This is a genomic window from Planctomycetota bacterium, from assembly GCA_035384565.1.
Taxonomy (GTDB): domain Bacteria; phylum Planctomycetota; class PUPC01; order DSUN01; family DSUN01; genus DAOOIT01.
In genome coordinates, this window is the sequence record DAOOIT010000014.1 from 1 (window position 1) to 57,671 (window position 57,671).

A 57,671-nucleotide genomic window follows, 5' to 3' on the forward strand; every position below is an offset into this window, starting at 1 on the left:
TGCCCACGCCCTGCACCGGGCCAGTCACGCCAGGATCGCGAAACCCTGAAAACCCTCAATTCTCTCCCCCCCACAGTTGAGCAAGTATGGCGCTGGGGCGCTCCGGGGCCTTCGGCAGCCGTTCCTGGCCATCTCCATCCCCTTCGCTCTCACCGGCGCGATGCCGGCCACGAACGGGCAGGGCCTGGAGGTCTCCGCGGCGCGAACGGCCCTGACCGAGGGCGATGCCCGCTGGCAAGACCATTACGCCTGCTGCGCCGACTATGGAGCTTTCGGCTGTTCGGCGGCCACCCGCCCCCCCGCCGGCGCGCCGCGCGCCCGCTCGTCCAGCAGCTCGAAGTAGAAGCCCCATTCCCCCACGCCTTGCGTCACCTTCACGAGCAGTTCATTCCAGCCCCGAGCAAGAGCCACCGGCGCGATGAACTCGCCCGGCAAGGCATAGGTCGCATTCCTGCCCGTAAGCGCCAGCCGACCGTTCACCCACAGCTTGCAGCGGTCGTCGCTCCCCACCGCCACCACCGCCGTGCGTTCCCTGTCGCTGTACGCCCAGGCGGTCGCGTAGGCCACCGCGTGCTCGGCCGGGCCGAGGAGCGCCTTGAGATTGACGTAGCTTCCCTCAGCCGCCACCCGGCGCCAATGCAGCTCGCCTGCCAGTCCCGTATACGCCCGGTCCAGCCGCACGCCATCAACCTCGGGCGGGAGAGGAACGTCCAGCCCCCACTCCTCGCCCTCCCCACGAAAGGGTCCGAGAATCTGCCAGTTCCTCACGAATTCGCGCGGGGTTCGCACGTGGACCCGGTGGAACTGGTAGAGCGTCGCCACGGGCAGATCGAAGCCCTGAGTCAGCTCCAGCACCCGGGCTGGCGGGTCCGGCTCGCCCGCTTCTGTGCAGGCCTCCAGAAGGCCCCCCAGGAGGTCAATCGTCCGCGGGTGCGCCGGGAACGTCTGGAGACACCAGAGGATTCGCTCAACGCATCGGCGCGGGTTCGCCTGCTCCAACTCGAGGAGGTCGCGGAACAGCCGCCATCCTTCATCGCCTGGCCCCAGCGCCGGCAGCCTGGCCACGAGGGTCTTCACGGCCGCCTCCCTGTCGAACGGCAGATGGGCGACGATCGGCTGGCCGGCCAGATGCGCCTCGTGCCCGGCCGGCATGGGCTTGCCCACGGCCCCTTGGCTCTGGACAGCGAACGGTGCCGTCGTGTGAGCCAGCCGCCCGCTCTTCACTGGCGCGCTCACCCACTGCCATTGGGTCGCCGCGTCCTCCGGGGCGGCTTCGCCATCGAAGCCCCAGTAGCCTCCCACCGCTGCGGCCAACTGCGGAGCCAACGTGCCGGGCTCCCGGAAGCGGGCTCGAATCTCTTCCTCAGACAGGGCGCGGCTGAACACCCGCACTTCGTCCATCGTGCCCGCGAAGTAGTGCGGGCCGTTGGCCCATCGGCCCAGGTAGAGCGCCCCTCGGCCCGGCTGACGCGGCTTGTTGACTTCCGCCTGCGCCACCGGCTGCGCGTCGCGGTAGAGCCTCAGCCTGGCGCCGTCGTAGGTCATCGCCAGGTGGTGCCATTGCCGCAGCTTGAGGGCGCCCTCCTCGCTCCAGGCCTCGAACCGGTTCTCCTTCTCGCCCCCGATATTCAGGTCGGCCACCACCTTGTCTCGATAGATCACAAGCCCGTAATACCCGTCGAGCCATGCGTGGCCGTTCTTGTTCACGACCCACTGCTTCGTGTCAGCCCCAGGGGCGAAGGTGTCGAGGCACACCCATGCCTCCACGGTGAACTCCGGGGGGTCCAGCTCCGGCGCGTGCGGCACCACAACGCAACCGCTCCGGCCGTCGCAGCGCATGCCCAGGCCCACCCGCCCCGCGGCGGGGGCCGTGCCTTCCTGGTGGCCCTCCACCCAGCACTGCCAGCCGCGGCGGCTCTGCTCGCGGCGACCGGCGGCGAGTTCGTCTTCGATCACCACCGTCTCCCGGCCCTTCGCCACGATCGCGGTGCGGTCCCACACCGCCCGCCCGCCCACGGTCATGAAGGCCACGCCTGCGATCGGGCGCGTGAGCAGTTGGGTCCACGCCAAGGGCAGGCGCAACTCGTGCCATTGGCCTGGCGGGGGCAGCGGCCCCATCGCCCGGCCGCGAAGCGCGGGGCGCCCCCACACCCCACGGAAGGCCCACCCCCGCCCGTCGTGCAGCCCCAGAGCCACCGCCGCAGGCGGGTCCTGCGGGTCCACCCACACCCATTGCGACAACGTGGGCCTGTCCAGCGGCGGCGAGAGGTGAGAGACGACGGGCTCGTCGAACTCCAGGATGGCGTGCGACTTCACCTCGTAGTGGTTTGCAGGCGGCGGCTGCGAGTGGGCCCGCGCCCCGGAGCGGCGCGGCTCGGCCACCCATTCCCAGTCGCCGCGGGCGAGCCCTCGCGGCGCCTCGTCGTCCATCAGCATGGTCTCGCGGCCCCCTGCGACGATCGCCGTGCGGTCCCATACGATGCGAGGGGGGCCCTGCTGGCAGAAGTTGATCCCGCAGATGGGCTTGTCGTGCAGGTCTACGCCCAGGAGCGGCACCCGCAACTCGTGCCAGGCGTTCTCCGGTATCGAGTCCAGGGAGCCCATCTCGCAGGGCGGGACGATCCAGTTCGCGATCGGCTTGCCCCAGTAGGCGCGATGGCCCCACGGGTCCATCCCCAGGCCGCTGTTGAACTCGAGCAGCGCGGAGCGAAGGTTTCGGCCGCCGCCTATGTGCACCCACTGCGAGAGGCAGGCGTCGGCCTGCCAGGCCAGGCGTTCGCGCACCGCGGCCGGCACGCCCAGGCGCGCCGCGCGGTCGAACAGGGCCGCGCGCGGCGTCAGGTCCCGCCGGAGCAGCTCCAGCAGCAGCGCCTCGGCCGCGTCGCTCTCGGGGTGCTGGCGGATGAACGCCCAGTAACGCTCCGCCAGGTCCGCGCTCGAGGCGGCGCGGGTGGCGGCGTGTTTCCTGAAGAGGTCGCGAGCCATCGGCAGGTCCGGAAGCTCGGCGACGATGGCCGATACGGCTTCGCCCTGCTCCGTGGTGTACGCGTCGAGATACACGCGGGCTGGGTTGGCATCGCCTGAGGCATCGCCCGCGCCCCACGCGAAAGCTACGGCGGGGCCGCCCGAGGCGGGCCGGTCATCCCAGGCCGTCGCCTGGAGTGCGATCTGCCGCCAGTCTTCGGCGGGCCGGAACACGCCCTTCCACGGCAGCAGGAGCTCACAGGAGTAATGCCCTGTGGCCGGTTCGTGCGCGACCAGCGCCCGCGTGCCCGCTGGCGTCGGAGCGTCGCCGAGGCCCAGCAGACGCGTTCTCCCTGCGGCGTCGAGCCCGATGGACCAACGGTACACGCCCTGATTAGTCCGCAGGGCCAGCTCGATCCAATCGCCCGACGATGCCTCCGGCGGCCCGCTCCAGGGGGCGGCCTGAGCGTCCCGATAACGGGCGACGATGTAGAGGAACCTCTCGTCGTGGGCCACGTGCATCGAGCCGCGTCGGTCGTGGGGATCGGTCAAGGCCACCAGGTCCCGCGCATCCGGAGGCAGGCTCGCGCGGCCCGCAAGCGCCCCCGGTGGCAGCCGGTAAGCAACGCGCACCGGCGCTGGCTCCGGCTCAGGCCCGGCCCTCGCGGTGAAACAATGCACCGCATCGGCATCGCAGATCAGCAGCGCGCCCTGCCCCCAAGCCGCCTGGGCAGCCTTGCCCTCCACGCCCGGCAACAGTTGGGTCGCCCGATGAGCGCCGGTCGCACGGTCGAACGCATCCACACGCGTCGCCGCGCCACGCGGAGAACGCGGCGCCGGCGACAGAACGAACACCCTGTCGGCCGCAGCGTGGTAGCCCACGATCTCGCCGGCCGTGCCCTCTGCCAGCTTGGGCAACCGATAGGTCACCGTCTGGCCGTCGGGCAGGCGCACGGCATCCACCACCCCCGCGTCGGGGATCTCGAAGAGCGTATCCCCCGCCAGCTCGCCCCAGACCTTCCTGCGGACCACGCCCCCGGCCTCCCCGCGGCTGACGAGCCAGTGCTTGTGCGGCTCGGCATCGTAGGACCTGTCCCAGTAGAGGTGGACCCAGGAGCGACCCACTTCGAAGCGCTGAATCCGACGCGGGTCGAGCGAACCCAGATTGACCGGCATGCGACGCGCCGAGCCCTCGGCCAGCAACACCTCCGACAGGCACTTGTCTTGCCCAACCAGGTACGCCCGCCCATCTCCACAGGCAAGCACGACGGGCCACGGCCCGCCGTCGGGGGGAAACGGCTTGACATCGGCAACCCAGCCGTCGGCGACGCGGAGGAGCAGGTCCGACGGCCCCTCTCGCCTGCCCGTGAACCGGCTCGTGAGCAGATGCAGCCACTGGCCATCCCACGCCACCGCGTCCGTGGCGAAGCTGGGCCGGCCAAACAGATCATTGAAGCTGCGCTGCCAGGCGATCTGCCCGGAATCGAGGCGCAGCATGGCCGCCTCGCGCCCCTGCTTCGGACGCGCCACAAGCAGGAAGCCCCCGCAGACGAGCCGCTCGCGAATGTCGAAGTCCGTCTCCGCCGTCCAGCGGCACTCGCCGCTCAGAGCATCCAGGGCCATCACCGAGCGGGGATAGAACAGCAGCATTGCCTTCGTTGGCGTCGTCCCGGGCGGAGCGGGCAGGGTCACCCAGGCGACGTCCCGCACTCCGTCGTCCACCCTTCGCCGCCAAAGGATGGTGGGGGCGGCGCTCAGCGCCAGGCACTCCAGCACGCCGCGCGAGAGGATGCAGGCCCTGTCCCCCAGCCCCGCCTCGCCCGGCGCCCGCCACACCGCCGCCGCAGGGCGCAGCAGCGACCAGGCGCGCTCGAGCGGGAGATCGAGCTTCCGAGGGGCCGCCCGTGAGGACCCGGGGGGCGGCGGCGTCAGGCGGTCGGTCAGCGCGAGCAGTTGCCTGCCGCGCACCGCGAAATCGCGCACGGGCTCCGCACAGGGCCACTCGGCGCGTTCGAGCGTCTGCCCTGTCTCCGCGGCCACACGCCACAGGCGGTTGGCCGAGCGCAGCACCACATCGGCGCCGAAGAGCTTGGGGCTGCCCTCGATGCCCTCGGGGAAGTGCCGCTCCCAGAGCACCTCGCCGCTTGCCACGGCCAACCCCGTGAGCCAGCCGCCATCGCGGGCCACCACGGCGGCGCCCGAGGCGCCGAGCAACTCGCCAGAGGGGGCGAAGGGCGCTTCCCAGAGCCGCCGGCCCGTCGCCGAATCCAGCGCAAACAGCCCCGAACAGTCGCGCGGAGCGAAGACCACGGCGCCGCCCGCCCATGCAAGGCCGCCCCGCCGGCGGAGAACTCCCGGCAGGTTCCTCCCCAGCCGTGCCCGCGGGTATGTGCGAACCCACTCCAGCATGCCGTCGCGCGCGTCGCACCGCGCCACGAAGCCGAGGTTGGTGAGGCAGTAGACCGCGCCCAGGTGCACCAACGGTGCGTTGCCGTAGCGGGCCAGGTCCACCTGCTCGGCGGCCAGATCGGGTGCGCCCGGCGCTCGCGGGAGGCCCAGCGGGCACGAGGTCAGAAAGCGCTGCCACAGGAGCGCACCGTCCCGAGCGTCCAGGCAGACCAGCCAGACGGGAACCACGGGGGCCCCCGCGCCGCGGACGGCGAGCACGTAGAGACGCCCGTCGGCCAGGGCGGGGTCGGTCACCGGCACCAGCCCGTCGGACCACGGCGCGCCCTCCGTGCGCCAGAGGACCTCCCCCGTCGCCAGGTCAAGGGCAGCCACGCCGGTCATGAACTGCCCCGAGGCATCGAGACCCCATCGGGTGAACACGGAGCGCTCATCGGTCGCCGGCTCGAATGGCCCGGGCACCACGAGGGCGTCGTGGGCGGGACGCTCCCTGCCGGCCGCACTCGGAGGCCCCGCGGGTGTACGCCACCAGAGCGGGGCGGACGTGTCGCGCCCATAGGCAACCAGCCCCTTGGGGCCGCCCGCGAGCAGCATGTCCCCGCGCACCACCAGGCGAGGCTGCGCCTCGAGCGCGGCTGCCTGGGGCGTGCGCCGGCTTGGCCCGGCCGTCTCGACGGCCCACGGCGCCACGGGAGGGGCGACGATGCCTCGCTCCTGGAGGTCGGCGAGCCGCAGCTCTGGCCGGGCCGCGGCGCGGTCTGCTTCCTGCCGCTGGGCCAGGGCTTCGCCGGCCTGCGCGCGGGTGCGAAGCGGCAGAGCTTCCGCGTGGGCACGCACGTCGCTGAAACAGCGGAAGGCCAGGCCCGCGTGCCCGCGGCGCAGGGCACGCTCTGCGAACGCCATCATCGCCTCCTGAGTCCCCGAAGCCCAGGGGTACGCGCGCCACAGAGCGAAGGCCGCTTGAGCAGCCTGTGCCTCACTCGTTCCGCCCCAGGCGCGGCGCCCCGTATCCTCGAGGGCCGCCGTGGGCCTTCGGCCGGCCTCCTCCTGGTGCTGGCGCACAGCGGCCAGAGCCGGGGGCGCGAGCGCCAGAAGCCAGCGGTCCAGCGCCGTCCACAGGGCGGCTTGCCCGCCCGCCGTCTGGGCCACGGTGGTATCGCTCCTGGCCGCTTCACCGATGAGCGCGTGCAGAGCATCGGGGCGAAGGTCCGCGCCTGCGGCCCGCAGCGCCTCCCAACGTGCCTCGAGCGCCCACCGGCGGGGAAACTCCAGCGGCGGGGCGACCCGCTCGCGCGCAAGCTCCCGAAGCAGCCCGTCGGCTCGCCCGCTGGGCCCGTCGGACGCCATTTCCTCGAGAACGGCGACCGCCTCATCTCGGCGCCCAGCGGCCAGGAGAAGCTCGACCCTCTGGTCGCGGCTCCAGGCGGTCGGGCCCGCGATCTTCTCGATGCGGCCGAGCGCGCGTGCCGCGTCCCAGAGGCGCCCGGCGTCCCTGGCCAACTCCAGCTCGGCCCGCCAGGCGAGTTCCACGGCGGGATGCTGGTCGAGGAGCCGCCCGGCGCGCTGGAGGGCGAGCAACCGACGGATGGCGTACTGCGCCCAGTCCTCGCCGTCCTCGAGCTCGCGTCGCTGGGAGAGGGTTGCCTGGAGAATCTTCTGGAGCGCAGCGACGGCGACATCCGGGGCGCCGGGACAGGAGTCGATCAGGCTCTTCAACGCGGCATTCGCGCGGCTGCGGCAGCCGGCGTCGGCCAGGCGGTCCGCAATCTCGCCCCAGGCGACGAGCCGGTGCTCGGCATCCGCGGGGAACCGCCGGAGGAGGGCCTCGAGCAGTTCAATCAGGCGCAGCGAGAGGGTTTGGTCCCGGAGCCTCTTGTCCTTGACCGCCTGATGGAGTTCCTCCGTCCATCGCTTCTTGTTGGCGTCATAGGTGTCTTGCCAGGTGGCCCGCCACTCGATCGGCGTGTCGCCGGCCTGAACGCCCACGCGGTCAATTGGCCGCGGCGGCATGGCCTCATCGGCGGCGCGGGCCGAGGCGGCGGCCCACAACGCCAGAGCCATTGCGGTACGGCACTTCGACATCATCTCTCGCTCGCAATGGCCTCTTGCGGCACGAGCAACTCGCGGGGATGGCGAGCGATCCACGGGGGCACGTTGTACAGCTCGACGACGCACCGCAAGCTCGCAAGGGACAGCGACAGCACGGCCCCCCGAGCCTCGGGCGGCACGGGCACCGAGACCTGGTCGCCCGACGCAATGGCCTTGCCCTCCCACACGATCCTGCCGTCGGACGTTCGCAGGACGACCGCTGTGGTGGCCTGACCCACGCTCGGGAAGCCGAGGACGAGTGCCTCGGTGCTCTTCGGGACGTAGAAGTAGAGCGGCTGGTCGGCCCGCGGGAGCCAGAGGCGGAACTCCTTGCCCTTGGGCTTGCCAGGCTCGTCCGCGCGTCCCGCCCACACGGAGAGGGGCCGGGGCTCGAAGCCCAGTTCGGCGGTCTTCCAGTAGCCGGTCCCAGGGTCGAGGGCGTAGACGCCGTCGGCGGGCAAGACGGCCTCCATCGTCGCGGGCTTGCCCTTCTCGGCCTTGATGTCGCCCTCGGCCACCACGGCGGCGGCATCGCCCAACCGACGCAGCACCCAATGGCCGTCCACCGTGTGGCCCGCGTCGAAGGGCGTGAAGGTGAGCTTCAGCACTTCGCCTTTCCGGCCAGAAAAGCAGTGGATGCCGGATTCGACGCACAGGGGGGAGCGGGGGACCTCGCCCCACGCGCGCACGGCCTCGGGCATACGCTCGGCAAGGGGGACCAGCTTCTCGCTCCAGGCTTTGCGCTCGATCTCCGCAACGGCCAGGTCTTCGAAGCGCTTCAGGTCGTCGGCGAAGAGTCGGGCCGTTTCCTCCGCCGTCGGGATGTCGGTCCGCGCCGTCTTCCACGCCTCGGCCTGCTTGGGGTCGAAGTCCTTGAGCTTCAGGAGCGCGCCGAAGCGGTGCTTGAACCACTCGCTCTCGAGCAGCGGGTAGGCGTGGATCAGCCCCGTGTCCAGCAGTCGGCGGCTGAAGACGATCAGCGCTTCCGCCGCCTGCTGGATGGCCGGCGCGTCCTTGCCGCGGGTGGCCTGGTCGTAGTCGAGCGAGAGCCGCAGCCAGTGGAGATACATCGCCACGCGGTCGAGCCGCGCGCGAATGGCGGCCTCGCTTTCCAGGGCATAGGCGTTCCGAAGGTCGAGAAGCGCCAGCTTGAGTCCGCGCGCGGCGAAGCGCTCGCCATATGCCCACCGCTCGTACAGGCGCCGCATCGGCTCGGCCGCCCTGCCGAAGGCGCGCTCGCAGAAGTCACCGACCAGCGCCTTCGGGTCGAGCTCGGGTTCCCACATCAGCTTCGACGCGGCCCAATAGCCCAGGCCATTGGGGCCCCAATTGCACGACGACTCGGCATCGTAGGTCGAGAGACCCAGGTCGCGGTAATGGCGGATGCTCTCGGCCAGCTCGTACACGCGGCTTCCCTTGGCCTTGCCGGGCATATCCCAGTCCCAGGGGTAGACGCTGAAGTAGTCGTAGACGCCGAGCCTCGCGCCCAGCTTGCGGAAGGCCGTGACCTGTTCGTCGAAGGAGAGTTTCGTATAGCGGAAGCCGGTGGTGACCTGGACGTAGACGCCCGGGGCGAACGGCTGTTTCGGCGGCTCGCAGTGGAAGGCGTAGGCGTAGAGGCCCACCCACTTGTCGGGGAACTCCTTGCGCACGGCCGTGGCCACCTGGCTCGCCAGGAGGAAGGCCCGGTCGCTCACGGAGCCGAGGGCGGCGCAGCGCTCGCACTCGCAGTAGCCCCCGCCGTCGTTGGGGTCCACCGACACCATGTTCCGCCCGGGCTCCTTGCGCAAGGCGGCCAGCACGCCTTCGATGACCCGCTGCTGAACCTCGGGGTTGCTCGTGCACAGTTGCAGCGGCTTACGCTCGCCCTTGACGAGGCCGAACCACTCGGGGTGCTTCTCGAACTCGCGGGCAGGCACATAGCGCTCCCAGGCGTGACCGCAGTCGGTCTGAAAGGCGCCGAACTGCCGGTTGCGCTTCATCCACGCCGCGTAGTCATCGGCCAGCTTCTTCGTCCGATGCCCCCAGCCGTACCAGATGCGGCGATAGCCGAAGGCCGGCGTCGCCCGCAGGTTCACGGTCACTGCCAGGCTGGGGTGCTTCGGCACCACGGTCCACACGGGGTCGGGGAAGTACCACCGGCAGCCGATGTGTTCGAGGAAGGCATAGACCGCGTGCTGAAGGCCCAACTCCGTGTTGGCGCGGAGGGTCAGACGCTCGGGCTCGCTTTGGACGGTGAAGCCCTCCGGCCCCAGGGCGCCATCGCCCGAGGCGAGCACGATGGCCCCCCTCGGCTCAGGCGTGGCGCCGATGGGCAGGGCGGCTCCCGTGACCTCGCGGAGCCAATGCTGGAGTTCCTTGGCGCATGCCTCGCGCGCTGGGGTCTTCTCACCCTCGATGAGGATGTGACACCGCGGCTGGCCGTCCTCCGCTATGGCGAAGGGTTTCGGCTGTCGCGCGAGCGCGGCGCAGCCCAGAAAGGCTGGGGCTCCAAGCAGGAGTAGGGCCAACGGCTTCATCGGCGTTTCCTCGACATACTGGCTGCGTTCCGGTCTTCGTAGCGATTCTGCCGCCGCCCAGGCAAGCTCCCACGATACCCTCCCAAAGATATTGAAACCTTCGGGAGGGAGAGTTCGCTGAGGCAGAGCCTCCCGCGGGTTGCAAACCCGCGGGAGGTTGGTTCCTTTCATCGCATGGCGGCCTGCAGTGCCACGATCTCGTCGGCCAGCAGGCGGCGGAGGGCGTCGAGGCCGCCCAGGTCGGCCATCTTCTCGGGGTCGAGAAGGTCGAAGCCGTCGGCCGGGAACTTCGCGCCGCCCGAGGTGTAGGCGGACCAATCTGTCCGTATGCTCTCCGCGATCTTCCCGAGCACGGCCTCGGCTCTGGCGCACTCGGCCTGCCCCTTGCCCGCCCTCTTCGCCTCGGCGACGAGGGACTCGAGTTTGCAGAGGTACTTCAGGTCGTCAATCCCCTCGCGCGAGCGCTCGTAATCCAGCGTGGGGTAGACCGTCGCGTCGCGGGTGCGGACGACGGAGCCGCGCTCGTTGCGCAGGTTGTAGTACCATTCGACCTTGCCCCGCACGCCAAACTTGGTCATGCGCCAGAAGAAGAAGCCGAAGGGGAAGCGGCCAGTACCGGCGTTGACGAACCAGGGGATCGCCCCGGTCTTCTGCTGCAACTCCTCGATGAACTCCTGGTTGATCAAGGTCCGGCCCTGATTGTGGTGGTCAATGCCGTCCCAACCGTTGTTGAAGGTGGCCACGTTGAGCCAGGGGGCCATGGCCATGACCTCGCGGTAGCCGTTCATGTCGCTCGTCGTGGCGATCTCGGGCAATTCCTCCCAGGCGAATCGCGCCAGGTTCTCGGCGATCTTCACGCCCTCAATGCCTTTGTTGGTCAGTTCATCGCCGATGCTCATGAGGACGGGCACGTTGTGCTTCTGCGTCTCGGCGTGGAGGCGGCGCATGACCTGGAGGAACTTCTGCTGCCAGCGCTTGCTGGTCTCGGCGCCATAGCCTGCCAGCGTGGTGAGTTGAAGCTCCATCGGGGTGGCGAAGTAGAGCGGCGCCGGGAAGCCGGCCCTCTTGTAGGCCTCGATGAACTTCCCCAACTCGCTGGTGTCGGCGTCATTCACCGGCAGATGGAACTCGTAGAGGGGCGCGACGCACGTCATCCCGTGGCGCCGCATGTCGGCCAGGTGGGCATTGAGCGCCTCGTCGTCCTTGGGGCTCGAGTAGTTGTAGCCGAGGGCGAAAGGCGGGTCGGCCAGGCGGATGGGCAGCACCTCGAGCGTCACGGCGATGGCGCCGACGGGCTGGCCTTTGGACGTCACGGTGACTTTGCCCTGGTACGTGCCCGCCTTGGCGTCCTCGGGAACCTGCACCGTGCACCAGAAGAACTCGGTGCTGTGGGCGGCCATGTTCCAGGGCTTGCCTAGCGGCATCAGGATGTCGCGTCCCTCGCCCAGGAAGTGCTCGACCGAGGTCACCGACACATGGCTGGCCGGGATGGCGCCGGCCGGCCCCTGGAGGTCGCTGGACGTGATGAAGACCTCCTCGAGCGCCTGCCTCGGACGCAGGAGGAAGCTGAACGGCTCGTACTCGCCGAGGGCGGCGAACAGGCGCGCCTCCCGCTCGCCTCCCGCGCTCGTGCGTTGCACGGTGACCGCGGCAGGAGCCTTGAACGTAACCGCCCTGCCGTCCGCGGCCTTGATCGTGACCTCCTGCGGACTCCCGTAGGTGACGGGACGCGCCGCCAGGGGCCTCTGGTCGGCTTTGGGGTCGAGATTGTAGTCGGTCACGAACAGGTCGAGTTCGGCCCCTCCCGCCACGCGGGCGGCGAACAGGAGCAGACACAGGAAACGACGCGTCCTCATCGGGGTGCTCCTCATCTAGTCGTCCACCTTGCCGCCCACGGGCACGAGCGCCACATCGTCGAGCCAGATCGTGCCCTCGCCGATGTGGTAGAAGAAGACGTTGAAGGTCGGGCTGTTGGCCTCGGGCTTGCCCATCACCGTGTACTCCTTCCACTCGGGGCCGATCTTCTCGCGGAGCACGCCCGTCGCGCCCGACTCGAAGTTGACGAAGAGGAGGTTATCGCCCTCGCCTTTGGCCCAGAAGGTGAGCTTGTACTCGGTGGCGCCCTGGACCATGGGGATCTTGGGCGTCATGATGCCGATGCGCCCCTTCTTGCCCGTGCAGCGGATGCGCGCCGAGTACTTGCCCGAGTGGACGTGCTCCGGCTTGTCCTCCCAGTAGTTCTCGTAATCGCCGCCCCAGCTCCAGCCGCCCCACCAGAGCCAGCGCGAGCGGTCCTTGGCCGAATTGCGGTTCACTTGCTCGAAACCGCCGTTCTGGATGAAGTTGAGAGGCGGATTGGTGACGGAGAGCGACCTGGACTCGTAGGTGCCCGCAAGCCGCTCTTCGAGCATCTTCTTGCGTCGGGCGTACGCTTCGTTGCTCAGCAGGCCGTCTTCCTTCTGGCGCTCGACGGCCTTGAGCGCGGCCTCGATGCGCTCCTTGGGCCAGAGCTGCTTCGTCAGCGCGTCCTTGTCCTCCTTCTCGCCGCTGCTCGACGCGCTCGGAGCGAGCGCCAGGGCGGCCGCGATGAAGCGGGTGGCGAGCGTGAGCCTGTGCATGCGGGGCCTCCAGGTGAGCCAGAGGGCGTGCCAGCGACACACCCCCGTTCTTACCACAATCGGGGCGATTTGACAAGCGGGCGCACCGGGTTGGGTGCGGGCCGGAATTGTCGGTGGCTGCGGGAGCTCCGAAGGAGCGAAATAGGATAGGAACAAGACCGCTCCGCGACAGCCCGGACAGGGCGGAATAGAGAGCTTCTATCTCGCCCCTTCAGGGCTGGACCCGTGAATCCCGCTGAACCCAGGGCGTTGCCCTGGGCTATCCCATGCGAGCCCTTCAGGCTCCAGAGACAATCACCCTGCCTACAATTCCGGCCCGCACCCCAGCGGGTTTGACCGCCCGGCGGCCTGCGGCTATAATCCGATCATGTTGCAGATCGAGCATCTCACGAAGCGCTTCGGAACCAAGGTCGCCGTCAGCGATCTGTCGCTGGAGGTGCGCGCCGGGGAACTGGTGGCCTTCCTCGGGCCGAACGGCGCGGGCAAGACGACGACTCTCAAGTGCGTGGCCGGCCTCTTCTGGCCCTCCGCGGGACGCGTGCTGGTGGGCGGCCACGACGTTCACGCCCAGCCCGTGGCGGCCAAGCGGCTGCTGAGCTACGTGCCGGACCAGCCCTACCTCTACGAGAAGCTGTCGGGGCGCGAGTTCCTGCTCTTCGTGGCGCGCCTCTATGGCCTGGGGCGCCAGCAGTGCTCCCGCGCGGTGGAGGAGCTGCTCGCCCTCTTCGAGGCCGACGAGTGGGCCGACGACCTGGCCGAAAACTACTCGCACGGCATGCGCCAGAAGATCGTGCTCTCCGCGGCCCTGCTCCACGAGCCCAGGCTGCTGGTCGTGGACGAGCCCATGGTGGGGCTGGACCCCGCAAGCGCCAAGCTGGTCAAGAGCGTCCTCCGCGAGCGGGTCGCGGCCGGCTGCGCCATCCTCATGTCCACCCACACCCTCTCGGTGGCCGAGGAGGTGGCCGACCGCATCGGCATCCTGCACCGCGGCCGGCTGCTGGCGGAGGGCACCCAGGCCGACCTGCGGCGCTCGGCGGCGGGGGCGGCGGATGGCAACCTCGAGGAGATCTTTCTGCAACTCACTGAGAACGCGTCACGCGCCGAATCGGAGCCTGCCTCCACCCTCTGAGCGCCCAGGACCCTGCACGTGCCCCCCTACGATTCCCTCGAGCGCGAACGACTGCGGAGCATCCTCGGCCCGCTCTTCATCGAGCATCGCGAGGTGGACTTCCGCGGCGGCGTGATCTTCCACGGCTGGGCGAGCGCCTACTGCGCCGAGTACCGCCGGGAGGTCGAGCAGGGCCTCCGGCAACTGCCAGCGCGCTTCTGCTTCGAGGAGTTCGACGGCCACCAGCATCTCACCGTGACCGTGCCCGGGCCCGCCGCGAAGCCCGTGAACCGGCCGCTGCACCTGGCGCTGTTCCTGGCCACGGTGCTCACCACCCTGATCGCGGGAGCGGGATGGCGGTTCGACAGCTTCCTGGCGCAACTGGGCGGCGCGCTGCTCGGCACGCCGGGGAGCCCGTCGCTGCTGGAACTGGCCCAGGCCCTTCTCGCCGAGGGCGGCGCCTTCTCCTTCGCCATCCTCGCGATCCTCGGCTCGCACGAGTGCGGCCACTATTTCATGGCACGCCGCTACGGCATGCTGGTGACGCCGCCGTTCTTCCTGCCCGCGCCCATTCCGCCGATCGGCACGTTCGGCGCGGTGATCAAGATGCGCAGCCCGATGATGCACCGGCGGGCGCTGCTGGACATCGGTCTGGCCGGCCCGCTCGCGGGGCTCGCCGTGGCCCTCCCCTTCCTCGTCTACGGTCTCCTGCACAGCCGGTTCGAGATCCTGCGCTACTGGGAGGAGGGCGGCGCGCTGGTGTTCGGCGACTCGCTGTTCACGTGGGGCCTCTCGCGGCTCCTGGTCGGGGTGGCGCCGCCAGGGTATGCGCTCGACTGGCTTTCGCACCCCTTCGCCTGGGCCGGCTGGATCGGGCTGCTGGTGACCATGCTGAATCTGATCCCCGTGGGCCAGCTCGACGGGAGCCATGTGCTCTACGCGTTCTTCGGGCGGCGGCAACTCCATGTGGCCTACTTCTTCCTCGGCGTGCTCGTCGCGCTGAGCCAGCAGTGGCGGGGGTGGCTGCTCTGGTGCGTGCTCATGGTGGCGCTGATGCGGGTGGCCCACCCGCCCGTGGTCATCGAGGATGTGCCGCTGGGGCGGGCGCGGCGCGCGTTGGGCTGGGCCGCGGTGGCGATCTTCGTGCTGCTCTTCATGCCGGCGCCCGTGCGGGGCGTCTTCTGAGCGGCGCTACCGGGGGGGCAGCTTCAGGCGCCAGCCCGGCAGGATCTCGGGCTTCTGCCCCTCGGGAAGCGGCTCCACCAGTTTGGCATAGAGGTTCGGCCGTCGCGCCTTCAGGTACCGCCGCCCGCTCGACAGGTTGAGCTTCTCGGGCGTGCAGAGGGCCACCACCACGTCCTCGCCCAGGGCGTGCGCCTCGGCCAGAATCTCGCCGAAGGGGTCAATGATCATCGTGTTGCCCGTCTTGATCGTGTCGTAGTCCACCCCCACGGCATTGGTGAAGACGTAGTAGACCCCGTTCTCATAGGCTCGCGTGGGCAGCCAGCGCATCAGCCAGGCGCGGCCCTTCGGCCCCGTGAACTCCATCCGCAGGGGCACGGGGTCGCGGTCCCGGTTCTCCCAGAAGAGCTTGTCGATCTTGCCGCGTCCGGGCATGGGGCTCTCGAGTCCGCAGGTCACGTGCGGGGCGAAGATCACCTCGGCCCCGAGCAGGGCTGTGATGCGCGGGTTCTCGACGAGGTTGTTGTCGTAGCAGATGAGGATGCCGCAGCGGATGCCGCACAGGTCGAACACCGTGTACTGGTCGCCACACGTGAGGTTCGGGTTGATGAAGGCGTGAATCTTGCGGTGCTTCGCCACAAAGCCCTCGGGCGCCACGGCCACGTAGCAGTTGTAGAGCTTGCCCTCGTGCCGCTCGAGGAGGCCGGCCAGCAGCGGCACCCCCAGGCGCCGGCTCAGGGCCAGCAGGCGTTGTGTGCTCGGCCCGTCGGGCACCTGCTCGGCCAGGGCCTCGAGCTGCTCGCGCGACTGGGTCTGGAGGAACGTATAGCCGGTGATGCAGCATTCGTGGAAACTCACGATCTCGGCCCGCTGCTCCACGGCGCGCTGCGCCAGCGCCTCGATGCGGCCGAAGTTGTAATCCTTGTCGCCGTCCCGCGCCTCGAATTGGGCGCCCGCGATGCGGATGTCTCTCATGCCCTTGCCCCTGCGCCGCAGGATCCGACTCACCGGCCTGCACCAGCTTGCCATACAGGCTCGCCCGCGTCAAGCGGCGGTGAGGGGCTGGACCCGGGCCGGAGCCGGGTGTGGGCCGTTTCTGTAGGCAGCTCCTGCTGCGGATTCCCGTAGCGACAGGCGTCCCGCCTGTCGAAGGGATGAAGGTAGCCGCAAGCGGGACGCTCGCGTCTACCTCTCCCGCGGGCCTACCCGTGTTCCGGGGATTCTCGCATCAGCCCCCCCCTGCGATCCCTGCCCGCACCCGGCCGGAGCCTTTGACATTTCGCGGGACATGGTAGATAATGCCTGCGCGCGCAAAGGCCAGCCTTGCCGAGCGCGGACCGGCCCAGAGGGAGCATTATGCGCCACGACGGGGGGCGACCCACACAGAGCACGCCTTGCGCTCCACCGCCGGCGGCAACCCGCCGCGTGCTGGTGGTGGACGACGAAGCGGTGATCTGCAAGTATCTGCTGCAAGTGTTGCGCGACCACGGGTGCGAGGCGGTGGCGCACCAGACGGGCCAGGGAGCGCTCAAGGAGCTCGACCAGGGCCATTACTCGGTCCTGGTGGCGGACATCCGGCTCCAGGACATGAGCGGCCTCGAGCTGCTGCGCCAGGTCCGCGAGCGCTTTCCCGAGACCTCGGTGGTGGTGATCACGGCGCACGGCTCGATCGAGACGGCCATCGAGGCGATGAAGCTCGGGGCCACCGACTATCTCACGAAACCGTTCCGGGCCGAGGAGTTCTGCCTGGTCATTGACAAGGTGTTCAGCGAGCGTCGGCTGCTCGACGAGGTGGCCCAGTTGCGCTGGGAGCTTGCCGGCGAGCACCGCTTCGAGAACATGATCAGCCAGGACCCCAAGATGCGCGAGATCTTCAGCACGATCGCGCGCGTGGCCGCCACCGATGCCACGGTGCTCATCACGGGCGAGACCGGCACGGGCAAGGAGCTGGTGGCCAGGGCCATCCACAACAAGTCGCCCCGCCGCGACAAGCCGTTCATGGCCATCAACTGCGGGGCCTTCCCCGAGACGCTGCTGGAGAGCGAGTTGTTCGGCCACGAGCAGGGGGCCTTCACCGGCGCGGTCGCCGCCAAGCCCGGCATCTTCGAGGTGGCCAACACCGGCTCGCTGCTGCTCGACGAGATCGGCAACATCCCGCCCGCCATGCAGGTCAAGCTCCTGCGCGTGCTCGAATCCATGGAGTACAAGCGCGTCGGCGGCGTCGAGACGCGCCAGTGCGACGTGCGCGTCATCGCCGCCACCCACGTGAACCTGGCCGAGGCGGTGGCGCAGGGCACGTTCCGGCAGGACCTCTTCTATCGCGTGAACGTGGTGCCGATCGTGCTGCCGCCGTTGCGCGAGCGTGCCGCCGACATCCCCCTGCTGGTCGAGCACTTCATGCGCCGCTACGGCCCGACGCTCAATCCGGCGGTGCGCGACGTGTCGCGCCCCGCCATGCGCAAGCTCCTGCGCCACTCGTGGCCCGGAAACATCCGCCAACTCGACCACGTGATCCAGCGCGCCCTGATCCTGGCCGAGGGCGACGCCCTTCTGCCCGAGCATCTGGCCCTGGACGACGGCGAGCCCGCGCCGGCCGCCCCGGAGTTCGACTTCAACGACCAGCTTTCCCTCGACGAACTGCGCGAGCGGCTGGTCGAGCGCCTCGAGCGCTCGTACCTGGAGAGAGCGCTCCAGCGCCACCAAGGCAGCATCCGCAAGACGGCCCAGCAGGCCGGCCTTTCGGAGCGCAGCGTGTACGAGAAGCTCAAGAAATACCAACTCGACCGCCGCACCTACAAGGTGACCCGGCAAGGAGCCCCTTCGTGAACCCCATGGCCCGCCTGGAGGCCATCGCCCGAACCCACCCCCGGCGCATCGTCCTGCCGGAAGCCCAAGACCCCCGTGTGCTGGAGGCCGCCGCTGAGCTGGCGCGCCAGGGCCTGGCCCGCCCCGTGCTGCTCGGAGACCCCGAGACGCTGGGACGCGCCGCCGCTGCCCGCGGTCTGGACCTGGCCGCCTGCGAGCTCCACGATCCCGCGGACGCCGCGCAGTTCGAGCGTTATGCCGCCGCGTATCACGCCTTGCGCCAGCACAAGGGGGTGACGCTCGCCGACGCGCGCGCCGCCATGGCCAAGCCACTCGCCTACGGCGCCATGATGGTGCGCCTGGACGAGGCCGACGGCGTGGTCGCGGGGAGCATCAGCTCGAGCGCCGACGTGGGGCGCACCTACCTTCAGGTCATCGGGCCCAAGCCGGGCGCCCGCACCGTATCGAGCTTCTTCCTCATGGTTCTCGACGGCTCGCCCTACGTGCCGGGCGGCTGCCTCGTCTTCGCCGATGCGGGACTGGTGCCCGACCCCACGGCTGAGCAGCTCGCCGATATCGCGCTCGCCTCGGCCGAGAGCTTCACGCGCGTGACCGGCGAGGAGCCGCGCGTGGCGATGCTCTCGTACTCCACCAAGGGAAGCGCCCGGGGGCCCCAGGTGAGCAAGGTGGTGGCTGCCACCCGCCTGGTGCGCGAGCGCGCGCCCTCGCTCATCGCCGACGGCGAGTTGCAGGCCGACGCGGCCCTCGTGCCCGAGGTGGCCGCCACGAAGTGCCCCGGCAGCCCCGTGGCCGGCCGGGCCAACGTCCTCATCTTCCCCGACCTGGAGGCCGGCAACATCGGCTACAAGCTCGTGCAGCGCCTGGCGGGCGCCCGCGCCTATGGCCCCCTCTTGCAGGGGCTCGCGAAGCCCGCCAACGACCTCTCGCGCGGCTGCTCGGCCACCGATATCGTCGAGGTCGCGGTCTTCACTTCCGTTCAGGCATTGCTCTAGTGTTGCTGCCATTGAGGTGAGCCTGTATGGGCAAGGTCAAGTCCCGCAAGAAACGTCGGCTACGCTTCCTCCGGATCGCCATCGGGGTGTTCGTCATCCTGGCGGGCACCGCGGGGATCGTGGCTCTCCTCTGGTCGCTGCTCGGCAGGAGCGGCTCGGGCACAGCGGGCGGCGCCGGGGGTTACCGCCCCGTAGTGCGCCCGGGCCAGGCCATCCGAGTCTCGTTCTTCCTGAGCTGCGATATCCAGGGCCGTCTGGCCCCCTACAAGTGCGAGGAGGGGGAACTCGGCGGAGTCGCGCGCATGGCCACGCTGTACTCCCGGTGGACCAAGGAGGCCCCCCAGCGCATCCTGGTGGACGCCGGCAACAGCACCATCGTGCGGCACGACGCCGCCGAGTCGGTGAATGCCTTCACGTTCAGCGCCCTCGACCGCCTGGGCTACGACGTCGTGAATTGCGGTGAGCACGAGGCGGCGCAGTCGCTCGATGAGCTGCGCATGCTCAGCCGCGACCGCAAGTTCAAGCTCATCTCGGCCAACCTGGTGCGCGCGGACTCGGGCGCCCCGATCTTCCCCACGCACCATATCGTCCAGCGCGCGGGGCTTCGCATCGCCTTCATCGGGGTGCTGCGCGAGGACATCTTGCCGCTCCACACCGGCAAGGGGGTGCGGCTGAAGAACCCGGCCGCCGAGCTCGGCAGCGTGCTGAGCAGCGTGAAGTCTGAAGCCGACGTCATCGTGGTCCTCGCCTACCTGCCTCCCGAGGAGATCTACGAGCTGGCGCGCAAGCATCCCGAGGTGCACCTGTTCCTCGGTGGCGCCAGCCCCGTCACCTCGGCCGTGTGCGAGGTAGCGGGCCCGCGCGCCTCTCCCGGCAGCCTCGTGTGTTACCTCGGCGATCAGGGCTGCACCGTGGCCCGCCTCGACGGCGCCTTCGCAATCGGCGCCACTCCGACCATCCGGGGACGCATCGCCATCCTGGACCACACGGTGCCCCCTGACCCCGACTTGCTCGGACCCATCTCGGAGTTCACAAGCGCCCTGAGCGGCAAGCCCGTGCCGGGGTCGAACCAGGACCCCAAAATGCCCTGCACAAGCTCGTTCGTGGGCTCCGACGTCTGCAAGCTCTGCCACATCAAGGAGTTCTATGCGTGGCAGGCCACTGCGCACGCAGGAGCCTACGTCACGCTGCTCCAGAAGGGCAGCCACAAGGACCCCGACTGTCTGGCGTGCCATGCAACGGGCCACCAGATGCCGGGCGGCTTCGACCCCGACCGACCCGCAGAGCCCGAAGAGCCCGAGAAGGCCAAGGACGCGAAGGAGGCCAAGGGCAAGGATAAGGAACTTCCCGCCCCCCCCAAGGTCGTACGCCAGGACACCCTCAAGGGCGTCGGCTGCGAGTCCTGCCACGGCGGCTCGCGGCGCCACCTCGGGATCGCCCTCAAAGACCGCCTCGCCGCGCACCGCACGCCCCTGCTGAGGCCCAAGCCCTCGGTAGAGAACTGCATCCGGTGCCACACGACGACGCGCCCGTGCATTCCGGCCGGCGGCTCAGACACCTACGAGCGGAACGAGTACATGGACCGGATCAAGCACTGGGGGGATTAGGGTCCGCCCCCATGCCGCGTCGCGGGGGAGATTTTCCCGGAATTTCGCTTGCGTTCTCGGTGCGCGGGCGCTATAATTCAGCGCGAAGTGGGGCATGGTTTGGTGTATATTACTTGTGATATTTTTCACGTGCGGTTTGTGCCCCCCCATCACATAGGAGTTCCGCATGGGCAACGCGGGCAAGAAGCGAATCCTGCTCACCGACGATGACCCCGACATCGTCGAGGCGCTCAAGACCGTCCTCGAGGCCTCCGGTTTCGAGGTGGACACGGCGCCCAACGGCCAGGAGTGTCTGCGGAAACTGCGTGCGAGCAAGCCGGACCTCCTGATCCTCGACGTCATGATGACCACCGAGACCGAGGGCTTCCACGTCGCCTACGAGATCCGCCACGACCCTAAGCTCCGAGACCTCCCCGTCCTCATGCTCACGGCGATCGAGCAGAAGACCGGCTTCAAGTTCTCCCCCACCAGTGACGAGGACTACCTGCCCGTGGAGCAGTTCGTCACGAAGCCGATCGAGCCCGACGAACTCCTGAAGCGTGTGAACGAACTCCTGTCCAAGAGCGCAGGGGCGAACTGAGACCCGATCCACGACCCAACGCCTTTCCGTCTTTGGAGACGCCTGATGCTGCCCAGGGTTCTGAACAAGCGGGACTTCAAGGGCTTCGTCGAAGCCCTGATGCACGGGAACGCCGTGGCCGGACCCGTCGCGAAGGAAAACAAGTTCGTCTTCGATGAGATCGAGCGGGTGGATGACCTGAGGATGGACTACCCGATCACGCTGCTGAGCCCGAAGAAGTACTTCTTCCCTCAGTACGAGACGCTCCTGCGCTACCGGATGGGCGACGCGGTGCAGTTGGAGCCCGTCGTGCCCCCTGCCAAGCGGCGCCTCATCCTCGGCATGCACCCCTGCGACATGGCGGCCACCTGGCTCCTCGACGCCGTCTTCGAGGCGAAGCCGGGCAACCCGAACTACCTGTCGCGTCGCGACCGTGCGGTCATCATCGGCCTCGACTGCAACAAGCCTTGCGATGAGTACCAGTTCTGCCTGGACATGGGGTCCTTGAGCCGCCGCGACGGGGCCGACCTGTTCCTCACGGACCTCGGCGACCGGTACTTCGTGGAGGTGCTGACGCTCAGCGGCAAGCAACTGCTCGATGGCGCCACCAAGGCCGCCGTCCCGGCCGGCGCCGCCGACTTCGCCGCCCGCCAGGAGGTCGAGGACCAGAAGGCCAAGGCATTCCGTCACAAGCTGCCGCTCGACGTGAAGTACCTGCCCGAGATCCTCGACGAGAGCTACGACAGCCTGATCTGGGAGGCGATCGGTCGCCGTTGCTTCTCGTGCGGCTCGTGCAACACGACCTGCCCCACCTGCTACTGTTTCGACGTGCAGGACACGCTCGCCCTCGACCTTGCGACCGTGTCGCGCGAGCGGCGCTGGGACTCTTGCCAGCTCGTGGACTTCGCCGAGGTGGCGGGCGGCGAGAACTTCCGGCACCGCCGCAGCGACCGCCTCCGCCATCGCTTCTTCCGCAAGGGCAAGTACATCCTCGAAGACCACGGCCGCATGGGCTGCGTGGGATGTGGCCGTTGCGACCGCGTGTGCGTCGCAAAGATCAGCAGTGTCGAACTTTATAACCAGATAGCCGGGAGCCGCTAACCATGAGCACCCCTGCTGCACAGACTGACGTCGCCGCCATCCCGGCCGTGACTCCGTTCATGCCCCGGCTGGCGCGCATCGTGGCCGCCGAGCAGTTCACCGCCAAGGAGAAGTGGTTCCGCATCGTGCCCCAGGACGGTCGCCCCCTGGCCCACCCGCCGATGAGCTTCGTGCAGGTGACCGTCTTCGGCATCGGCGAGGCCCCCATCTCGGTGTGCTCCTCGCCCACGCGCGAGCAGTCGTTCGAGCTGTGCGTCCGCGCCGTCGGCTCGGTCACCAACGCCATGCACAAGCTCGGCGTCGGCGACACCATCGGCATCCGAGGCCCGTTCGGCAACGGCTTCGACGCCTCCGCGCACAAGGGCAAGGACTTCCTCTTCGTCGCCGGCGGTCTCGGCCTCGCGCCGGCCCGTTCGCTCATCCAGTACGTGCTCGACAAGCGCCAGGACTACGGGAAGGTGACCATCCTGGTCGGCGCCCGCACCCCCGGCGACCTGCTCTTCACCCAGGACATCCAGGAGTGGCTCTCCCGCCCCGACGTGGACGCGCACGTGACCGTGGACCGTCCGGCCGAGGGCTGGAAGGGCAACGTAGGCGTCATCACCACGCTCTTCCGCAAGATCAAGCTCAACGCGGCCAACACCCTGGCCGTCATCATCGGGCCCCCCATCATGTTCAAGTTCGCCGTCCTCGAGGCCCTGGCCAACGGCATCCCCGAGAACCGCTGCATCTGCTCGCTCGAGCGGCGCATGAAATGCGGCCTCGGCTGGTGCGGCCACTGCCAGATCCGCAACGTCTACGTCTGCAAGGAAGGCCCCGTCTTCACCTACGAGCAGGTCAAGAAACTCAGAGAGGGCATCTGACCATGGCAAAACCCCGCCTTGCCTTCTTCAGCTTCGCCAGTTGTGAGGGCTGCCAGCTCCAGTTCCTCAACCTCGAGGACGAGATCCTCGACATCGTGCCCCACGTGGACATCGTGGAGTTCCGCGAGGCGATTGACAACCACAGCGACGACTACGACGTCGCCTTCATCGAGGGCTCCATCACCCGCCCCGCCGATGAGGCCAAGCTCAAGAAGATCCGCAAGCGCGCCAAGTTCATCGTCGCCTTCGGCGCCTGCGCCACCACCGGCGGCGTCAACCGCATCAAGAACACGCAGCCGCTCGAAGACGTCCGCAAATGCGTCTACGGCGACAAGTGGAACCTCCCGGCCCTCGACACCTACCCCACCAAGTCCGTCGGCGAAGTGGTGAAGGTGGACTTCAATCTCCACGGCTGCCCGGCCTCGAAGAAGGAGATTCTGGAACTCACCAAGGCGCTCTTGCAGGGCCGCCCCCCGCGCTTCGCCCGCTATCCCGTGTGCGTGGACTGCAAGCTGGCCGAAAACCTGTGCCTCTTCCACAAAGGCGACTTCTGCCTCGGCGTGATCACCCGCGCCGGCTGCGACCAGCCCTGCCCCACCGTGGGCGCCCGCTGCATCGGCTGCCGCGGCCTCATCGAGGAGCCCAACCGCAACGCGGCTATGGACGTGCTGGCCGACGCCGGCCTGAGCGTGGACGACGTGCTTCGTGAATTCCGCCTCTTCCAGACCTATGCCGAAGAGGCCGAAGCCCCCAAGACCAAGTAGAGGGCACAACCATCCACCCCAGTCCATTCCGTCCATCTGGTCCATTCAAGACCACCGACCCGGAGACAGCAGACCCATGAGCACCGTGAACATCCACATCCACGAGGTCACCCGCATCGAGGGCCACGGCGACGTCATCCTCAACGCCAAGAACGGCCAGATCGTGGACCTCAAGTGGGCAGTCACCGAGGCCCCCCGCTTCTTCGAAGCCATGTTCCGCGGCCGCTCCTGGCGCGACGCCTCCTACCTCGGCTCGCGCATCTGCGGCATCTGCGCCGTCGCCCACGCCTCCACCTCCGTGCGCGCCACCGAGGAAGCCTTCGGCCTCACCCTCAGCGACCAGGACCTCAAGTTCCGCACCCTCAACTACCACGGCGAAATGCTCGAGAGCCACGTGCTCCACCTCATGTTCCTCGTCGCCCCCGACGCCTTCAAGGCTCCCAGCGTCCTGCCCCTCGCCGCCACCCACCCCGAAGCCGTCAAGATGGCCCTCCGCCTCAAGAAGATGGGCAACTACATCTCCGACGTCATCTGCGGCCGCAAGCTCCACCCCGTCTCCCTCGTGCCCGGCGGCTTCAGCTCCCTGCCCACCGTCAAGCAGATGCGCGAGCTCCAGAAGTACGTGGACGCCCGCGAGGCCGACATCAAGATGATGGTGGACACGATCGTCAGCGTCCTGCCCCTCTTCCCGAAGTACATGCTCGACTTCGAGCGCGAGACCGAGTTCATCTCGCTCACCCACCCCGACGAGTTCGCCCTCTACCGCGGCGACATCAAGAGCACCGACACCGGCAAAGTCACCGACCACCGCGACTACAAGAGCGTGATCAAGGAGCGCATCGTCGAGCACTCGACGGCCAAGTGGACCTCCTCCCAGCGCTCCTCCTTCGCCGTCGGCTCGCTCGCCCGTTGCAACAACAACGCGGCCCAGCTCAACAAGGAGGCCCAGGCCATCGTCAAGGCCGTCGGCTTCAAGCCCGTCGTCCACAAGCCCTTCTACAACAACGTCGCCCAGCTCATCGAAACCGTCCACTGCTACTACGAGGCCAAGCGCCTCATCGCCGAGCTGCTCGACACCGGCTGGAAGCACGAGCCGCCGCAGGTGAAGCCCCGCGCCGGCCGGGGCGTCGGCGTGTGCGAGGCCCCGCGCGGCCTCCTCATCCACGACTACACCTACGACGACAAGGGCATCATCACCGCCGCCAACTGCATCGTGCCCACCACCGAGAACCACGGCAGCATCGAGGACGACATTCGCGTGCTCGCGCCCCAGATCATAGACAAGCCGCAGCCCGAGATCACCCACGCCCTCGAGATGCTCGTCCGCACCTACGACCCCTGCATCTCGTGCTCCGTGCACATGCTCAACGTCAAGTTCGTCTGACCGCCTGACCTCCCGCGCCCAACCTCCCGCGGGTTTCGAACCCGCGGGAGGTTGGATGTCTCCTTCTCCTCCTGCCTCCGCTCTGCTCCTTTTCCTCGTCCCTACGCTCTGCGTGGGGACGGGCTTCCTGGCCGTTCCCCGGCCTCTTCCTCTTCGGGGCAACCCGAACGACCGAGCGTTCGGGTTGCCGTCAACTGTAGGTCTGTGGGCGGGGGCTCTGTCCCCCGCGAACATGCCCACGGAAGGCGCGGGGCACGGAGGCCCCGCCCACAGTCTGGAGCCTCCCGCGGGTTGCGAACCCGCGGGAGGTTGCCACACAAGCGATCTGCGTTCAACAGCTCCAGACATCGCAATCCCCTCCCGCCGACCACGCCAGACCCATGAAGTCGTGCCGAACAGCCTGGACAAGATGGACACCATGGACACCGTTCAGTGGGCACCCGCCGCAGCGCCTGCGCGCGCCGGTCGTTCCTCAGTGTCGCCCCCATGCCCGAGTGGCAACCGCGCGCTTGACAAGCCGCCTCAGGCACGCCACAATGGAACCCAAGGTTGCTGCCGGCGGCCCCGACCCTAGACCCAGCGAACGCAGGAGAGATGGCCATGCGAACCGGTGCAGTCGTGCTCATGCTGCTCGCGGCGCTGTGCGTTGCAGCCACGGCGGCCATGGCGCCGGGCGTCAAACTCGAGGCCGATGGCAAGCCGATTGACGCCCCCATCGGCCACCTCGTGCCCTGCGTCCTCGACTGGAACGCCGACGGGAAGAAGGACCTGATCGTGGGCCTCTTCCAGGGCGGCAAGATCCGCCTCTACCTGAACCAGGGCACGGATGCGGCCCCTGTCTTCAAGGACTTCTCCACCCTCCAGGCCGGCGGGGCCGAAATCTCCCTCCCCTCCGGGTGATGCATCGGCGCCTATCCACAAGGCGTGGATTGGAACAGCGACGGCAAGCTCGATCTCCTGGCAGGCGACTCCGCGGGCAACGTGACCCTGTTCCTCAACATTGGCACGAAGGAGCAACCCGTCCTCGCTGCCGGCAAACTTGTGGAGGCCGACGGCAAACCGATCGCGGCCAGCCGCCAGACCTACAAGATGCTCGACGGAAAGATGGTCGTAGACAAGACCATCGCGGGCAGCCATCCCCTCGCCGAGGTCTACTCGAAGATTCACATGGCCGACTGGGACGGCGACGGGCTCAAGGACCTGCTGGTCGGCCACAACAACACCATCGTCTTCTACAAGAATGCGGGCACGCCCTCCGAGCCTCGGCTCCAGGCGCCAGTGAAGCTCGAGTGCCCAGAGAAGAGCTTCCCCCTGCGCCCGTCGCCCTACGTGGTGGACTGGGATGGCGATGGGAAGAAGGACCTCCTGGTCGGCACCGAGGAGGCGAAGGTCCTCTTCTACCGCAACGTCGGCACCGCCGCCGCCCCCAGGCTGGCCGCGGGCGAGGACCTGGGTCTCCGCGGCGATGGCTTCCAGGCGGGCTATCGTTGCCGCGTCGAGGTCACCGACTGGAATAACGACGGCAAGCTCGACCTCCTGGTGGGCAACTTCTATAGCGGAAGGCCGGCATCGGGGGGCAACCTCTGGCTCTTCCTGCGCCGGTGAGCGCAGGCCGCTGAAGGCTCTGCGTGCAGGCGGCACGCCGCGTCACTCAACGTCAGGTTCGACTGCCCGCTCAACCTCCCGCGGGTCCTCAACCCGCGGGAGGCGACAGGGGGCATGACACCTGGCATCGTTCTTCCACGCCCCGCCCCGTGCCTGTTGGCCCCGCTCTACTGCCCACCCTCGGCCTCTTCGTACTCGTGCGGATAGCGCACCGGGCCGCCGCCCGTCTTGCGCCAGACGCGATAGTGGCGGCCCATGTGGCAGCGGTGGCAAAGGGAGACGAGGAAACACGCGTCGTCGTAGGTCTCGTGGTGGACGACCTTGGCCGGGCCACCGCAGTCCGCACACCGGACCGCCAGGGTGAGCAGCCCAGGACTTGAAGGCGCTGGGTGCGGTCACGCACGGCCCGCTTCTCACGCTGTTTGCGCCGGCAGCGGCTGTGTCCATGTCTGGGCTTCGCGCGGCTTCTCCCTCCCATAAGTACAATGCCAATACCCCCCAAATCTGTTGGAAAAGATTTTCGTCGGCTTGGCGCATCGCCCCATGTACATATGCATACGATACTTACTACTCCGGCTGCGAATCAGTCTGCCTTCTTCCGTGTAGCGACAAGCGTCTCGCCTGTCGAAGACCACCGCTTGCGGCTACGCTTGAGGCCCTGGCCGACGCAACATGTTTCCGGCCACTGCCGACTGATTCGCGGCCGAAGTGGTAGGTCTTCGGCAAACTCCCCCAGTCCGCGCCCTGTTCCGCCCGCACGACAGCGGCTTGCTTTCGGCCCGCGGCGCCGCCATAATGGCAGGCTGCATCTGCCCCCGTTTCAGGAGGATGCGTGATGCCCAGGTCCGCCGCCATCGCCACATTGCTTCTGCTGGGAGCCGCCATGAGCGACGCCGCCGAAACGCCCAAGCCGGCCGACAAGCCGGGCGACAAGGTGCTCGAAGCCTACATCCGCCAGGAGGCCCTGCGGCTCGACGCGGCCTTCGCCGACGACCTGGCGTCGGCGAAGGCGTGGCGGCAGCGGCGCGACGAGTATCGCCGCCAACTCCTCTGGATGCTCGGCCTGTGGCCCCTGCCCGAACGCACGCCCCTCAACCCCGTGGTCACGGGCATCGTGGAGGGCGAGGGCTACGTGGTCGAGAAGCTCCATTTCCAGAGCCGCCCCGGCCTCTACGTCACGGCCAACCTCTACCGCCCGAAGAAGCCCGAGGGCAGGCTCCCCGCCGTGCTCTACGGCTGCGGCCACGCCAACAAGGGCCGCGACGGCAACAAGACCGCCTATCAGCCCCACGGCATCTGGCTCGCCACCCACGGCTACGTCTGCCTGATGATTGACAGCCTGATGCTCGGCGAGATCGCCAGCATCCACCACGGCACCTACCGCGAGAACCGCTGGTGGTGGCACTCCCGCGGCTACACGCCCGCGGGCGTCGAGTGCTGGAACTGCATCCGCGCCCTCGACTACCTCGAGACGCGGCCCGAGGTAGACCCCACGCGCCTCGGCGTCACCGGCCGCTCGGGCGGCGGGGCCTACACCGCCTGGGTCACAGCCGCCGACGACCGCGTCAAGGCCGCCATCCCCGTCAGCGGCATAAGCGACCTCGAGGACTACCTCAACCCCCCTGTCATCAACGGCCATTGCGACTGCATGTTCCTCTACAACACCTATCAGTGGCCCTGGACGCGCATCCTGGGCCTCGCCGCCCCCAGGCCCCTGCTGTTCACCAACTCCGACGCCGACACCATCTTCCCGATGCCCGGCAACGAGCGCACCATCGAGCGCCTGCGCAAGCTCTACGCCCTGCTCGGCCAGCCCGGGCACGTGGACGCCTTCGTCACCCCCGGCCCGCACAAGGACGGGCCCCCCCTCCGCATCGCCGCCTTCGGCTGGTTCAACCGCTTCCTCAAGGGCGACGCCGCGTCCGTCACCGAGCCCGAAACGTACCCGACCATCGAGGGCAAGGAACTCCGGGCGTTCCCCGACGACCTGCCCGCCGACGCGATCAACCCGACGATAGATCGCCAGTTCGTGCCCGTGGCGACTGTGGCCGTGCCCACCTCGCCGCAGGCTCTGGCCGCCCTGCGCGGCAGGCTGCTCGCCGAGCTTCACGACACCAGTTTCCGCGCCTGGCCGAAAGAACTCCCCGCGAATCCTATCCAGCTCGGCGACGCGCCCTCCGCCGGCGCCCTCGTCAGCGAGCCGCCGCTCGAGACCGCCTATCGTTACCTCCCCGCGAAACAGGGATCAAGGGTCTGCTGGCTCCTCATTCTCAACGAGGGCGACAAGGACGACGCCCTGCCTGAATGGGCCGCCGACGTTGTCGGCAACGACGCCTGCGTCGTCCTCGCCCCCCGCGGCGTCGGCCCCACCGAGACGACGCTCAAGCAGCCCTACTACTTCCGCCGCTCGATGGCCCTCCTCGGCCGCACGCTGGACAGCGGGCGCCTGTGGGATATTCTGGCATTTCTTCGCTGTGCGGAGCGCCCCGGCACCACGTGGAAGATCGCCGGCAAGGGCCAGGCAGGCATCCTCGGCGCCTACGCCGCCCTCTTCGACGAGCGGCTCGCGGAGGCCGTCTGCCTCGAGCCGCCCGCCACCCACGACGACGGCCCCTACTTCCTGAGCGTGATGCGCGTCCTCGACATCCCCGACGCCCTGGGCCTCCTCGCCCCACGCCCCCTGGTCCTACGCGGAGCCGCAGCCGAAGCCTTCGACAAGACCACCGCCTACTACCGCGCCGCCGGGGCCGCACAGATGCTCACCCGCCGGTAGCCTCGGGAGTTCCGCTGCCGCCCGCGTGGAGAACGGGCACGGTCAGCCCCAACTGGCGCGAAGACACGGAATGCCGTCGAACCGCCTGCGTTCTGCACCCGCGCTCGCGCCAATGCCGGAGCGCAAGGCTCCTAATCCGGGGGCACCGCCGATCACCCGTGCCAACGCGTGATCACTTTCGGCCGCGCCGCGTCTGCCTTGCTTTGCGGCGCGCCTTGAACGTGGGGAGCCACGCGGCGCTGGCCTCGAACAGCTCATCGCACATCGAGCGCACCTCGTCGAGCGAGCACACGGCGCCGGTGAGCGGGTCGAGCGCGCAGGCCTGGTACACGGCGTCGCGGTCGCCCGTGAGGGCCGCCTGCACGGTGAGCTCGCACACGGCCACGTGCGCCTGGTTGATGGCCGCCAGTTGCGCCGGCAGGTCCCCCACGAACGCGGGGTTCACGCCGTGGCGGTCCGCGTAGCATGGCACCTCCACGCAGCAGCCGGGCAGCAGGTTGGTGATGAGGCCGTCGTTGGGCACGTTGCCGTTGAAGCGGAAGGTCTGGCCCGTGGTCACCGCGTCAATGATGTACGAGCCGTACTCGTGGCTGCGGTTGTAGTTGATGGGGTCCTTGCCCTCGGCCATGCGGGCGAGGCCCTTCTTGTAGTCTTTGCGGTTCGCGCCGTAGAGCTCGAGGATGAAGGCGGTGCCGCCGTTCCAGCCGCCGCCGGGGCAGTACTTCTCGATCAGTTCGGGGCGCTTGCGAATCCAGGGGATGTACTCGGAGTTGTGGCCGCTCGATTCGGTGACGAAGTAGCCGAAGTGGCGGAAGAGCTCGAACCGACAGGTTTCCTTCTGCACCACCTCGGGGTTGTCGAGCACCTTGCGCAGCCGGGGGTAGAGGTCCTTGCCCTTCCGGGTCAGCTCGAGGAACCAGGCCTGGTGGTTGATGCCGGCGACCCAGTAGTCCACCTCCTCGGGCGGCACGCCGATCCAGCGGGCGATCTGGTGGGCCGTGCCCTGCACGCTGTGGCACAGGCCGACGGTCTGGAGGTCCGGCACGGCGGCGTTCACGCCCCACATGAGCATGGACATCGGGTTGGTGTAGTTGAGCAGCAGCGCGTCGGGGCACAGGTCGGCCATGTCGCGCGCGATGTCGGCCATCACGGGAATGGTGCGGAGCGCGCGGAACACGCCTCCCACGCCGTAGGAGTCGCCGATGCACTGGTCCACGCCGTACTTCAGCGGGACGTTGATGTCGTGCTGGAACACGTCAATGCCGGCCACCAGGATCATGGTGATGACGAAGTCGGCGCCCTCGAGCGCCTTGCGCCGGTTGGTCGTGACGAAATGCCTGGCGGGAACGTTCATCTCCCCGATGATCCGCGACGCGATGCGGTCCATGTAGCCCAGGCGCACCGCATCCACGTCCATCAGCGCGAACTCGGTGTCGCGCAGCGCCGGGCAGTTCAGCAGGTCAATCATCAGCCGCCGCGAGAAGCCGAGGCTCCCCGCCCCGATGAACGCGATCTTGGCCATGCAGGCTGCTCCTGAGGGGAAGTGAGCGACGAATCAGGCCACAATGGATACCATAGCGTCGGGATGCTGTCAACCGCGGCCTGACGCCTCGCCGACGAGGCGCCCTGTCGCCGGCCCTGGGGCCCGCTCAAGCGCCCCGGGTAGGGTCCTGCTGGTCCACGAGGTAGGTGCCGCGAATGCCTTCGAGTTGGGCGGCCTTGCGGCCCACGCCATGCACGAGGAAGACCATCGGCGCGCGCCGCGTGTCGCGGAACGTGATGATCAGGCGCCCGAAGCCCAGCAGCCGCTCGATCAGGTCCTCGGCCTCGATGCGCGTGGAATACTGCTCGCGGCTCAACTGCTCGCCCGTCTCGGCCAGGCCCATCTGGATGTTGAGGTAGTTCGGCGTGATCTCTACGTAGTGGAACGTGCCCTTGAAGACCGAATACAGGATGGCAAGGATGAACACCGAGGCAATCAGCGCATACCCAGCCGCATCAATCGCGATGCCGAACCGCTCGAAGAACCGGAAGAACTCGGGAATCCAATTCATCACCGCCACCCACATGAAGGCGCCGGCCAGCACCACCACCGTGATGATCAGCGCCCGCAGGTCAATGTCGTATTCCTCGACCAGGAAGTTCACGAAGAACACCCCCAGCCAGATGCCCCCGAGAAGCGTGGGCTCGACGTCCCCCAGCAGGCCCCAGCGCTGCTTGAGGAACATGAGCACCGACATGACGACCGACGTGACGATGGTCGGGAAGTAGAGCGCCTTGCGGCTGAGGTCGTAGACCATCAGGAGGTTCTTGCACGTCGGGTCGTCGGGGTTGTTGCGCACCCAGTCGCGGCGGATGCGGCGCCAGGCCCCCAGAGCGTGCGCGAAGATGCCCACCAGCACGAGGGCCAGCACAAACGGGATCGAGAAGATGACCGTCTTCACGGCGCCCCACTGCCCCATCCGGCCGGGCGCCACACTCGCCCAGCCCCCCACCACGCACACGAGCGCCAGGAGCGGCAGCACCGTCTCAAAGAGCCTCTGCCGCAGGACGGCACGGAAAGGCCCAGCCGGCCTCGCGGGCTGGCCAGCGGCTGGCGAGGCTTGCGAGGCAGGCGGACGCGCGTTGGACGCGGCCACGGCGTTCTCCTTCCCAGGGGCAGGTTCGTGCGGCCTTACTTGCACGCGATCCTAGCCCGAGCGCTGAACCGTGTCAAGCGACTCAGAACGGCAGGCCCGAGACCGCGCGGGTGATGATGCTGATGCCCACGGCAAGCATGCCGATGAGCCCCACGCCACAAGCGTAGCCGGCGCACAGCACGGGCACGTAGCGGCGCCACTTCTCCGCACCCAGGCGCCGCGCGATCACGTAGCGCCCGATGCAGGCCCCGATGAACATCGGGACCGCGGCGTTCGGCCAGCCCGCGATGCCGCCGATGAGGCCGTAGAAGAACAGCGCGGGCAGCCCCAGCGCGCCAACGGCCGCGTAGAGAGCCAGCCCTGCGCCAAACCCCGTGACGATCAGCCCGGGCTTGATCGCCTGGAGCAGCCACTGGGTGCCGCTCGACGTGGCCGTCATGAACAGGCACTGGTTCCGCGCGAAGAACGGCCACATCCTCGCCGTGAAGGGGTACGTAGACGACGGAATCTCCTCGAGGTACCAGAAGAATGACCAGAACAGGAAGCTGCACACGAGGCTGACAGGGATGATCACCAGCTCGGCCTTGAGCAGGCTCGTGATCTTGGTGCGCGTGAGGTCAAGCACGCGGAAGAGCGATGCCACCCCCCCGTAGTCGGCCAGCGGGAGGGGCGCGAACCAGATGTCCACGCCCTGGTATCTCGCCAGGATGAAGCTGGTCTCGCGAAGGAACGGAAAGGCCACGGGCGAGCCGGTCAGCCCGATCATCCGGGCCGAGATGTAGGAGTTCAGCGGCGTCCACACAAACCCGAAGAAGATGAGCATCCAGAGCGGGAACCGCGGCACAAGGACATGGCACAGCACCACGTAGCACGACGTGGCCGCGGCATAGATGAGAAGGGCGACCCAGAGAGGGAAGTCCCCTCTCCCCTCGGGTCGCGGCAGGGCGCCGCGGAGGCGGAACGCGCCCGAGCGAATGCAGCGCACGATGCCCAGCACAGCGACGGCCAGGGCGGTGCCGATGCCGATGCTCATCCAGAAGTCCATGTCCGTGCGGAACTTCGTCAGGAGCAGGTTCATCCCCGGCTGCCAGCCGGGCAGCAACCCGGCCTTGTAGAGGATGGGATTGGCGACGACCGAGGTGAGCAGGGTGCTGGTGAAGATGCCCACGACCATGGGAAACGGCAGCACCATGGCGAACAGGAAGATGCCCAGGTCGAAGCTGATCCCGGCCAGGGCCGCCGGCAGCACGCCGTGCGCGTTGGCCGTGAGGTCGGCGAAGGGGATTGGAAGAATCTCGAGCGGCTTGTCGAGGATGAGGCCCGTGAGCGCGGGGATGCCGACGTAGATGCTGCCGAACACGATGCCGATCATCGAGCCGGTGGAGAAGACGGGCCAGCGCCACGAGCCCTCCTTGGTGGTCGTCTCGGCCAGGGCGGTGGCGCCCTCGGCCGTGATGGGCGCCAGCGGGAAGGGCAGCCGCTCGGCGTCGCTCGTCAGGCGGAACAGCAGGTAGCCCATCCCGAACCAGTTCATCCGCCCGAGCACCTGGCCGACGAGCACGAGGAGGATGGGAATCATCCAGTCGCGGTGGAACAGGAGCCGGTTGGCGAGCGCGGGCGAATCGGGCGCCGGCACGGCCCACCGCGGGATGCCTTGCGCGATCCCCATGCCTTCGGCCGGAGACGACCGAACGAGGAACTGGTTCCAGATGAAGCCCGTGAACGGCCCGCCGGCCAGGTTGGCCGCCACCACGGCGGCCGCGAGGCCGCCGGCCACGTAGTAGAGGATGTAGACCTCTTGCCGGCGCAGGGTGATGAACGAGCGGCGTGCGACCTCGGTGAACAGGATGATCGTGACCCACTCGGCGGCGGGGCCGAGCGTTTGCCCGGCGATCAAACCCATGTAGATCGAGCCAGGCATCATCACAAGGCCCACGAACACCGCGCCGAGCACCGTGCGGAGGCTGAAGCCCTCCTCGTACGGAACCTCGATCTGGCGCTTGGCGTCTGGAGCCTCAGCCATTGCCCTGCCCTATCTCGGCCTCGAACCGCGCGCGAACCTTGCCCTCATACACCTGGCGCATCTCGGGCCGCAGCACGCGCCAGATGAGGAACTGCTTGCGAATCAGATCGGTGAACTGGCGGTTGAGGCGCCGCCACGAGCCCTCATCGCCGCTGAGGCGTCGAAGGCACAGGAGAATATCATAGAAACCCTCGCCCGGCAACGGGCGGCTTTGCACCTCGACCCGTTGGCTCACCCCCACGTCGAAGGGCGCGAGCCACGCCGTCATCGAGAGCCGCAGCCCCCGACGCGGCGCCTCGCCCGTGGCGGCAAGCTGCACATCCTCCGACGCGAAGCCTCCGAGAGCCGCCTCGGTGTGCGCCTGGAAGTACTCCTCGAGGTAGCCGTTCATCCCCAGGGCCGTGGCCTCGCTCACCGTGAACGGCAGTTCCAGCCTCACCTCGTCGTTCACCGCCTCGGGCAATTGCCAGCGCAGCTCGATGGTGGGCACCGCGATGCGCCGCGCCTGCACGGCCGGGTAGAGGCTCGAGCCTACGACCACGGCCATGATGAAGAGCGATAGCAGCATGGTGGCCGTGGACGAGTAGTTGAGTTGGAGGCCCGGCAGCAGGCCGTAGGCGTGGATGATGCGCGACACCCCCTGCCCCAGCAGGTAGCCGATCACCGTGCCCACCACGGCGTGCACCACGCTCTCGGCCAGGAACAGCGAGCCGATGTGCTTGGGCGCCAGACCGATCGAGGAGAGCACGCCGATCTCCCTCGTTCGCTCGTAGATCGAGCCAAGCATGGTGTTGAACACGATCAGCGCCGCGAGCAGCGTGGGCACGAGCAGCGAGCCGGCGCCCACGATGCTGCTCGCGCCGCGGGTGCTGTAGAGGTCGGTGCGCCCTTCCCTGCCCGCGAACAGCGTGAGTTCGGTGCGGGGCATCAGGTCGCCCAGGTTCTCGGTCACCTGGGCCTCCCCCTCGCCCCGGATGACAATGCTCCGCACCTCGCCGCCCGAGCGGACGAGGAAGTCGTACGACACGATGGCCACGCTCTCGGCCGCCAGGTGCACGTACTCCTCCACCACGTCCTCGTCGGGCGGCCCCTTCTCGCGGCGCCGCTGGGCCATGCGCACGTAGTCCACGGGCGTGAGCGGCTCGCGATCGAGGTCGGCCACCCCGTTCAGCTTCCGGCTGTCGAACACCCCCACGAGCGCGAGCGGACGGCCGAAACACTCGAGCGTCGTGCCCAGAGCCGTCTCCGGCGTCAGGCCGAGGGCAGCCACAGTCTCGCCGGCCAGCACGGCTTCATCCGCGCCCGCCCGCAGCCAACGGCCGGCCACCAAGGCTTCCTGCGGGCGTGTCACCTCCTGCTCCGCCTCCGTGAGGCCCACGAGCGCGGTGAGGTAGATCGTCTTGCGCTCGCGGCCGCCCGTGAGGGCGACAGACGACTGCTCGCCTACCAGGGCCGAGTAATACCATGCCCTGGGAACCACGCGCGCGCCGAACTCGTTGCGCAGGGCCTCCACCGCCAGAGTCTTGATCGCCTGCCACTGCCTGCCGCGCAACAGCAGCCCCTCGTAGCGGGCGCCCTGCTCGGCGTACGGGATGACCGTTTGTTTGAGGAATTGCACCACCGCGGCGAGCGAGAGCACCGAGAAGGCGAGCAGCACGATGGTGATGGACGTGAGCGTGGTGCGGATGGGGCGCTTGCGCAGGTGCCCGATGCCCAGGAAGAAGGCCGTCAGGGCCGCGCTCATGCGGCTCACGTCGGCCGCGTGCACACCGCTCGCCGCGGCGCGCCGCTCGGCCATCAGTTCCTCGAACCGCCGCACCACGAGCGTGATCACCACGACCGAGAGGGTGAGGATCACGAAGGCCAGGAGCACCATGAGCGGCGAAATGGCCACGCGGAACGCCGGGTGAAAGACCGCGAGCAGCAGAAACACCAGGACGAACGCTCCCGTGGTGCCCGCGATGCGCCCGACCGTGGTCCTCGCGCTCAGCAGCAGCCGCTCGATGAAGAACGCGAACGGCAGCACGAGCGCGAGATAGAAGACGAGGCCCTTGACCACATCGTTGGCCGTGCCCAGCACCTCGGGATAGATGCGGGCCTCGAGCGCCCAGGCGGCGCGGGCCTCGGCGAGGAAGCGCGAGTAACGCCGCTCGCCCAGCGCCTCGTCGGCAGCCGCCAGACGCGCGGCGGCTCGGGCGTGGAGTTGCCTGACACGCGGGTTCTCGAGCCCGTGCTCGCTGAAGCTTCGGGCGCGGTGGTCGTCGAGCAGCCACATGTCGCGCGCGGCGCGCAGCGGCGTGAACGGGATCGCGCCGCCCTGCTCACCCACGACGAAGCCCGTGCCCAGCGGCTTCTCCGCCGTGCCGTTGAGCAGCAGCAGCCGCTTGCCGGCCGGCCCTGCCCCCATCAGAATGCGCAGGCGCGTGCCGGGCTTGGCGAACACCACCGCGCACGTCTCCGAACTCGACATCCACGCCGGATTGCGCGGCAGCAGGTAGCCGTAGTTGATGGGCGACGAGTTGGTGCCCGCATCGAGCACCTGGATCGTGTCGAACGGCACGTAGTAGCGCTGGTCGGCGAGATCGAAGAAGGTGAGGGCCCGTGCGGGAAAGCACACGATGGGCGCCTGGCGCACCGGAGCATTCATCTCGACGGTGAGCGGGTAGTTGCGCGCCCCCTCGGGGCCCAGGTCGGGCGCGTAGCGAATCCCGCCCGTGTCGGGGTCGAGCACGAAGGCTCCGAGGGCGAGGGTGGCGCGCCAGGAGCCGACCGCACGCCGCTCGGGCGGCCCCTCGAAGACGGCCCGTCCGTGCTCATCCGCCAGCAGAATCGGCTCGCCGCGCACGCCGCACAGCGACTTCTTCGGCACAGGCTCCTGCACCACGATGAGCGCCCCAGGCAGCGGCTCGTTGGGCAAGTAGTCCTTCTGGAAGTTGAACTCCACGGCCCGGGCCTCGAGGCGTGTCCAATAGCTGTCCGGCAGCTTGCGGATGAAGGCGCCCCGTGTGTTCAGGAAGTTGGGCACGGTGCAGCACAGCAGCCGCACTTGGGCCGCGAGATTGTCGAACACCACGCGGTCCGGCGTGTCGAGCGGCGTGTCCACCACGAAGCGGGCATCATCGGTGGTGGCAAAGGTGAGGCCGACCTGTCCGGCCAGGGTGGCCAGCTCGCCCTCGAGGGCCAGCGGCGTGGGCAAGTGCGTCTGCCAGTTCTTGCCCTGAGCCGAGTTGATGCAGTCGGCGAACGCCGAGCCGGGCTCGCGGCCGAGGCCCCGACAGGCTTCGGCCGCCCAGCGTTCCCAGGCGCGGCCAAGATGCGAGAACCAGGGCTGGAGCCGCCCGCCCTGGTCAATGTAGTGGGCTTTGTAGAATAGCCCCACGCGCCGGCTGTGGCTCGAAAGGTCGAGGGCCACCAGGGCGGCCAGGCGCAGCGGTTGGCCTTCGGCCAGCACGTGACGGCGGAGGAAGTGCCGCATGCCCGCCATCGCCTGACCGTGGCCGGCAGTGGCTAGAAACACCACCTTGCGCGGCAGCGGATGCCGCACGAGTGTTCGGGCCAGCTCCAACAAGGCGGCCATTGAACACGCCTGCTCGGCCCCCGGCGACTGGGCGGGCACGACCGACATCGAGTCGTAGTGCGCGCTCACCACGATCGCGTCCTGGCACGCGGGGTCGGTGCCCGGCAGCGTGGCGAGAACGTTCACGGCCTCGCCCTCCGCCCAGTCCATTCGCCCCGTGAGCCTCGCGCGCCGGGGGATGGCGGCGGCCTCCAGGGTCTTGACGAGGGCCTGGCCGTCGGACCGGCCGATCCAGAAGCGGGGCAGGTCGGCAGGCACGGTGAGGAACTTGGCTTCCGCCTCCGGGCGCCACGGGGATTCGGGCTCCACGAAGATCACCGCCTTCGCGCCGAGGAGGAAGGCGTTCAGCCAGTCGGTCTGGCAGTTGAACTCCAGGAGCACGATGGCGCCCTCCACCGGCTTGCCGTCGAAGTCCCGCGGCTGCGCTCGCCCTGCGTAGATGAGCGGCCCTTCGACCCCCTCGGGCGGGAGCGTGGACGTGCGGACCAGGTTTGGCCACAGGCAGGCGAGCGGAATGGGCGTCGCGCGCCCGTCCAGCGCCAGCGTGGCCCCACGGTCCATCGGCACGGCGACGCCGAAGCTCTCCTCTCGCACATCCTCGAGCCCGATCTCGCGAAGGGCTGCCGCAACCCAACGGGCCGCCTCGCGGGCACCTGGGTAGCCGGTCACCCGTGAACCGAGGGCGGCGAGCGAGGCGATCGTGTCCCGCAGGCGCCCCTCGTCCACCGCAGCGGCGGCGGCCTGGTAATCCGCGATCTGGCGCACCTGCTCCCCGGGGTCCACCAGCGTGGGGTTGCTCATCAGAGCCGACACCCACACGGTGGCCGCGCAGGCAAGAAGGGCGAAGACTACCCAGAGCGAATGACGCACAAGCCTGCCTCACTGAGGGAGAGCCGCATCCTCCCCGTCGGCGCTCAGCCTGTTTGCCGGGGTCCCATACTCCGCCTCGGGCTCGCGCACACCGTCGAGCCCCCCAAACCGGTCGAGCAGCCGGTCCAGCGATGCGTTGGCGCGCGCCAGGAGGTCCTTGCCTTCCACCACGCGGTCGGGCGCGCACCCTCGCTTGCTGACGACGGCATCCAGGGCCGCGGCGCACTCGGAGAGAGCGCTGTGGGAGTCCTCGAACGCCCTCAGCCGCGCCGGCTGGAGGCGTTTGCCATTGCCCTGGGCGATGTGGTAGAGAGCCGACAGGGCCATGCGGTCCAGGTGGTCCCAGACGTGGCGCATCCTCTCGTGTTTCTCCGGCCTCACCTCGTCGCCCAGGGCCTCGGCCCAGGCCAGGAATTGCAGGATAAGTTGGTACGCCTCCAGCTTCTCGTGCTCGAAGACGGCCTTCACAGGTGGCTCTCCGTCAGAGGAACGTGGCGATGGGCCTCAGTACGGCCAGTAGCTGTACGGGTCCACGCCTGCGAGAATGCCGTGAATGTCCCACAGGCAGCCCACCACGAACTCGCCCAGCACAAGGCCGATGAAGAACGGCACCGTGCGGCGATAGGCCTTGGCGCCGCCATAGTGCAGGATGACCCACTTGAGCACCCAACTGGCGAAGATGGGGAACCAGAGCTGCTCCATGGACCAACTGCCCGAGACGGCGTAGCCAACCGGATGCAGGGGCCACCAGGCGAACCGCATCCGCAGCACGGCCAGCACGAGAGCGCCCGCGATGCCCACGCCGGTGGCGATGCTCGCCCCCGTGTTTGCGGGCTGGGGGCTGCTGATCCAGGGGTGCAGGTTGCGCGAGTAGGGCTCGAAGCCGAACCACCAGCCGGGTCCCACCGCGCTGGCCTCCATGCCGTACTTGTAGCCCACGTGCAGCATGGCCCAGAAGCCGCCGAAGATGCCGACGGCCAAGGCGACCAGCATCGCCGCCAGCATCCGGCGCGCCGAGGTCTGGGTCTGTTGGGCAATCTTGTAGCCTTCGAGCGACGGGGCAATCGCGTGGCCGCGGTAGGCCCGGTTGAAGAACCACGTGAGCGCGAGCGCCGTGAGCGTGTAGGGGCCCAGCGCCCCCAGCGGCTTCATGCCCAGCACGCGCGGCAGCATCTGGTCGGGGCCGGCATAGTGCAGGTCGTGGGCGGGCGGCCCCAGTTCAGCACGCATCCGCGCGATGGCGATGGCGATGGCCATGTACAGGATGAGAAACAACACGATGACCCACAGCGCCATGCCAAGCCAGCTCAGGAATATCCCCTGGTAGATCAGACACCCCGCCAGCAGCATGGCCGCCGTGCGGTACGGCAGCGCCTCGCGCGACTCATCCAGGCGTTTCGCGCCGATCAGGTGGAGGAACAGCTCCTTGAGATACCGCCGGCTCACCCACACGGCGATGAGGCACAGGGCCAGGTACCCGCCCGCCGTCTGATCGTTGACGAAGGGAAACCCTGGGATGGCGATGCCGAAGGCGCTCGACAGGATGCGCTGCACCTGGAACAGGAGGAAGAAGAACCAGCACGAGAACGCCAGGTCCAGCGGCAGGAAGAAGCACACGCCGATGGCAAAGGGGTACAGGCTGAACCACATCTCGCCCACAGCGTTCCAGGGGCGCTCGGTGAGGTAGCGTCTCAGGTTGTCAATGTGCACCACGGGAATGCTGGGCACTGCCGGGTAGAGGTGACTCAAGCCGTTCACCAGGTCAATCGCCGCCGCGATGGCGAAACCGTACCATAGCAGGCGATTCGAGAACAGCCGCCGCGTCTGCGTGGTGACCAGCAGCGGAATCTGGATGACGGGATAGGAAAGCTTCTCGTTCTCTGTCCACTGCTTGCGCAGCAGCGTGTTGATGAGGAACAGCGAGCCCACGAGCACGAAGATGAAGCTGCCCCACCACAGCATCGGGCGGCCCCAGGCCAGGACCACTGGCCAGTCGTACATCGAGGAGCCGCCCTGGTAGTAGCCGCGCACAAGGTCGGGCGCGTCCAGCAGCACGAACTTGGGCAGATAGGGATGGAACTTCTCCCAGCCGTTCTCGGGCGTCGCGCCCCACCAGGCGTGGGTGATCATCGAGACAAGGATCTCGATGCTGTCGTGACCGCACACGACCGACCCGATGGTGAGCATCACGTAGACCGTGAGCAGTTCGCCCGGGTTGAGCGCAACACGCGGCCACCAGCGCTTCACCAGCAGATTGCCCACCGTGAGCAGGAAGAGCATGAAGACGACGTGCGGCATCAGCGAGACCGTGGTCGGCTGAGACGAGTACCACAGGATCTCGGATTGGATGAGCCACATGCACGTGATGGGGATCAGCGCGGCACCGATACAGACGGAGCGCAGAGTCACCGAACAGGCCTCGGCCTGCGCGTCGGGCATCGGGCTGGGCTGCCGCGTCGCATCGTCCATCGGGATGCTGGCTCCTCGCGCCTTCGCTCGGCTGCACTATACGGCCCGTTGCGAGGCGAGTCAAGCTTGACTTGCCGTCGGCCCACACTACACTGAGAGCGCGGCAGGCTGCGCCGAGAGGCGCGGCAGAACACAGCACAGGACCATGCTTTCGGGAGTCGACACGAGGGCACCGCATGACGTACAGCGACAGGTATCTGGCCTTCATGGGCCTCGCCCCGAAGCGCATCCCCCACTGGGAGCACTGGTCGTGCCCCGACGCGGAGACCTACCTCACGGGGATTGACTACTACGAGCACCCGAAGCTGTGCCGAGAGCGGCTCCGCGAGCTGTATCCGCAACTGGAGCTGGGCATCCCGGCCACCGACGAGCCGAAGCCCCGCCCGAAGCTCGACCTCGTGGGCCAAAGCTCGACGACCGATGGCGAGGGCTACCACCGCGTCCGATGGGGCGACGGCGAGACGAGCCTGTGGGACTGGGGGAAGCACTTCAAGACAGCCGACGACGTGTTCGCCTTCTCGCCGCTGGAGCGGGCGGCCGATTTTGCCAGGATACCGGTGGTGGAGAGCCGCGACTATTCGGACGAGGCGAAGCTCTACGAGGCCTACCGCAAGGGCTACCCGCCCGAATGGGGCGACCACGCGCCCGAGGGCTCCACCGCCTCGTGCGGCTTCTACAACACGATGTTCATGTGGCCCCTGCTCACCTTCGGCTGGGAGCTGTTCCTCGAAACGTGCCTCGACCCACGTTTCGAGCGGATCATGGACGAGTTCGCCGAGATCAACCGCCGCGTGTTCCGCGTCTTCGCGCGCCTGCCCGTCAACTTCGTCGTCTGCCACGACGACATCGTCACCAGCCGCGGCCCCGTTTGCTCGCCCGCGTGGATGCACAAGTACATCTTCCCCCGCTACGAAGAGTTCTGGAGCATCGTGAAGGCCGCGGGCAAACAGGTAATCTTCATGGTGGACGGCTGCATAGATGCCTATGCCGACGATGTGTTCGCCTGTGGCGCCCGCGGCATCATCAGCGAGCCGTACACCGACTACAAGGCACTCGCCCGGCGGCACCGGGATTGCTTCCTCGCGGGCGAGGGCGACAACCGCGTGCTCTACCGCAACCGCCCTGCCGAAATCGAGGCCATGGTGCGCAGCATGGTCGAGACCGCCCGGATGACCGGCGGCTACATGATGTGCATCGGCAACCACATCCCGTGGAACGTGCCCCCGCCCGCCATCAAGCTCTACCTCGACCTCTCGGCCGAGCTGGCGAGGCGATGAGCGGCGCGCTACGTGGTGATCTGCCGCACAACCAGGTCGCCTGTGAGGCCCGGCCATTTCATGGGCCACGAGTACTTGGCGCCGGCCTGCGACCAGGAGACGGACGGCAGGTTCTGCCCGGCAACGCCGAAAGCCTTGCCGCCGTTGTTCGTCTGCACCTCGCGGAGGGTGACCGAGCTGATCGTGCGCGCCGCGACGATGGAGTTGAGGAAGGAGTAGGTGGAGATCGTGGTGGGGATGCCCACGATCTCGAACTTGCCGATGGTGGAGGCGCTCGTGAAGTCGGCCAGAGCGCTCGGAAGGCCGGTAACACTGCTCGCCACGCCAGCGTAGACCTTGCTGGAGTCCATTCCTCCAACAGTGAAGGAGGAGATGTTGCCGGTCGCGCGTACCACAGTGTTGTAGAACCACGAGAAGACGTTGACGGTGCCGATGTTGCCGGCGACGGTCCAGGTGCCTCCGAGGACTCGGCGGGCCACGTTCACCGTGCCGAGGGTGTTGGCCACTCCCTGCGCGCCGGTGAGGTTGAGGCTGGCCGCGAAGTCGGCGTAGATGCCGCGTGTGAGATCGCCCACGATGCTCAGTGACCCCAGGGCCGCGGCCTTGATGGTGCCGGCCATCCAGGCGAGGCTCGAGATCGAGTTGATGGCTCCGGCGATGGTGAGGCTGAGGTTGGCCACGTAGCCAGGCGTGGCCGTGAGGAGGCGACTGGCGGTCACGGTGCCGCCATTCCAGCTCGCGGCGACGAGCGAGTTGACGGTGCCGTCCACGGTCAGGTTGCCGGCCGTCACATCGCCCAGCGCCAGCGACGTGACGTTGCCGTGGGCTTTGAGGGTCCAGCTCTCGACGAAGCCCGCCAGGATGGAGCCGATATGGCCGGTGATGTCCCAGGTGCCGAGGGCAAGGCCCTGCGCGATGCGGGCGGCGCCAAGCGTGGGGCTGCCGGCCGCCACGCCCTGGCCGGTGAGCTGGACATCGGGGGTGAAGTGCCCGACAATGGCGCCGGTCTTGCTGCCCGTGGTCGCAAGGGAGCCGATGGAGTGCGCCCAGAGGCTGCCGCCCATCCAGTTGGTGGCGGCCAGCGAGCCGATGGCGCCGTTGACCGCCAGTTCGCTGTTCGAGACGGCGCCGAGGACGAGCTTGCCAGCGGGGCCGCCGATCCCGCAATCCCAGTCCACCGTGCTGTTCAGCACCGTGAGGGAACCCACGCCGCCGTTGAGGTCCCAGCTCGCGCCTTTGAGCGAGCCGGCGATGCTGGCCTTGGGCAGCACCTGGCCGGTGCCGGTGAGCTTCAGGTCAGCCTCGAAGTCGCCGGGCAGCAGCAGGGTGCTGTTGGCCTTGGTCGCGAGCGAGTTGAGGCGGGCGGCGGTGATGCCGCCGCCGAGCCACTTGGACACCGCCACGCTACCCACACCCCCAGGCACATTCACAGTGGTGCCATTGGCGCGCGGCGCCGAGAGGGAGGCGATGGAGAGGCCCGCGGCGTTCGCGCCGGTCGTGGTGATCGTTGCCGCCAGGTCGCGCGAGGAGATGATCGCGCCGATCCAAGCGGCCTTGATCGAGCCGGCGAGGGTGGTGGTGGCCGTGAGGCTGGTAAGGACGCCCTGGACGTGCAGCGTCCAGCCCGCCGCCGAGCTGCCGAGCGCGAGCTTGCCCACGGCACCGCTGATCTGCCAAGTGCCCCCCGTGATCTGGGCGATGGTGGCGGCAGGGAGCGTCCCCTTGAGAGCGCCCACACCGGAAAGCTGCACGTTTGCCCCGAAGGCCCCTGTGACGGTGAGCTTCGAAATCCACGGCGCCGTGAGGGTGGAGCCGACCCATTGGTTGAGCGTGAGGGAGCTGAGGCCGGCGGCGACCGTGATGTCGGAGCCGGGGTTGGGAATGTTGCGTAGGGTGAGCGCCGTGCCCTTGCCGGCGCCGGCTCCCGGCAACAGAATGTCCGCGCCGGCCAGCACGTCGCGGAGCACCAGGGTCGTCACGGAGCCGTTGCCGGTCATCAGGATGCCGTCGCGATAGAGGTCCATCGTCGGCCCGCTGAGTGCGCCCATAGGCGTGGCGCCGGTGATGCCCCAGAGGCGCGCGCCGGCCGTGGTGCCCCCTGCCGTCACGAAGGCCAGCGAACTGCTGGCCGTGGTGTTGGACAGCTCGACGCGGAAGACATCCACCATGCCGCCGACTGTGACCGCCTTGCCGTTGTTGACGATCGCCCCCAGGTTGCCCACGAAGAGCACGCGTGCCTGGCCGCCCTTGAAGCTCAGCGTCACCACGGTGCCATCGGGGTCGGTGTAGACAAGTGTGCCCGGCAGCCCATCGCCCAGGAACACGCCGGGCTGGTTGATCACGAGGTTCACCAGACCGGGCTGAGAGGTGCGGCCATCCAGGTCCTTCACCGTGTACGTGAAGGGATCCACGCCCACGAAGCCTGCGGGGGGCGTGTAAGCGATCGCGCCCGTCACAGGGTCCACCACGGCTGCGCCGTACTGCGGCGGGGTGACGATGACCACGGAGGTGGGGTCAATCGGCCGCCCCTGCGAGAGGTCGTTGGCCAGCACGTTCACCACCACAGCAACGCTGGGGTCGGTGGTCGGGTCGTCGCGCACGGCGACCGGCGGCCCGGTGACAACGACTTGGAAGGTGTCCTCGACGACGGCCCCGGCGCGATCGGTGGCGCGCACGGTGATGTTGGCCGTGCCCCAGCCGCCGGGGGCATAGGCGAGCACCAGCGCTCCGTTCTGGATCGTTGCGGTGACGAGGGCGGTGTTGTCGTTGAGCACCGTGTAGGTCAGCGCGGGCTCTGTGGTGATGGTGTTGACCAGGATGACGTTGTCCGCCGTGGGCATCGCGGGGAAGTTGGTGTAGTTTCGCAGCGGCAGTGTGTCGAACGGCGAGTTGAAGGCGTAGGTGGGCAGGGCGGCGATGGCATCCACCACGCTCATCCCGTCAATCACGTAGCCGAAGACCGTGAAGCCGCCGTTCTGCTGGTCGAGGTTGGCGGAGTTGTCGGCCAGGTTGAAGAACCACGACGATGTGGCGCTGTTGGGGTTGCCCTCGACCTTCGCCATAGCGATGGTGCCGCGGATATTCGAGTGCAGGAACTCGTTCTGGATGGGCGGGTCGGTGGGAATCTCGGTCCACGTGGGATAAGCGTAACTGCCGCCCTGGATCACGAAGCTCGGCACCGAGCGGTGGATCACCGTGCTGTTGTAGTCGCCGTCGGATACGTACTTAAGGAAGTTGGCCACCGTGATCGGCGTGTCGCCATCGTAGAGCATCACCGTGATCACGCCCAGCGTGGTGTTGAAGCGGGCGATGGTGCCCTGCCCGTCGGGGTCAGAGAAACGGCCCGACAGGTTGATCTGAGCGTTGGGCGCTCCCTGCTCGGCTGCCACATCGCCAAACGGCTGGAGAAGGACGGGCAGTGCGTTCACGCTCAGGGACACTGTGACGGTCTGCGTCTGGCGGCCATAGGTGTCGGCCACGAAGTACGTGAACGAGTCGGGGCCGTAATACCCTGGTGCGGGCGTGTAGGTGACGGCCCCCGTCAGGGGATCCACCAGCGTGGCGCCGTGCGCCACATCAGTGACGATGGTCACGGAGGCAGGGTCGAGCGGGTAGTCGCCCGCCACATCGTTATCGAGCACGGGGACGATGACCGGCGTGCCCTGATTCGTCCCAGCCGAGTCTGGGTGGGCAACGGGCGACGCCGCGACCTCCACGGTGAAGGTGTCTTCAACATAGAGGCCCCGCGCGTCGGTGCCGCGCACGGTGATGTTGGCCACCCCGCGTTCGCCGGCGGCGTAGGCCAGCGTGAGCTTGCCGTCGGTGACCGTGGCCGTGAGCAGATCGGGGTTGTCGTTCCAGACCTGGAATGTCAGCGGCGAGAGGACGACGATGTTGTTCAGCAGGACGACGTTCGCGGCAGCCGGCTCATTCGGGAAGCTGCTGTAGTTGATGAGGGGCAGTTGATCGAAGGGGCTGTTGAAGGCATAGGTGGGCAGGGCGGCAATGGCCAGCACCACGTCCATGCCCGCCGTCACGTGCCCGAACACGGTGAACCCGCCGTTCTGGTAGTCGAGATTGGCGGAGTTGTCGGCCAGGTTGAAGAACCACTGGCTCGTCGCACTGTTCGGATCGCCGCTGAGCTTGGCCATGGCGATCGTGCCGTAGGTGTTCGAAATGCCGGGCTCGTTCTGGATGGGGGGGTCCGTGGGGATGTCGGTCCAGCCCGGATACCGGTAGCCTCCGCCCTGGAGCACGAAGCCGGGCACGGAGCGGTGGATGACCGAGCTGGCATAGTCGCCGTCGTAGACGTACTTGAGGAAGTTGGCCACCGTGATCGGGGTCTGCGTGTCGTACAACGTGACGTAGATGGCCCCCATGACGGTATCGAACCGCACGCTCGTCGCCGGGGAGTCGGGGTCGGACAAGTACTGCGTGAGATCAATCACGGTGGATGCCGTGCCGTACTCGATGGCCAGGTCCGGCATCGGCTGGGTGAGCAAGGGAGCAGCGTTCACTGTCATGCTCACGGTTGCCACCGCCGATAGCGTGCCCAGCATGTCCGCCACCGTGTAGGTGAATGTGTCGGGGCCGGTGTAGCCGGGGTCGGGCGTGTAGGTGATCTCGCCCGTGTCGGGATTGACAGAGGTCTGGCCATGGCTCGGCGCCGTGCCCACGGTGACCGACGCAGGGTCCAGCGGCGAACTCGTGGCGACGTCGTTGGCCAGGACGTCAATGACCACCGGCTGGTCCTCGTCGGTGACCGCCGTGTCGTTGTGGCTGAGGGGCCGCCCCTGCACGGTGACAACAAAGCTGTCCTCGACAAACGTGCCGTCGAGGTCGGTCGCCCGCACGGTGATCGTGGCCGTGCCCCATTGCCCCGCGGCGTAGGCCAACGTGAGCGACGTGCCGTTCAGCGTGGCCGTGACCAGGTCGGGGTTGTCGTTGGTCACCGTGAGAGTAAGCTTGCTGACCCCGTAGATATCGTTCACGAGCACCACGTTGGCGCTGCCGGGCTGCGACCCGTCACCGGGGTAGTCGCGCAGCGGGATCTCGGGGAACTGGATGCCGTTGACCGTAACGTCGTAGGTCGGCACCGCCGCGATGGCATCGGCCACCTCCATGCCGTTGCCCAGCACGCGCCCGAACACGGTGTAACCACCGTTCTCGAAGTCGAACGTGGCCGAGTTGTCGGCGAGGTTGATGAACCACTGGCTCGTCGCTCCGTCGGGCTCGCCGTCGGGCTTCCACATGGCCAGGGTGCCGCGGGTGTTCGAGATGCCCGGCTCGTTCTGGACCGGCGGATCAGCCGGGACGGTCTGCCATTCGGGATACCAGTAGCCCCCACCCTGAATGAGCACGCCCGGCACCGAGCGGTCAATCAGGCTCGACCAGTAGTCCTCGTCGTCCATGTAACTCAGGAAGTTCGCCACAGTGAGCGGCGTGGCGGCGTCGTAGAGCTCGACGTCAATGTTGCCCAGGTTCGTATTGATTCGCACCGTGGTGCCGGTGACCGCGGGGTCGTCGAAGGTGCCGCTGAGGTCCAGCACGGTGTTCGGCGAGCCGGTGAACACATCCACGTCGTCAATCGGCGTGAGGAGGGTCGCGGAGAGCAACTGCCGCGGCTCGAGGGCTTCGAGGCGGAGTCGGACTCGTTTCTCCATGGGTGCCTGGTTCCCTTCGTTCTCCGCCGGAAGCGGACCCCTTCAGCCGCTTCCGAAAGATTCATATGCTTTGGCTCTGCAAATCCCATGCCATCCGATGGCCACCAAGCTCTGTCTTGCTGATGACCGCAACGCCCCATCACATCTGCGCTTAGAACGGCACAACGAACCGCCAGGCACCGTTGTCCGACAGGCCGAGTCCGCAGAATCAGACAACCTGTATGGTATTCCTGCGCATCCTCGCATGCTGGCGGCCGACTCGTCTCCCCACTATCCACGCGCAACGCCGACCTCCCAGGCGACGTCAGGACGCCCGCGGGTCCCTGTGTGTCACCGGATGGCCGGACCGGAGACGGCGCGGCAGGCTCAGACAGTCACAACGTCCAGCCCTCGCGATAGGGCGGCCGGAGCAGCTTGTCCGCCTCCTCGTGGTTGACGATGCGGCAGGCAACGGGGTCGAACTCCAGCGGCCGGTCGGGGAATAGCGTGGCCACGTTGGCCAGGAGGAACCATTCGGTGAAGGGTCCGCTGAAGGCGTTGAAGCACCCCATGGGCGTCAGCCCCTTCGTCATGCCGTCCACCCAACCGCGCAGGAAGCGTCCGGGCAACGGACGCGGCAGCGATTGAGGCGGAGGGGGCAGGTCCTTGAACTTCTCCTCTGGAAGCAGCGCCATCGTGGCGTCCCCGTGCCCGAAGGTGTACATCGCGCCCTCGGTGCCGAACCAGAGGTTCCCGGTCCAACTGCTCCAACGCTTGTCGTCGGGACTGCCCCACTCTGGGTGCTTGCCAAAGAACTCGCGAAGGAAGTCGCGGCGGCGCTTCTCGACCTCGCCGCCGCCGGCAAACCAGCTAAGGCGGATCGGGGGGAGGTCCATGCGTGCCGGGATATCCCAGTGCACGATGCTGGAGCGCGGAAACGTCAGCTCGCACACCTCGCAGCACTCGGCGGTAACCTTGATGGTCTTGGCGCCGGCGGCGGGCGGCTTCTTGTCAATCGGCCAAAGGGTCTCAAGCTTCATGGCCTTGTAGAGTGTCGCCCAAAGGTGCGCGCCCCACCAGCCGGGGTGCCCGCACGAGAAGTCGCGCCACATGGCGTGCTGGAGCCACTCCGGGTGGTAGGGCCTGTAGGTCGCAGGGCCCAGCCACAGGTCCCAGTTGAGATAGTCGGGCACCTGGTGTTCGCCCGAGGGCTTCGGGCGCGGGCCGGCGCCGCCCCCGCCCCACATGTGAATGGTCTGAATCTCGCCCAGACGGCCCGCCCACACGCTCTCGATCACGCGCTCGTTGTAGCCGCCCTGATTGCCCATCTGCGTCGAGAGCTTCTTCTCCACCGTCAGTTCCGCCAGCGTCCGGGCCTCGTGGAGTGTGCGGGTCAGCCCCTTCTCGCAGAAGACGTGGAGGCCAGCGCGCAGAGCCAGGGCCGATGGCGCGGCGTGCACGTGGTCGGGGGTGGCGACGACCACCGCATCGAGCTTCGAACCCATCTCCGCGATCATCACACGGAAGTCCTCGTACTTCGGAACGTCCGGGTACCGCTTGAACGACTCGGCGGCTTTCTGCTTGTTCACGTCGCACATAGCGGCGATGCGGCCGCCGGTCTGCTGGCGGATAGACGACCACCCCTCCTCCACACAGAAGCCCGCGCCGCGCCCGCCGACGCCCACCACCGCCACCTGCAACTGCTCGTTGGCCGCATATGCACGAGGCTGGCACCTGGTGAGCAACAGAGCGCCGGCGCCCGCCGCCGAGCCGAGAAAGCCTCGCCGCGTCAGGCTGACCCGGTGTGCAGCGGCCGACCTGTTTCGTCCCTTGCACTCAGCGGCCATGCTCCACCTCCTTTCGCGTGTCGTCGCAACCGTCCTCGGGCGTCCCACGCCATCCTTCCCGCCCCCAACCTACTACCGCCGCCGGGGGGTGTCAAGGGGGGATCTCAGCTTTTCTCCACGCCAAGGAGCTACCGTGCTCGCGGAAGCAAGAGCCCCCGGCGCCCTGGGCTTTGAGGATTGACGTGGAATGCAACGTTGCCCGTGGCTTGCGCGACCTCGCCATCGCGGGGCTTCCGTTGTCAAACCTCTCTCGCCCCATCGCACCTGCGGCGGTTCCATGTCCACCGAATTCTCAACAATGGACTTGACAAGATAGATAGCGTGTGATATTGTCTGATTGTGTCAGATAGTTCATACACGTTCTGGGTCTTTCGGATAGCGGGCGGCTGATGATGCAGATAAGCTACTCGCCGCTGGCCCTTCTGGCCTGTCTAGTTGCACGCTACACCTGCTCGATGGGCGGATGCCGCTCGCGCCCGCTCTCCGCCGCCCGCTCGCCCCCTCCGTTGCTCCCCTGGCTGCACCTAACCTCCCTCTGGATGCGAAAGGAGGAGTCCAATGGGGGAACACGGAGCATTGCAAGGTCAGCACACACCTCAGCGTCAGCCACCCTCGGCACCCGGCACAGTGCACATCACGCTGTCGCGGCTCGCGGCCAAGGCGGCTCGCCACAACCCTGTTTATCTCATCAGTGCAGCGTTGATGATCCTGGGCGTCTACACTATCGTCCGGCCCGGCACGCAGACCCTCGGCAATCTTCCGGCCATCCTGGCCACCTTCTTCACTCTCCAATTCTACGAGCTGCTGCTCGTCGGGATTGCGATCTTGCTGGTCTGCCGACGCCGGGTGATGGACGACGGTGCGACGCTCGCGCTCATCGAATCGCTGCTCGCCATCGGGTGCTTCGTGATAGCCGACGAGCTTACGTTCAAGGATGGGCGTATGGCGCTCGGCCTGCTCCTGGGGTTCGCGGCGCTCGTTCTGGCGGCGGGCCGGTTCGCGGCGCTCGGCGTGGCAGTCGGGCGCCGGCTGGTGTTCTCGGGGGCCGGCCTGATCCTCGTCGCCCTGCTCTCCTGGAACGCGATCGCCCCCAACTGGGTGGCCCGGCTCCATGACCTCGACAGCCCTCTCATCGGCGTGGGGTGCCTGTCGGGCTGGTGGGTGCTGGCTGTCCTCGCACTGGGCTTTGCGCTCAATGCCGCGTTCGAGAGGGACCGCCTGTGGCCGGAAACCCAGCCCTTCGTAAAGACGCCGCTGGCGCGCTGGGCCATTGCCGGCCTCGTCCTTACCGGCTCCGCACTCCACGAGTACTGGCTCGGCTACATCCTCGACGTCTCGTTCCAGCTCAGTGACATCCTACCGCTCGTCACCGTGGCGGCGTTCGGGGCGATGGCCCTGGCGGCGCGGAGCGAGCGGGTGGGCGTCATCGAGCACCTGGCGGCGGGGGCGCCGGCCGCAGTGGCCGTCCTCGCGCTTCTAACAGGCGGCTTCGAGCCTCAGTGCCCGCCGGTCGGCGCCTTCGCTTCCCGCGAGGCATTCGTGCACGAGCTTCGCATGCTCTCATGGCCTACAGCGTGGCTGGCGGTGGCCGCGGGCATCGTGGCGCTTCAGGCGTGGCGTCGGCGCTCTGTGCCCCTGGCTCACCAGGCTTCGGCTTGCCTGCTCCTCGCCGTGCTCTTCTCCACGACGACCCAGCCTGAGGAGCTGGAACTGGCGTGGAACGCGTTCGAGTTCACCCTCGCCGCCTACTGCCTCGTGATGGCAGCAGTCACGGCCCGCGCCGAATGGGCGGCGGGCTGCCTCGCCGCGCTCAACCATCTCGCCTGGCGCAACCTGCCTGCGGAGCCGGGCGTGGGCATCTACGTCGAGCCCTACCTGCTTCTGCTGGCGCTCATCGGCGCGTCTTACTTCGCGCTATGGCTCATGTTCCGGCGACAGATCGAGACGCGCGTCGCCCACATGGGCAGCCTGCTCGTGCTCGTGGCGGCCATCGCCGTCAACTTCTCTGAGGCTACGGAGGCGCCAGCCTGGGCGCTCGCGGCGGCGACTCTTCTCATTGCGGCAGGGTTCGCGGTCAGCGCCTGGTCGCTGCACTGGCCCGCCTACTACGGCTTGGCCCTGCTCACAGCCACGGTGCCGCTCGCACGTGAGGTGAGCCGCTCGGAGGCCAAGCTCGGCTCGCCCACTGGCTGGGTGCTCGTGATGGCCGCCTTCGTGGCCCTCGGACTCGGCTTCCTCGTGAGCATGCGGAAGCGAGCCGCCACGCCTGGCTCAAGCACGTAGCTCACCCCCTGTTGGAGGGTAGCCACATGGCAACACCGTCTGGGACCAAGTTGTCCGATCTCCTCATCGCCATCGGGCTCTTCGCGCTCGTGGGCACGTTGCTCGTGCCCGCTTGCGACCGGGCGATGGGCAGGGCGCGGGAGGAGGCCCGGCGCATTCGGTGCAGAGGAAACCTCAACCAATTGGCGAAGGGAATGGCCACCTATCTCAACGAGTGCGGCGACAACCGTTTCTATCCCTGGCCGGCCGGCTACGCGGGCTGCGGCACCGCCGAGTCGCCTGACTTCGGCGGCGCCGAGTGGCTGGCCGCGCTCTACTGGACCCGCATCATCCCCGACCCGGGCGTCAACCTCTGCCCAAGTTCGCCCGACACGAACGAGGGGGGCATCCTGATGGGCAGCAACGGCTGCCCAGGCGGCAACCCGCTCGCGCCGGGCGCCGTCAGCTATGCGGCAATGGGCGACCGGAGCGTGGGCATCTACCTCGCCTCGAAGCAGGGCAAGGGCGCCGCCTACGCGACCTCGAAGCTCCCGATCAAGGACGACTTCTCGCCCAACGAGCCAATGGCGTCCGATGACACGCAGCCTCCCATCAACCACGGCAGGAGAGGCAACGGCTCGATGTCAGTCCTGTTCTTCGACAGCCACGTGGAGTGTTGGACCAACGCCAAGGTGGACCTCGAGCGCGGGGTCGGACAGGGCGAGTTGTGCATGCTCATGAACTGACCAGTTCCGCAACACCTGGAGGGCATCCGATGGCTACATCCTCTGGCATCAGGTTGTCCCACGTTCTCATCGTCGTGGGCGTCCTTGCGCTCCTCGCGGGCATGGTGCTTCCGGCGCTCCGGCGCTCGAGGGAGAGCGAGCGCCGCGGCCCCGGCCACCGCTGCCGAAACAACCTCAACCAACTCGCGAAAGGCATGGCGACGTATCTGAACGAGTTCGGCGACAACCGCTTCTATCCGTGGCCGGCCGGTCGGCCAGGGTGCGGCACTGTGGAGAGGCCCAGCTTCGGCGGCGCAGAGTGGCTGGCAACGCTCTACTGGACTCGGGTAATCCTTGACCCGGGCGTCTTCCTCTGCCCCGGCTCGCCCGACGACAACGAGATGGGCGTGAAGCTGGGCAGCAACGGGTGCCCGGGCGGCAAGCCGCTCGCCCCCGATGCCGTGAGCTACGCCGCGATGGGCGACGTGAGTGTGGGCATCTACCTGGCCACCAAGCAGAGCAAGGGCGCTGCTTACGCGACCTCCAGGCTCGCCATCCGCGACGACTTTCCCCCCAACGAACCGATGGCCTGCGACGACACCGAGGGGCCGATTCACCACGGCGAGCGCAACAATGGCGGGATGGGCGTGCTCTTCTTCGACAGCCACGTCGAGTACTGGACCTACACGCGCGTTGACCTCGAGCGTGGCGTGGGCCGGGGCGACCTGTGCGCGCTGAGGAACTGAAGGGGCTGCAATAGGAGGGATAGGACCGATAGGACAGATAGGACGCATGCCTTCGGGACGCCCTGAGGCCAGACGCGTCCTATCGGTCCTACGCGCCCCTCGAAGGCTGCGCGGCCTTTACACGCACCACTCAGCCGCTATAATGGGCAGCACCCTCTGCCAGCGAAGGAGCTGCCCATGCCGACAATGAAAGCCGCCGTGTGCAAGGCCAGAGAGACCATAGCAATCGAGGACGTGCCTCGGCCCACGCCGAAGCGCGGTGAGGTGCTGGTGGCGGTGAAGGCCACGGGCCTGTGCGGCTCGGACGTGGACGGCTACACGGGCCACCACCCGATGATCAAGTGGCCGATTATCCTGGGCCACGAGTGCTCGGGCGTCGTCGCCGAGGTTGGCCCCGGCGAGACCCGCTGGAAGCCGGGCGACCCGGTGGTCGTGGAGCCGTTCTTCACGTGCAAGACCTGTCCCGCCTGCCTCCGAGGCCAGTATAACCTGTGCGTTGACCTGAAGATCACGGGACACCAGGTGCCCGGGTCGCTGGCGGAGTTCGTGATCGCCGAGTCGTTTTTCCTCCACCCGAAGCCTGCGAACCTGTCGTTTGCCGAGGCGGCCATTGCCGAGCCTGTGTCGGGCTCGCTCCACGGGGTCGAGCGGGCGAACCCGCGGCTGGGCAGTTTCGTGACGATCCTGGGCTGTGGCACCATCGGCGTGCTGGCGATGCAGCACTGCCTCAACAAGGGCGCGGAGGTGCTCATCGCCGACCCCGCCGCCTTCAAGCGAAAGGTGGCGAAGGACCTGGGCGTCCACCACGCGCTCGACCCGCTGAAGGAAGATGTGAAGGCCCGGGTGAAGGAACTCACGGGCGGCATCGGGGCCGATGTCGTCATCGAGGCCGTGGGGAAGCCCGAGACCCTCGCCGCCACGGTGGGCCTCGTGCGGCGCGGCGGCACGATCCTGCTCATCGGGTGGTCGGGGAACAAGACCGACGCCTTCGACCTCACGAGCGTGACCCTCGACGAACTGACCGTGCTGGGCACGCTCGGCTTCTGCTGGGACCACAAGGCCGCACTTCGGCTCCTCAGCCAGGGCAAGGTGACCGTGAAGCCGATCATCAGCCATCGTCTGCCCCTGGACCGCGTCGAGGACGGGATCAGGATGCTTCAGAGCCATGCCGAGGGGGTCTGGAAGATCGCGATCACGGAAGAAGAGGTCTGAACCGCCGTGGCACAGTTGCTCGCCGGCCTGGATATTGGCACGTCGGGGGTCAAGGTGGGGGTCGCCGATGCATCCGGTCACCTGCTGGGCCTTGGCCGCGCGGCTCACGCCAACGACAGCCCCCGCCCTGGCTGGGTGCAGTGCGACCCCGAGCGCTGGTGGCAGGGGGTGATCGCCTCGCTGCATCAGGCCTGTGCCGAGGCAAAGGCGTCGCCGGCCGACATTGCGGCGGTGGGCGTGAGCGTGCTCTTCCCCTGCGTGGCCCCTCTGGACGCCGATGGCCGCGCCCTGCACCCCGCCCTGCTCTACTGCGACCGGCGTAGTTGCGCCCAAGCCGAGGCAATCGCCGCACTGGTGCCCAGGCAGGAATACGAGGCCACCATCGGGAACGTGCTAACCCCCGGCACCTGCGCCGCCACAAGCCTCCTCTGGCTGTGCGAGGAGGCGCCCGACGCGTGGCACCGCGCCCACTCGCTCGGCTTCGCCAACACGGCCATCACGGCGCGCCTGACGGGAGAGTTCTGCACCGACCCTACCCAGGTGGCGCTCTCAGGGCTCGTGGACATTCGTGACCCCTGGCGCTGGAACGAGGCGCTGTGCGAGCGGCTCGCCATAGCGGCCGACCGCCTGCCGCGCGTGGCCGGAGCGGACGAAGTCATCGGCACCGTCACCCGGACCGCGGCGCGAGAGACGGGGCTCAACCCTGGCACGCCCGTCGTTTGCGGCTGCGGCGACGTGCCCGCCTCGGCCCTGGGCGCCGGCGCCGCCGAGCCAGGCACGGTCATCTATGTCGCCGGCTCAACCGACTGCGTGGCCGTGCCCACCTGCGCGCCGACGCCCGACCGACGCTGGGTGAACTCCGCCTACATCCCGCGCGGATTGTGGCTGCCGATCGGCACCACGACGTCGAGCGGGGTCTCCGTCGAGTGGTTCTGCCGGGAGCTTCTCGGCCAACCGGGAGCCGAAGGGCTCCGCTCGCTCACCGAGCTCGCACAGCAGGCTCCCCCTGGCGCTGGGGGCCTGCTCTATCTGCCGTACCTCCAGGGCGAACGCACGCCCATCTGGGACCCCAAGGCTCGCGGCTCGTTCTTCGGCCTCTCAACTGCCACGACGCGCGCCGACCTCGCCCGCTCGGTGCTCGAGGGCACGGCGTTCGCTCTGCGCCAGGTCGTCGCATGCCTCGAAACCGTGCTCGGCTCCCCCCTCGCCGAGATTCGCTCCGTTGGCGGCGGCACCCGCAACCCGCTATGGAACCAGATCAAGGCCGACGTGCTCGGCAAGCGCCTGGCAGTCCTCGAGTTCCAGGAGACGAGTGCGCTGGGCGCGGCGCTCCTCGCCGCCGTGGGCGCCGGCTTGTGCGAATCCTTCGCGGCGGCGGCCCGCGCCGCCCGCGCCGCGAACCGCGTCCGCCTGATCGAGCCCCACGCCTCCCGAACGGCCTCCTACGACTATCTCTTCCGCCTCTTCGCGGGCCTCTATCCGGCCACCCGCCCGCTTGCCCGCCGCCTGAGTTCCTGGGGCGCGCCTCGAGACTCCAACCCGCCTTGACACCGCCGCCGGGTCCCACTACGATATCCACACCTCTCGGGCTGGCCTTCACTCGAACGCGAAAGGAGCCACAGATGGCGCCGGAGCAGAAGAACCTGGGTTACAGCGACACCCCCTTTATCCCGGGCACCAACTACCGGGTTCACGACGGCAACCGCCCTCAACCCCGCATCATCAGTCCCGGCACCGCCAGCACACAAGAGCGCCCGGGCCTGGCGCCCTCCGACGCCGTCCTGCTCTTCGACGGCACCACGCTCGACAAGTGGGCTTCGATGGACGGCTCGCCCGCGAGGTGGAAGCTCGAGAGCGGCTACATGGAGGTCGTGCCCAAGACGGGCAACATTCGCACGAAGGCCGAGTTCGGCGATTGTCAGCTCCACCTCGAGTGGGCGGCGCCCACCGTGGTAAAGGGCGAGAGCCAGGGCCGCGGCAACAGCGGCGTCTTCCTGATGGGCCTCTATGAGATTCAGGTGCTGGACTGCTACGACAACCCCACCTACCCCGACGGCACGACGGCGGCAATCTACGGCCAGTATCCGCCGCTCGTCAACGCCTGCCGAAGGCCCGGCGAGTGGCAGACCTATGACATCGTGTGGGTCGCGCCGCGCTTCGATGGCGACAGGCTGCTCGGCCCGGCGCGCGTCACTGTGTTCCACAACGGCATCGTCGTACACCACGCCACTGAGCTTCAAGGCCCGACACGTCATCGCCAGACGGCGTCGTACACACCTCATCCCCCGGTCGGGCCTCTGGTGCTTCAGGACCACGGCGACCTAGTGCGCTATCGCAACATCTGGTATCGCGGGTTGAAGGGCTACGACCAAGCCTGAGTCGCCCCCGACCCGGGCGAGGCCCCTGTCGTAGAATGCGATTTCCGCCTCGCTCGTTATTTCACAAGAGCATCATCCCGATCGCCACAAGTATCATTCGATACTACGCTTGTGGCGAAACAGCATGACCGCGGACCGCCCGAAGGTCTCCCTGGTCGCGCGGACCGTCCGGAGCCCCGTACAGAGCATCCTGACGCGTTTTCTGCTCGAGACACAACCGACCACTAGCACTAGGTTTATGGATTCAGTCGCCAAGCGGCTGCACTCCGCTTCGCCCGGATCGCCATTCGAGTCGGATGCAGTTCCTCCTCCAGCGGCAACGGCATTCGACCCAGGTTAAGCAACGACTCGACGTAGAAGTCGAAGTAGTCCTTGCCAGGGGCGTCGGTGTTGATGGGGCCGCGGTCCTCGTCGCCGACCACGAGCCGTGTGTGCGCGCCGCCATCGGTGGCCTCGACGAAGCCCTTGGTGCCGAAAACCCGCAGGTGCTCATTCCCCCACCGCCCGAAGCCCTTGGGGTTCAGGTAGTTGGCGATCACGCTCGCGACGCCGCCGTTCGCGAGAGTCATCATGAGGGCCGCAGCTATTCGCAGGCCGCCGCCGGCCACCGGATTGCCAAGCGTGGTCTCGACTCCTTGAATCTCG

Annotated in this window: 34 protein-coding genes (1 of these 34 running past the window's edge); 20 read left to right on the top strand and 14 right to left on the bottom strand. The window is 68.1% G+C overall.

Annotation, left to right across the window (positions count from 1 at the left end; all coding sequences use genetic code 11):
- Positions 1–261: 261 nt before the first annotated feature.
- From PLE19_07190 to PLE19_07205, 4 genes are all read right to left on the bottom strand, one after another.
- Positions 262–7,452 (bottom strand): PQQ-binding-like beta-propeller repeat protein, encoded by a 7,191-nt coding sequence (locus PLE19_07190; protein ID HPD14715.1) that lies wholly within the window; start codon positions 7,450–7,452, stop codon positions 262–264.
- Positions 7,452–9,977, bottom strand: a complete 2,526-nt coding sequence (locus PLE19_07195; GenBank protein HPD14716.1) for a DUF4838 domain-containing protein — start codon at positions 9,975–9,977, stop codon at positions 7,452–7,454. Before PLE19_07195 ends, PLE19_07190 begins: the two co-directional genes overlap by 1 nt.
- A 167-nt stretch (positions 9,978–10,144) precedes the next feature.
- A complete protein-coding gene (locus tag PLE19_07200) occupies positions 10,145–11,833 on the bottom strand; it encodes a DUF6067 family protein (protein HPD14717.1) in 1,689 nt (562 codons plus the stop codon).
- 15 nt (positions 11,834–11,848) lie between these two features.
- A complete protein-coding gene (locus tag PLE19_07205; protein HPD14718.1) occupies positions 11,849–12,595 on the bottom strand; it encodes a hypothetical protein in 747 nt (248 codons plus the stop codon).
- 367 nt (positions 12,596–12,962) lie between these two features.
- On the opposite strand from PLE19_07205, the gene PLE19_07210 reads away from it, so the two are divergent.
- Positions 12,963–13,724 (top strand): ABC transporter ATP-binding protein, encoded by a 762-nt coding sequence (locus PLE19_07210; protein ID HPD14719.1) that lies wholly within the window; start codon positions 12,963–12,965, stop codon positions 13,722–13,724.
- Positions 13,725–13,742: 18 nt separating this feature from the next.
- A complete protein-coding gene (locus tag PLE19_07215; protein HPD14720.1) occupies positions 13,743–14,888 on the top strand; it encodes a site-2 protease family protein in 1,146 nt (381 codons plus the stop codon).
- A gap of 6 nt (positions 14,889–14,894) precedes the next feature.
- Here the strand turns inward: PLE19_07215 and PLE19_07220 are convergent, their stop codons facing one another.
- Positions 14,895–15,860: a nitrilase family protein gene (locus PLE19_07220; GenBank protein ID HPD14721.1), complete on the bottom strand. Its 966-nt coding sequence runs from the start codon at positions 15,858–15,860 to the stop codon at positions 14,895–14,897.
- 450 nt (positions 15,861–16,310) lie between these two features.
- Here PLE19_07220 and PLE19_07225 point away from each other — a divergent pair, with 450 nt between their 5' ends.
- From PLE19_07225 to PLE19_07275, 11 genes are all read left to right on the top strand, one after another.
- Positions 16,311–17,711 (top strand): sigma-54 dependent transcriptional regulator, encoded by a 1,401-nt coding sequence (locus PLE19_07225; protein ID HPD14722.1) that lies wholly within the window; start codon positions 16,311–16,313, stop codon positions 17,709–17,711.
- A 5-nt stretch (positions 17,712–17,716) separates the two neighbouring features.
- The gene (gene pta, locus PLE19_07230) at positions 17,717–18,703 is read left to right on the top strand and encodes a phosphate acetyltransferase (protein HPD14723.1); all 987 of its coding nucleotides are present in this window, start codon (positions 17,717–17,719) and stop codon (positions 18,701–18,703) included.
- A gap of 26 nt (positions 18,704–18,729) precedes the next feature.
- The gene (locus PLE19_07235; GenBank protein HPD14724.1) at positions 18,730–20,310 is read left to right on the top strand and encodes a multiheme c-type cytochrome; all 1,581 of its coding nucleotides are present in this window, start codon (positions 18,730–18,732) and stop codon (positions 20,308–20,310) included.
- Positions 20,311–20,476: 166 nt separating this feature from the next.
- The gene (locus PLE19_07240; GenBank protein ID HPD14725.1) at positions 20,477–20,890 is read left to right on the top strand and encodes a response regulator transcription factor; all 414 of its coding nucleotides are present in this window, start codon (positions 20,477–20,479) and stop codon (positions 20,888–20,890) included.
- A gap of 45 nt (positions 20,891–20,935) precedes the next feature.
- The gene (locus tag PLE19_07245; GenBank protein HPD14726.1) at positions 20,936–21,970 is read left to right on the top strand and encodes a 4Fe-4S dicluster domain-containing protein; all 1,035 of its coding nucleotides are present in this window, start codon (positions 20,936–20,938) and stop codon (positions 21,968–21,970) included.
- Between the two features lie 2 nt (positions 21,971–21,972).
- Positions 21,973–22,833, top strand: coding sequence for an FAD/NAD(P)-binding protein (locus PLE19_07250; protein HPD14727.1), 861 nt, complete (start codon positions 21,973–21,975; stop codon positions 22,831–22,833).
- A 2-nt stretch (positions 22,834–22,835) separates the two neighbouring features.
- Complete coding sequence (locus PLE19_07255) at positions 22,836–23,597, top strand: NADH:ubiquinone oxidoreductase (protein ID HPD14728.1); 762 nt, start codon at positions 22,836–22,838, stop codon at positions 23,595–23,597.
- Positions 23,598–23,673: 76 nt separating this feature from the next.
- The gene (locus PLE19_07260; protein HPD14729.1) at positions 23,674–24,981 is read left to right on the top strand and encodes a Ni/Fe hydrogenase subunit alpha; all 1,308 of its coding nucleotides are present in this window, start codon (positions 23,674–23,676) and stop codon (positions 24,979–24,981) included.
- 600 nt (positions 24,982–25,581) lie between these two features.
- Positions 25,582–25,881, top strand: a complete 300-nt coding sequence (locus PLE19_07265; protein ID HPD14730.1) for a hypothetical protein — start codon at positions 25,582–25,584, stop codon at positions 25,879–25,881.
- Between the two features lie 24 nt (positions 25,882–25,905).
- On the top strand, positions 25,906–26,586 hold the full coding sequence (locus PLE19_07270) for a VCBS repeat-containing protein (protein ID HPD14731.1): 681 nt from the start codon (positions 25,906–25,908) through the stop codon (positions 26,584–26,586).
- Positions 26,587–27,421: 835 nt separating this feature from the next.
- Positions 27,422–29,359, top strand: a complete 1,938-nt coding sequence (locus PLE19_07275) for a prolyl oligopeptidase family serine peptidase (protein HPD14732.1) — start codon at positions 27,422–27,424, stop codon at positions 29,357–29,359.
- 172 nt (positions 29,360–29,531) lie between these two features.
- Here PLE19_07275 and PLE19_07280 read toward each other — a convergent pair whose 3' ends face one another.
- The 6 genes from PLE19_07280 to PLE19_07305 form a co-directional block, all read right to left on the bottom strand.
- A complete protein-coding gene (locus tag PLE19_07280) occupies positions 29,532–30,881 on the bottom strand; it encodes an alpha-glucosidase/alpha-galactosidase (protein HPD14733.1) in 1,350 nt (449 codons plus the stop codon).
- Positions 30,882–31,008: 127 nt separating this feature from the next.
- Positions 31,009–31,884, bottom strand: a complete 876-nt coding sequence (locus PLE19_07285) for a hypothetical protein (protein HPD14734.1) — start codon at positions 31,882–31,884, stop codon at positions 31,009–31,011.
- Between the two features lie 196 nt (positions 31,885–32,080).
- On the bottom strand, positions 32,081–34,021 hold the full coding sequence (locus tag PLE19_07290) for a peptide transporter (GenBank protein HPD14735.1): 1,941 nt from the start codon (positions 34,019–34,021) through the stop codon (positions 32,081–32,083).
- The gene (locus PLE19_07295) at positions 34,014–38,468 is read right to left on the bottom strand and encodes a M28 family peptidase (GenBank protein ID HPD14736.1); all 4,455 of its coding nucleotides are present in this window, start codon (positions 38,466–38,468) and stop codon (positions 34,014–34,016) included. The genes PLE19_07290 and PLE19_07295 overlap by 8 nt, the downstream gene beginning before the upstream one ends.
- 9 nt (positions 38,469–38,477) lie before the next feature.
- A complete protein-coding gene (locus PLE19_07300) occupies positions 38,478–38,936 on the bottom strand; it encodes a hypothetical protein (protein HPD14737.1) in 459 nt (152 codons plus the stop codon).
- 36 nt (positions 38,937–38,972) lie between these two features.
- Entirely contained in the window at positions 38,973–40,937 is a 1,965-nt protein-coding gene (locus tag PLE19_07305) for a hypothetical protein (GenBank protein ID HPD14738.1), read from the bottom strand.
- Between the two features lie 176 nt (positions 40,938–41,113).
- Between PLE19_07305 and PLE19_07310 the strand changes: the two genes are divergently transcribed.
- Positions 41,114–42,214, top strand: coding sequence for a uroporphyrinogen decarboxylase family protein (locus PLE19_07310; GenBank protein HPD14739.1), 1,101 nt, complete (start codon positions 41,114–41,116; stop codon positions 42,212–42,214).
- A gap of 8 nt (positions 42,215–42,222) precedes the next feature.
- On the opposite strand, the gene PLE19_07315 is transcribed toward PLE19_07310, so the two are convergent.
- Positions 42,223–47,877: a peptidylprolyl isomerase gene (locus tag PLE19_07315; protein HPD14740.1), complete on the bottom strand. Its 5,655-nt coding sequence runs from the start codon at positions 47,875–47,877 to the stop codon at positions 42,223–42,225.
- 374 nt (positions 47,878–48,251) lie between these two features.
- Positions 48,252–49,703: a Gfo/Idh/MocA family oxidoreductase gene (locus PLE19_07320; protein ID HPD14741.1), complete on the bottom strand. Its 1,452-nt coding sequence runs from the start codon at positions 49,701–49,703 to the stop codon at positions 48,252–48,254.
- 627 nt (positions 49,704–50,330) lie between these two features.
- On the opposite strand from PLE19_07320, the gene PLE19_07325 reads away from it, so the two are divergent.
- The 6 genes from PLE19_07325 (at position 50,331) to PLE19_07350 (ending at position 57,026) form a co-directional block, all read left to right on the top strand.
- A complete protein-coding gene (locus tag PLE19_07325) occupies positions 50,331–51,986 on the top strand; it encodes a hypothetical protein (GenBank protein ID HPD14742.1) in 1,656 nt (551 codons plus the stop codon).
- Between the two features lie 26 nt (positions 51,987–52,012).
- The gene (locus PLE19_07330) at positions 52,013–52,711 is read left to right on the top strand and encodes a hypothetical protein (protein HPD14743.1); all 699 of its coding nucleotides are present in this window, start codon (positions 52,013–52,015) and stop codon (positions 52,709–52,711) included.
- Positions 52,712–52,740: 29 nt separating this feature from the next.
- Positions 52,741–53,436 carry a hypothetical protein gene (locus PLE19_07335; protein HPD14744.1) on the top strand — a complete coding sequence of 232 codons (696 nt, stop codon included), beginning with the start codon at positions 52,741–52,743 and terminating at the stop codon, positions 53,434–53,436.
- 177 nt (positions 53,437–53,613) lie between these two features.
- Positions 53,614–54,648 carry an alcohol dehydrogenase catalytic domain-containing protein gene (locus PLE19_07340; GenBank protein ID HPD14745.1) on the top strand — a complete coding sequence of 345 codons (1,035 nt, stop codon included), beginning with the start codon at positions 53,614–53,616 and terminating at the stop codon, positions 54,646–54,648.
- Between the two features lie 6 nt (positions 54,649–54,654).
- Complete coding sequence (locus PLE19_07345; GenBank protein HPD14746.1) at positions 54,655–56,196, top strand: FGGY family carbohydrate kinase; 1,542 nt, start codon at positions 54,655–54,657, stop codon at positions 56,194–56,196.
- 74 nt (positions 56,197–56,270) lie between these two features.
- The gene (locus PLE19_07350) at positions 56,271–57,026 is read left to right on the top strand and encodes a DUF1080 domain-containing protein (GenBank protein ID HPD14747.1); all 756 of its coding nucleotides are present in this window, start codon (positions 56,271–56,273) and stop codon (positions 57,024–57,026) included.
- A 236-nt stretch (positions 57,027–57,262) separates the two neighbouring features.
- Here the strand turns inward: PLE19_07350 and PLE19_07355 are convergent, their stop codons facing one another.
- Positions 57,263–57,671: the final stretch of a Gfo/Idh/MocA family oxidoreductase gene (locus tag PLE19_07355; protein HPD14748.1), read on the bottom strand. 575 nt of this gene lie beyond the right edge of the window; only the last 409 of its 984 coding nucleotides appear in the window; its start codon lies off the right edge, out of view; its stop codon occupies positions 57,263–57,265.

Coding starts and splice junctions, on each gene's coding strand:
- PLE19_07255 (HPD14728.1), top strand. CDS start 22,836: ATGGCAAAACCCCGCCTTGCCTTCTTCAGCTTCGCCAGTTGTGAGGGC.
- pta (HPD14723.1), top strand. CDS start 17,717: ATGGCCCGCCTGGAGGCCATCGCCCGAACCCACCCCCGGCGCATCGTC.
- PLE19_07350 (HPD14747.1), top strand. CDS start 56,271: ATGGCGCCGGAGCAGAAGAACCTGGGTTACAGCGACACCCCCTTTATC.
- PLE19_07210 (HPD14719.1), top strand. CDS start 12,963: ATGTTGCAGATCGAGCATCTCACGAAGCGCTTCGGAACCAAGGTCGCC.
- PLE19_07275 (HPD14732.1), top strand. CDS start 27,422: ATGCCCAGGTCCGCCGCCATCGCCACATTGCTTCTGCTGGGAGCCGCC.
- PLE19_07250 (HPD14727.1), top strand. CDS start 21,973: ATGAGCACCCCTGCTGCACAGACTGACGTCGCCGCCATCCCGGCCGTG.
- PLE19_07220 (HPD14721.1), bottom strand. CDS start 15,860: ATGAGAGACATCCGCATCGCGGGCGCCCAATTCGAGGCGCGGGACGGC.
- PLE19_07335 (HPD14744.1), top strand. CDS start 52,741: ATGGCTACATCCTCTGGCATCAGGTTGTCCCACGTTCTCATCGTCGTG.
- PLE19_07245 (HPD14726.1), top strand. CDS start 20,936: ATGCTGCCCAGGGTTCTGAACAAGCGGGACTTCAAGGGCTTCGTCGAA.
- PLE19_07195 (HPD14716.1), bottom strand. CDS start 9,977: ATGAAGCCGTTGGCCCTACTCCTGCTTGGAGCCCCAGCCTTTCTGGGC.
- PLE19_07240 (HPD14725.1), top strand. CDS start 20,477: ATGGGCAACGCGGGCAAGAAGCGAATCCTGCTCACCGACGATGACCCC.
- PLE19_07205 (HPD14718.1), bottom strand. CDS start 12,595: ATGCACAGGCTCACGCTCGCCACCCGCTTCATCGCGGCCGCCCTGGCG.
- PLE19_07190 (HPD14715.1), bottom strand. CDS start 7,452: ATGTCGAAGTGCCGTACCGCAATGGCTCTGGCGTTGTGGGCCGCCGCC.
- PLE19_07235 (HPD14724.1), top strand. CDS start 18,730: ATGGGCAAGGTCAAGTCCCGCAAGAAACGTCGGCTACGCTTCCTCCGG.
- PLE19_07310 (HPD14739.1), top strand. CDS start 41,114: ATGACGTACAGCGACAGGTATCTGGCCTTCATGGGCCTCGCCCCGAAG.
- PLE19_07200 (HPD14717.1), bottom strand. CDS start 11,833: ATGAGGACGCGTCGTTTCCTGTGTCTGCTCCTGTTCGCCGCCCGCGTG.
- PLE19_07315 (HPD14740.1), bottom strand. CDS start 47,877: ATGGAGAAACGAGTCCGACTCCGCCTCGAAGCCCTCGAGCCGCGGCAG.
- PLE19_07340 (HPD14745.1), top strand. CDS start 53,614: ATGCCGACAATGAAAGCCGCCGTGTGCAAGGCCAGAGAGACCATAGCA.
- PLE19_07260 (HPD14729.1), top strand. CDS start 23,674: ATGAGCACCGTGAACATCCACATCCACGAGGTCACCCGCATCGAGGGC.
- PLE19_07290 (HPD14735.1), bottom strand. CDS start 34,021: ATGGCTGAGGCTCCAGACGCCAAGCGCCAGATCGAGGTTCCGTACGAG.
- PLE19_07280 (HPD14733.1), bottom strand. CDS start 30,881: ATGGCCAAGATCGCGTTCATCGGGGCGGGGAGCCTCGGCTTCTCGCGG.
- PLE19_07305 (HPD14738.1), bottom strand. CDS start 40,937: ATGGACGATGCGACGCGGCAGCCCAGCCCGATGCCCGACGCGCAGGCC.
- PLE19_07320 (HPD14741.1), bottom strand. CDS start 49,703: ATGGCCGCTGAGTGCAAGGGACGAAACAGGTCGGCCGCTGCACACCGG.
- PLE19_07330 (HPD14743.1), top strand. CDS start 52,013: ATGGCAACACCGTCTGGGACCAAGTTGTCCGATCTCCTCATCGCCATC.
- PLE19_07265 (HPD14730.1), top strand. CDS start 25,582: ATGCGAACCGGTGCAGTCGTGCTCATGCTGCTCGCGGCGCTGTGCGTT.